Here is a 57,177-nt window from a genome sequence, read left to right on the forward strand (position 1 = left end):
ACGGGTGTTGGCCGAGCGACTGCCGTGAAGACGAAATCCGATACGACCAGCACGCTCTTTGGAGTTCTACCGCGAGTGTGTGTCCCCCTGATGTGGGACCGCTACATCCTCAGAAGTAAGACTATCCCGAGGTCACTAACGTCTGGGCCAGCCTGAACGGCAGACACTCCCGGCTGCGATTGGTTACCGTGCGCGACATCAGCGATCATGTCTTCTGAACACCAATCGTTGCGATGTCGCCTATCAGAGCTTCAGCACGCATCTCACCGCCGAGTCACCCGGCCAGCTTACGCTTGCTCGGTTCGCGTCTCACCGAGATACCAGGCCGACGCCGGCGCGGCGATCGTCGCTCGCTGGCGACTCTCGCCCCATCTCTGGCCTTGCCGCGGGTCGGCACGGACACGGTCAAGCCGGCGATCGTCGCCACCTTTCTGATTCGACGCGCAGTACCTGCTGCCCGCGCAGCTGGGGATGCCGCCAGCGCGCATGACCAACCTGGCGATGTCTCATCGTGCTGCGCTCGACCACGTACTCGTACAAGCTGATGGCTCGCATCGCCGAATCGAACTGATGCCCAAGGTACGAATGCCATCGAAACTCGTTCAGTGACTATCTTCCCGGTCCTTCCTGCTCTTCGTGGGTGATCAGCGTCACCAAGGGCCGGGGCCATCCTCAATTCCTACTCCACGAGCCTGTCTGGATTCCTCTCTGGGCGCCGCCTTGACGCGGTGATGAACTTCATCATCACCATGTATTCCGCGCAGACCAGCTACACCAAGGGTAGCCCGGTCGCGGCCTGGCGATCGAGCAGATGAGTTTCCTGAATACCGCGCTCATCATCGACCAGTGGCGATCGCCGGGATGCTGGTGACTTCGATCCCGGCCATTCGGCGGCCAGCGTCAAGGGCGGCGAGTCGGCCTGCAGGCTGTCCGCCGGCTGTGGTGGCCCCGCCGCGCTACCCCGAGACAAAATCGCCAGGCGCTCTGGGCCATCGGGCACATGCGATGGCCACGGCCTCGCTCAACAATGTCCGTCACGATACGCACAAGGGACTGACGGTGGAACATTAACCCGAGCCTTCGGCAGGGATGACCAACTATCAGGACGCGCGGGGGGGTTCCTACTACACACTTTTCTGGCGGCGGCTTTGGTCGTCCCGGCAGGGAAAACTGCATGGTTCGCCGCCGACATTGCGCCTTCAACTATTCCCTGGGTGCCGCGGCGAAGGAGATTACGAGCGTTCCGCAGCAAGCGAACCCGGCAACACTGCCGCCGCGTATGCGAGAGTGCGCTCACGGGGCGCTCAAACAGGAGGCCGGTTCGAGCGCAGCCACAGCCATGGCCGCATCGATGCCAGGCTACGCCCACGGCATGGCTCTAGTCTCACCCGAGGCTACTGCACAGCCCGCCAGGTCGATCTGTTGGCCAAGAAAGCTCGCGTCGAGTCGAAAAAGTGGCGATGGAATGATGATCGGCGCCTCGATGGCATGAATACGCCGAATCTCCTCGATATCGCCGGGCTTCGCGGGGGTGGAGCTCGCCGCCCCAAGCTGCGCAACTCTGTCTGCCGACGCCACGATTCGCCAGTGAAATCGAGCTTCGGAAAAAAGGTCGGCAGCGTGCCTCGACAACGGCTGGGGTAGCTGCAACTATCGAAACACCGACGACGTCAGGACTTCGGGCAGCGAGGGGATGCGTGCATCACGGGATCACGCGCGAGTCCAATCGCGCGAGCCTTCCAGCCGGCCCATTACGATAACGGAATGGCATCGGGCGATGTGGAGCTGTATTCCGCAAACATCGGCCAGCTGGACTCTAATCTGCAGCTTCCAGGATCACTTCATCAGGATTATTCTTGCTGCCCAAGCCTGATTTCAATTACGAGACCGTTCCAGGAAGCATGGGCGAACACCGTCAAGCTGCGTCCCTACTTGCCGAATCCCCAGCGCAGAACCTACGACCGATGCTCGGCGGATGGCCGGTCATGTCCCGGGGGCAATGCGGTTCGGCCGCCCGGCACGAACGCGATTCGCAGCAGCGTTCCCTGTGCCGGTTTCGGTCGGGCAGAGCTGGCGCCCGTGCTACCTGGGTCAGGGTGACGGTCAGGTCGGCGTGCGCGAGGGTCTCGGCCGGGGCGCCCGAGTGATACAGAAATAGCCGGCGCATGACTTCGATGCGTTGTTCCAGACGACAGCGTATGCGATACGGACCGCAAGGAGGCAGCGAGCGCAGGGACGCAGCATAAAACGCGACACCGGCACAGTATTTCAGCAAGCATAGAAGCTGTTGTCGCCGGCTGAAGCCGGTGTCGCCGGTCGGCAAGGCGCGCATTTGTCGGCGCGGGAAAGCGGCAGGAACGGGGTGGTCGAGGGGGCTGAGCGGGGAATGTCCCGGCCAGTATGTTGGGATACGCTGGACGGGACAGAAGCAGAAGCATTGATTCCCGAAATTCGCGCACCTTGCCCGGATCCGCGGTGTGGTTATAACGGATGTTATAACATTGAACCCTGTGGAGTTCCATGACAACCCGCAAGCTTACTCGGCTTGGCCTCCAAAATTCTGCCCAGGGGCCAAGAAAAGTGGCGATACGTTTATTCGTGAAACCGACGGCGGGCGAATGGCGTGGGGCTGCCTGACGCCCTACGACCCCTGATCTTTGAAAAAAAAAAAAAAAAAAAAACCCCCAGCAAACTCGAGATCGGGCGCGAAGTTTTTTCAATGCACGGTCCCGCGACCACCTTTCCACCATCTCGCCAGTGAGCTGGCGCTGGCTTTCGACGGCGGCACGCTCCGAATTGTTTTGCGCACGACGATAGCTGGGCCGAGCAATGGCGGCGCCCAGCGGCTGCGTGAGAAAGGCCCTGCCTCGACCTCCGCTCTCGCTGTCCGCCCAATGAATCCCCGTTGTTGCTCTATGGCCAACCCGGAAATGTGGCGACCTGGTTGCCGCCCTAACGCGTTTCGGTCCCCTGGCGCGAAAACCACCCCCTTCGTCGGGACTGGCAACAAAGCGCTGTCGCTTTGTCTGGCCGGTGGGACTGTTTTCTATTTTTTTCTCGCGCTGCCAACGGCCGCCGCCGCCTGGTGGGGCCGAGCCACGCCCCGATTGTCCCACTCTGGACCCGTTCTTCGCCGTTTTTTTGCGGCCTTGGTCAAATCGATGAGGCGCCGTTTTTTGCCCCGCGCTGTCGCATTCTGGCCGATCGACGAAGCGTGTCGCGCGCTGGGTGCGCGAGCACAGTGCGCCGCGCCACACTTGAGCTCATCCTGCCGAGCGAGCGAGTGGCGTCGGTACAAGGACAGGCCCTGCGATCAGACCACGCAACCCCCATGCGGTAATTCTCGACGACCGCGTCTGTAACGCGAGACCACAATGACGGGGCGGCGCTTACCAATGAGGTCGAGAAAGCGGCGGTATGGGTGGTCGAGGGCCCGAGCGGGGATGATCCCGGTCAGGGCATGTTCAGGACCCGCTGGCCGGGAAGAAGCAACCTTGAGTCGGGTGCGGTCGCCAACGGTGGCCGGAGGCAGCGTCTTGCCCAAGAGCCGTGTTCAGCGACGCTGGCGGTCAGTCGACACGCCGGTTCCAACGGTTCGAGCGTCGCTCGCTGCGCCGCGTTCGCCACCGAGTGTGCGCTACGCAGGTTGCTGTGGTCGCTCATGTTCGGGCGAAGTCTTCGATCGTCTGGTCGACATTGGTCGCGAAATCCGCGGCCGTGAGCGGTCTCGTGGCCAGGCACCGAAAAGTAGGCGGCGAACGCGCTGTGCCAGTCGATGCCAAGTTGCCAGGAGCCGCCCTCGTCGGCGAAGAAGAGCACGTCATCGTGGCACTCGTCGATATGCCGAAGCAGCCCGAAAAGGAGCTCGAACGCCTGGCGGGCGACTTCGTATTGTCCGCTGTCCGCGGCACTGATGCATCCAGCGAGCAGGAGACGCTTGAACTCGGCGATGAAGGCATCCGATGCCCCCGGAATGTCCGTGCAGTTGCTGGAATTCACCGCGAAGTCTTCGAAGTAGCGACCGGCCAGACTATCGATGTGGAACGTCTGCACTTCGTCGAGAAAGGCGTTTGGTGTTGCGCTCGCTTCTGCCAAGTCGTCCACGTGCACGTAGTCGCCCACGAGGGCCTTCAACGTCGCTTTTGGCACGAGTTCTATCGCGCGTTCGGCGATGATCAGCAGATCGCCACGGCGCATTGCTCGCAGTTCCTTTCGCAGCCTCTCCAGATGGGTGATGCGGTGGGTCATACTGAAGTTGCCACCTGCAGTAGAGGAGGGCACGCGGGTTCCCTGATCACTCGCATTACACTGCCCTCGGCCCAGGGCGTCGCGCCGCGCGCGGAGGCGAACAGCGCTGGAGGATCCGTTTCCAGCCGTTTCGGGCGGCAACGGCCTCGCGCAGAATGTCCACGTACTCCAACGCATCGACGCGTTCATCGGGCGGCATCGATCCCCGCTCGTGTTCTGCGAGCAGCTCTTGCCTACCCCGCGGGCTGTCGCCAAGCGAGTGCAGGCGGCTGTAGGCTTCGCAGGCGTAGGCGAAAGTCTCGCGCTTGCCGTAATCGATCTCCAGCAGCCACTCACGCGTCCGAGTCTCCCGTAGCCCGATCGTCTCGCGCTTGCAGTTGTGCAAGATGTGCGCCGCTTCGTGCACAAGGAAGTCTTCGAAGCGACCAGGCGCGTCGAAAGAGGCTGCCGACAGATAGCAGCTCGTCTCCTCGCTCAGGCCCAGCAGGCCGGGAGCGCCCTCAGCAAGCAGGTCCGCGCCCAGTCCCCCGAGATAAAGGTTCGCCAGATCCCAGGCGGTGGCCAGCAATTGTGTGTTTTGCAGCTGCGCGTCGATTGTGGCCGGGGTGAGAAGAATGACCGAGCGTTCGAGCAGATCGAGGACCGACGCCTGTTCGGAGGCCGGGAACAGTCCACGTACCATCGGTGCCACTTTTCCGCGTGTGAAGGCAACGACGTCGATGTTGGCGACTGTTTCAGGGAATGCGATGTGCACGGTACGGCTATGGACCGCGGAGATCAGTGCCGAGCGCAGCGCGGCGTCGCCGCCGTGGATGCGGGCGAGGAAGTCGTTCCCCGGCCAGGCGCGGAAGTGGGCATCGTGCTCGCCGCTGCGAAGGTAGCGTTCGGTCGCCTGTTCAGGGGTTTCGGGCATCGATCTTCGTCCTTTGGAAGGCCTATTGTCTTCGCAAATCAGTATTCCAGCACACGTATCGGCCGGGTCTCTTTGGAAGCGCCGGAAAGACCGACGACGACGTCAAGCGCTCGGACTGGCGATGAAAGAGTTGCCGCCTGCGGCTGGCAATGAATGGCGGCACCTTTACGGCGCCACGTTCACTTCGCTGTTCCTGACCAGGTTCTGCAACGGCAAGCGCAGCGCCAAGATAAGTCTGCGGACGAGCAGGTCGGTGTGGGTGGATTTGCGAGGTGGCCGGAAAATCGAAGCGGGGTTGCGGCTCGAAAAAAGGGGCGCTTTCGTGCGGGGCAACCCCCGCGTGGCCGAACGCGTTTCGGACGTGCACCCGTTGCGAGCGGCGCGGCTCACAGGGGATCGGCATCATCATTAACCGGCTACTCGCCAACGCCATTCTGCTCTCTCTGGTCCGACACAAGTAGGTGGCCGAGTGCGCGCCTGAATTTGATGGCGCAGGTTGGGTCGGGCTCCTTAGTTGACCGCGCGGCCTAGCGATGGGTAGATTAGCACTGTCTGAAAGGCCTGAGGGAGGCCTCATTTGGTGGCTTTTGTTAAGGGTTGTCGGATGCCTGCCCTGAACTGACGACACGGCCGGGCGCACCTGGAGACTGAGGGCAGGCATCCGACAACCCTTAACAGAAGCGGTCATTTCGGAGCGCCGCCCGATAGGGGGCAGTCAGTGCTTCTGTGCAGCAAAGCGTCAATCGGAGGGCGCCCACCTGTGCCGTCGCCTGGGTGTAGATCATGGCGGTGGAGACGGTAGAGCGACCCAGTAGCTGCTCTCCTGCACCGTGCGAATGCCGTAGCAGATTTGCAGCACGGCGGTCGCGAAGATAGGGCGCCAAGTGCGCGGCGTAGCCTATTTCGCAATGCCGGCATTTGTAAGCGCGCGCTCGAATGCCCGCTAGAGCCTTTGATTGACTCGGCACTAAAGCGCGGCCGCAGACCCCGCGGTCGTACAGGTGAACGCTGAGCAGTTCATTATCGGTAGAACCCCCGACTGTTTCAGACGTTGCGACCGTTTGGGAAGTTCTGGGTAACCGGTAACTACGCGGCGTCAGGCCCTACGTGCCGAGGCGGTACAAAGGCGCGCGAAGCGGATCGGCCGCGAAGAGCTGCTTCCGGAGTCGCGGCGTGAGCTCCCGGACACGCTCGGCCGGATGCCGGCCGACGCGCTGTAGCACATCGACCAGGTAGTCGTACGGGTCGATCTGGTGCAATCGACTGGTGGCGATCAGGCTGTGGATAATCCCGACCTGCTTTGCCCCCAACTCGGTCCAGCAGAACAGCCAGTTTTTTCGGCCCATCGGGACCACGCGCAGAGCACGTTCGAGGTGGTTGGTATCGATCGGCACGTCCGGGTCGGTGAGGAACACCTCCAGCCCGCATCGTCGGTCGCGCGCGTAAGCGAGCGCCTTGGTCAGCGGATTGCTGGGGAGCAGCCCCTGGACCGCGAAGCGTTCGCCGATCCAGGCGAAGAAGCGCTCGACGACCGGCTTGGCATGCGCCAGGCGATAGTCCCGCTTGCCGGCGCCAGAGAGCTTCTCTTCCCGGATGGATTCTTCCACTTGATAGAGCGCACCGATCAGTTCCAGCGCCTGGCCCGCCGCTTCCGGCTCGACGGTTTGTGCCTCGAAGAAGTTGCGGCGGGTATGCGTCCAGCACTGGGCATGGGTGATCCCGGTCTTGGTCGCATAGTGCGCATAGGCGTGGTAGCCATCCGACAACAAGACCGCTCGTTCGGCAGGCGTCAGTCCCAGCGCCGCCTCGACGTGTTTGATCTCCCGGCTCGGGAAGAACGGGAAACAGATTTCGTCCAGCTCGCCGTAGACCGGCCAGAAGTAGGCCTTCTTCAGCTTGCCCGGTCCGGCCTGCCCGGCCTTGATCGGTGTCTCGTCCATGGCTTTGACGCGTGACTCGCGAATCGAGGCGAACTGGGCCTCGTAGATCGGTTCGTAGCTTCCCGGCCGTTGCGCCAGGCGATAGCTTTCCTTGTGGCTGATCACCTCGTACTGTTTCGGAGCAAGGCCGTCGGCTTCCGGAGCCGCGAGCTCGATGACCTCGACCGGCACGCGTGACTCGTCGAAGAACGGGACGGCTTCGTCGTCCTGGCGGCGGGTCGCTGGCTTGCGGGTGTGGGCGGCTACCTGCTGGCCCGGGGGTGCCGGTAGCGTCGGCGGTGGAAGACACTCGCCGAAACTCATCTGGCCATTCGGACCCGTCTCGATGCGTCGTTCGCTCTTCTGCCCGAAGAGCTGGCGCTTGAACCAGTCGAGTTGCTGTTTGAGGGCGGTGATTTCCTGGCGCAGGAGCGCTTCGGTGTTCTCCTGACGGCGCAGGGCGCCGATCAGTTCGGCGGTCTGTTGCGGGGTCAGCGCGGCCACCTCGTCGAGGCTTTTGAAAGGGGTCGCAAGCGCCGGATTCATGCCGCTATTATACCGCGGGAGTCGTCTTCAAGCCGCTGTTTAACATGCATTTTATGTCCGTTTCTTGCCATTTTTCGGGTGCTGGTAACGCTTCTTGAAGCGCTTGGGCTCGATGCCTTCCAGGAGGAGCTTCAGGCCGGTCCAGTCGGTTTCCCGCGTGCTCACTTTCGACCAGTCGGAGACGAAACGACCGGCTTCGAGGCGCTTGGCCCACACGCAGAGGCCCGTGCGATCCCAGTAGAGGACCTTGACCTGCGTGGCGCGGCGGTTGAAGAAGGCAAACAGCTGTCCGCTCAAGGGGTCCTGACCGAGCGCGTGGCGCGTCAGTGCGTACAGGCCGTCGAAGGAGTTGCGCAGGTCGACGGGGCGGCCATAAACATGTACCCGGATCTGGCCTTCGGGGAAGAACATCAGCCGCGCACCAGGTGTAGCTGCAGGCCGCCGCCGAGATCCAGGGTCAGCTCGATACGTCCCGACCGCCCGGTTTCGCTTTGCAGCGGGCCGACATCGACGAAGCCTGTCGACGCCGAGTTGACCAAGGCGTCGCATCGGCCCATCGGCGCGCCCAGTCGGCTGCGCCACCGGTAGAAGCTGGTATCGCTGATGCCTTCGCGATTGCAGAAGGCCTCCACCGCCAAACCGCTGCCGACAAATCGCGACAGCACCTGCCGCCACTCGTCCGCGCTACGCCGTGCCCGCCGGCTCTCTTGATTCGTCGCCATCTTGACCTCCTCATCTTCTCGCGTGTCGATGAGGAAATTGTCGTCGCCAGCGCCGCGCCTGCGAAGAGCGCCGCGGAGTTACCGGTTACGGGCGCTAAGCGTTTGGACTCAAGGTAAAAGAGCCTTGGGTCATTTCGTCGTAAGACGGCACCACGAGTTCAGCTGTGGTCTGCCAGACTGGGCGATCATGCGCAGGGTCTTCAACTTCATCGAGAGAAACCGTGTTGCGGGAATCGATGACGTTGCCGAGGAAATGAAGGAGGTCTGTAATGAAAGCGGTGGAGAGTTTGTCGATCTGATGGGACGTGGGGCACAGGCCTGAATCGGGTGGGAATTGGATGCTCTTTTTCAGTGGCTTCCGGGTCCAAATGCGAGATTGACGCTACTTGATGAACGTTCATATACTCTTGTCGGTGCCGTTGGATTTCCTATCCTTATCCTCGTTACTGCTTCGACCTGCCCAATGACAGGAACGGCAACCCCGTGCCGCACCGGTACGAGGTCTATCCGGGCAACCACGGCAACCGCCGTGGGCGCGCGCCTCATCTCGCATGTGCTGCCGTTCTTCGAGCGGAACGGCGATTCGAAGTGATTGGGACAGGTAACCTTCGTGCAGGATCTTTCCGAAGAAGTGCGCGCGGTCGCGGTCGACGAGGCGCTGACTGCCGCGCGTTCGCAAGCGCTGCGCCTGGAGCAGCTTGCCATCTTCTCCGTTCGCCGCGAGCTGCTGGTCGCGCTGTATGTGGCCGTCGCCACGCTGATCGGTGGCGTCGGCCTGCTGATCAAGGCCAACCTCGACCGCATCGGCCCGGTGGCCTTGCTCACCGGCATCTTCGTGGCTTCGGCCCTGTGCTACGCGATTGCGCTGCGCGCCAGCGCAGCTCGTCGCGAGCGCTCCCTGGGCGAGGAGTACGTGCTGCTGCTCGGTGCGCTACTGTTCAGTACCGCGGTGGGCTATACCGAAGTGCAGTTTCATGTATTCGGCGCCAGCTGGTCGCGCCACCTGCTGCTGCTTTTCGTGTGGCATCTCGGCGCCGCCTATTACTTCCGCTCGTGGCTGGTGTTGTCGGTTGCTTTGACGGCCTTCGCGGTCTGGATCGGCGTCGAGGTGCGCTTCGGCACAGTGGTCGATCCGCTGTATCCGCGGTTCGGTGCCGGCCCCCGCAGCCTGCTCTGCGCGCTGGTGTTCTATCTTGGCAGCCGCTACCACCTGACCGAGCACGCCGGGCCCGCCAGTGGTTTCCGCGACGCCTACCTGCAGTTCGCCGCGAATTTCGGCTTCTGGGGCGCGCTGGCACTCGGCGGAGATGCATCCACGCGCTGGATCGGCGCACTGATCCTGTTGGGGCTCGCGGCGACCGTCGGGCGTTTCGGGCTGCGTGAACGTCGCCAGAGCTTCCTGCTCTACGCGGTGGGCTACAGCACCATCGGGCTCGTCTGGCTGGAAGCGCTGTTGGTGCGCGATTTGCTGCGGGCATCCGCGCTGGGCCTGTTCACCGTAGTCGGCGCGGTGGTGGTGCTGCTCAACCTGCGGGCAAGGCTGAAGGAGTCCGGGGCATGATCATCGTGCGGCCCACGGTGTCGGAGGAGCGCTGGCTGGCGCTGGCGGATCGCTACCCCGCGCTGCAGGCGTCGGTCGAGCAGCTGGGCAAAGGGTGGCGGCTGGAAGACCAGCACCTGGCTCGGTCGCTGTCTCGGGTTTGTGCTGGGCCTCGCCGGCACGGGCATGCTCGCTGGCGTGCTGTCGTATGCGCCTGCACCGTGGCTGGTGGGCGGTCTGACTGCTGGTGGTGGTGGCCGAGTGGATGGTGGCGCAGCGCCGCGTGTTCCGCTCGGGCGTCGAAGAGGCGCTCTATCTCTGCGGAACGGTCGCCATCGTCGTGGAACTGCTCGTCTGGAGCACCGGCAACAACTAACGCGCTCGATGTTGCGCTCATCGCCACGGCCGTGCTGCTTGTCGGGTGGCGTCTACTGAACCCCCTGTTCACCACGCTGGCCGCAGCAGGGTATTCACTCGCCATCGCGGTCATCGATGGGAGTCTGTTTGGCGGCAGCATGTACACGCGCGAAGCCGCCGCCGCCTGCGTGCTGCTGGCGGTCGGCGCGCTGGTGGCAGGCGGCAGGAAGTGGCGGCGTCCCTCGCATGACAGGATGTTCGACGGGCTCGTGATCGCCATGCCCTGGCTCGCCCATGGCTGGCTGGTGCAGTACAACGGGAGCAGCACGGTCGCCACGCACGGCGTTGCATTGGCCATGGCGCTGGCCTTCCTGGTCGTGAATCTCTTCGTCGGCGTAAAGCGCCGTCAGCATGCGCCATTGATCGGCACGCTCGGCAATCTGGCTTGTGTCGCGTACTCGACTTATCGATTGATGCCTTGGCCGAATGCACTGGCAGCTGATTGCGGCAGGTGTCCGTGCTTGCTCGCTGTGGTGGTGCTGCTCGAGCGCCTGCTGCGCCATCGCAGCAAGGGCATCACGTCGCGGGCGATCGAGGAGTCCGTCCAGTGTGGATTTCGTGCAGGTCGTGGGCGCGGTGCATCTCTCGCCTGCAGCCGGTTCGCCAGCACCGGCTGGTGTGCAGGGGCAGGGCGGAGAGTTTGGCGGTGGCGGGGCGAGTGGCAGGTTCTGAATGCTGGCGTCCATCAAACGGGGACAACTCCAAAGCGCCTCATGGTCAGGACGTTCCATCCACTCGCCGAGTAGGGTCTGACGTTCCGACGTGGCACCGCCGATGGGCATGGCTCTTCCCTTGAGTGCGGTCAGCCGATTTGATGTTCCGATGTTCACGTACGGTGATGGTTGCGGCGGATAGGCGCCACGCATCAAGTGCTGCCTGATCATTGATGAGAGTCGGGCAAGAGCGGTGCAGACGACCAGATCCTGGGGCGCTGCCCCAGACCCCGCACTCGCCGTGAGGCAGCCGTCGGGGATGTAAAACCCCCATCCCCGTCAACTGCCGTGAGCGTTGGCGCCCTGCAGGGCGTCAAGGGGCTTTCGCGGCATAAACGCGGCGATGAAACGTGCCGCATTTATTCCACGGTCCCCGTGACCCCCTTCCGGCCGCAGTTCGAGGGATTTACCAACACGCAGGAGTTGAGCGATCGGCGCACCATCGAGGGATTTGAAGTGCCGAAGGACGTCGTCCGTCTCGAAATCAGCGACCCGCCGCCGCACGCCGTGGCGCCGGCCTCTCGGGTTGGGCAAAGACCTCCAGATAGAGCTTCTCATCGAGTTGAGGCAACTCCCGCTGTGCGGCGGCGGCGAGAAGTTCCGCAGCCAGCGTCGTCAGGATGCGGTAATTGCCGGCGGCATGATCGCACAGCGTCTGCTGCAGCATCGGGGTCATCAGACTGGCGTTACCGGCGCCGGCAAGCAGATGGTTCAGGCAGGCGAGCAACTCCTCCCTGCTGGCGTGTTCGGTGGCGAGCCGGGTGCGAATACGCGAGCCCAGCGGGATCAGTTCCTCGCGCCGCAGCTTCTCGATCAGGCGCGCATCGCCCGCCAGCACCACACACAAGAGCGGCTGCGAATCGAATCGCGCACTGGCCAGAAGACGAAGCTCGCAAAGCACCGGCGGACTCATCTCCTGCGCCTCATCGACCAGCAGTACCGCGCGTCTTCGCGTCGTCTCCAGATGCGCGAACCACACTTCCCGCAAGGCCTTGAAGCCGCCCCAGCGGTTATGCGGGCGCAAGGGCACGGCAAAGATATCGCCCATTTCGCGATAGAAGTCGGCGAGGTTGCTCTGCGGGTGATTGATCGCGCCCACCGTGATATCGGGCAAGCGCGCGAGACGCTCCGCCAGGAGGCGCAAAGCAACGCTCTTGCCGGTACCCGGGTCGCCATGGATCATTGCAAAGCCCCCCTCGCGGATCTGGGCCTGCTCGATCCGCCAACAGAAATTCTCGATCCGGGGCGGCACGTAGATCGCCTCCGTAGGCAAATCCGGGGAGAAGGGATTCCACTTCAGCCCATACAGGGCAAGGAGTTTCTGGTTCATGCGAGGTCCTGGTCGAGGGGTGGCAAGTACGCGGGCGGCAGGCCGGTGGCGGCGTAGTCAGCGAGCAACTGGCGGAGCAAGGGCGCCAGGCCCGACGACGGTAGCGGCGACAGATCGGTGCTCACCGGCGTCAGGCGCCGGCGCTGGCCATCGGCGTTGGCCGACTTGTCGAGTGGCTTGACCGGGCAAAGAAGCGCACCGCTACGCGGATCGACCAGATCGACCCGTGTCAGATCCCAGCGGGCGTAACGCAGGTGAAGCACGGTGAGATGGCGATAACGGCCGGGAATCTCGAAGCGTGCTCCGGCCAGACTCACCGTGCCATCGGAGCGTCGTTGCCGGCGCGCCACTTCGATGCGGAATGCGGCAGATAACACTTCCGTCTTCGGGCAATCGCGACGGACATTCGGGCCGGCAAGATAACGCGTCAGCGGCGTTGTCTCGATCTCGGCATGGCGCGTGCGGTGATATTCCTGTTCGACCCAGGCTTGGGTCGCCTGATTGAGAAGATCGAGCGTCAGCGAGTCCTCGCCTTCCAGCATGGCCATCAGCCGCCCTTCGACACGGCCCCAGAAGGATTCTTGCTTGGCATTTTGGTAAGGGGAATAAGGCAGCGTCGTCTGATGGACAATGCCCAGACAAGCCAGGCCGGAGACGGTTTCATCGGCCAGCATGGCGGCGCCATTGTCGGTCATCAGGGCACGTGGCAGCCCTCGCTTCATGAACGCTTGCGACAGTCCGTGTACCAGGCTCTCGGCCGTTTCGTCGAGATACCACTGCAAGTGGCAGACGAGCCGCGAGCGGTCGTCGATCACCCCGAGCAGCAGCGGCTTGACCCAGCTCCCCGCACGTGTCAGCACCTTGCGTTTGGCGTGATGGAAATCGAGGTGCCAGAGGGCCGACACTTGATCGACTTCGAAGCTCCGGACCTCCAGCCGTTCGAGGCGGTCACGGGCCAGTGACGCCCCTTCGGTGGCGCGCTTGGGATGGGCTTGTCGGAACATGCCCTGAGCCTTGAGGTAGCGTCGAACGGTGGGGTAGGACGGCAAGGGTGACTCAATGCCCGCCAGTGCGACGCGCAGATTGTCGAGGTGCAGTTGTGCGGTCCAGCCGGGATGTTCGCGGTACTGGGTGGTCAGCACCTCGACGGTCCGTGGACTCATGCTGGGGAAACGGCCGATGTTGCCGCGCAGTCGGTTTCTGAGGGTGGCGACCGGGTCGGTAGCGTGCCGTGCCTGGTAGTACCAGCGCTCCAGCGTCGACTTGCCGAAACACACTTCGAGTCCCGAGAGGGGATGTCGCCAGCGCTTGATGGTGAGCAGGGTCAAGGCGGCCTGCAATTCGCCGGCGGCGGGCGGTGCGGCCAGCAAGGGGCCGATGATCGAGAAGCGCAAACGCGCCCAGCGATCGCGTTTCAGCGGATCGATAGCGGAACTCAAGAAGGTCTCCCAGTGTGGCGGCGCCGCCGGCGCTCTAACCAGGAACGAAGGCTACAAAGCCTCGATCAGGCTGACTATCAGCATCTTCTGCGGGCGATCAGCGACCCTCAGGCAAGTCGATCGGCCTGATCGTGAGGGGCGACAGGAAAACCAGGAATCGCGTCAATGCCTCTTCGCTGTTTCCAGCGAACCGTTCGAGCAGACTGGCGGGGAAGAGATCGCTGACCACAGGGGGCACGAAGCGGGCGCAAGCGGCTTGCCAGAGCGCGGTCTGCGGAAACTCACCCTGCCACCAGTGGCGCCAGCGTCGCAGGGTCAGTAGCGGAATGTTCAGGGTTCCGGACAGCCGTGTCGCCGCTGGGGTCTGCCCGGCATGCCGGGCAGACCCCAGCACCACCGCCAGCGCGAGATACACGCGCCGACCCAGGAAACGCACGGACATCGACGTCGTTCGCCGCCGGCAGAGATTGCAGCAGAAGCTGAAGCGCGATTCGTAATCGCTGCGAACCTCGCTCAGGCAGGCGCGGGGCTTGCGCGGATAGTTGGCGCGGTGCAGAACACCGCCGCACCTGCAAGCGACCGCGTGTGTCTGACTGGCCAGCTCTTCATCAATGCGCAGCAGCAGGCGGAAAAAGTTGGGTGATTGCAGTAGGGCGTGGCACACTTGAATGGTCTCTTGGCTTGGTAACCAGAGACTCCCCCAAAGGGTTCGTTTGTTCAAGTTCCCCGAGGGGGGTCACCTGCTCTCCATCACGCTGCGTGACCAGAAAACCACCAAACACCATCACGAACTGTGACCGTACTCACCCTCCGGCGAACTAGTCGCCCAGGTCGCCCAGCTTGATCGGCTTACTACGCGGGCCGGGATTTCGTGGCAAGAGCAGTGAAAGCAAGCCAGCAACAAGAACGAACGCTGAGGAAGCCCACAGGCAGGCGACCAGACCGTTGCTCGGGCCGCTCTGCAGACCCCACTGATAGAGAGCGCCCGAAAGAACCGTGCCGGCCAGACGGCCGCCGGCATTGGCCATGTAATAGAAGCCAACGTTCATCGCCACCTTGTCGCTGTCGGTATAGGCCAGGATCAGGTAGGAGTGCACCGCCGAGTTGAGCGCGAAAACCACCCCGAAGACGATCAAGCCGGCAACCACGACCACCGCTGGCGCCACACCCGCACTCAACGCCAGGGCGATGCCAGCCGGCAGCGCGGCGAGAACGAAGGCGAGGATGGTCGCGGTGCGCCCGTCGGGTTCGTGTTGCTCATCGACCCGGCTACGCAGCAGCCGCGGAGTCGCCGCCTGGACGATGCCGTAGCCGATCACCCAGACTGCGAGGAAACCACCCGCCTGCCAGAAGGACCAATCCGAGCACGCCGCGAAGGAATACCGGCAGGCCGACGACGAACCAGACGTCGCGGGCGCCAAAGAGGAAGATACGCGCTGCGGCCAGCTTGTTGACTGACGCATTGTGCGAGAAGACCTGCGAAAATTTGGCCTTCTTGTTGGCCTGGCCGAGGCCGCCGCGCATCAGAGTGGCGGCCAGAATCAAGGCCAGCGCCACCAGCACGACGAGCAACTTGAGCGCGGTCTGAAAATCGAACAGGGTCAGGAGCAGGCCGCCAAGGAAGAAGCCGACGCCCTTCAACGCATTCTTCGATCCGGTCAGAATGGCCACCCAGCGGTATAGCGTGTCGGAAGCGTTCTCCGGGACGATCAGCTTGACGGCACTCTTCGAGCTCATCTTGGTCATGTCCTTGGCGATCCCGCTCAAGGCCTGCGAGACCATCACCCAGGCAACGACCAGCCAGGCATGCGGTGCGAAGGCGAGCATCGACAGCGCCACCAGCTGCGTGCCAAGGCCGATGAACAGCGTTGACTTGAGCCCGAAGCGGGCGCCGATGTAGCCACCGAAGAGATTGGTCAGAATGCCGAAGATTTCGTAGAAGATGAACAGCGAGGCGACGGCAAGAGGCGAGTAGCCAAGGTTGTAGAAATAGAACAGCACCAGCATGCGCGTGGCGCCATCGGTGACCGTGTCCGCCCAATAGGCGCCGGTCACCACGACGTAGTTGCGCAGGCCCGCGCGCGACTGCGTTGGTCTTGGCTTGTGATGGTTCGCTCATTGCTTTCCTCCAAAGGGGTGCCCGCGCACCGGGGTTCTTGTCCGCGAAATTGGCTGCAGTAATAACCCCGGCGCGATGCTACGAAGTGCCTACCTAGAGCGAAGTCGCCAGCTTGCGCGCCAACTCGACGTAGCGATTGGCGTAACCCCACTCGTTGTCGTACCAGGCGTAGATCTTGAGCATCGTGCCGTCGCCCACCAGCGTGTGCGCAGCGTCAACAATCGACGACCGCGGATCACCCAGGTAGTCCATGGACACCAGCGGCCGCTCCTCGTAGCCCAGGATTCCCTTCAGCGGGCCTTCAGAAGCTGCCTTGAACAGGGCATTGACTTCGGCGGCGGTCGTTGGGCGCTTCATCTCGAAGACACAATCAGTCAGCGACGCGTTGAGCAGCGGTACGCGCACCGCATGGCCATCGAGTTTGCCCTTCAATTCTGGGAAAATCAGTGCGATCGCGGTCGCCGAACCGGTGGTCGTCGGTACCAGTGACAGACTGGCTGCCCGGGCGCGACGCAGGTCTTTGTGCATTTGATCGTGCACGCTCTGCGTATTGGTGGAGCTGTGGATCGTGGTGATCATCCCGCGTGTAATGCCGATTGCTTCGTGGACGACCTTGACCACCGGTGCCAGGCAATTGGTGGTGCACGAGGCGGCGGTGACGATCTGGTCGCGCGCCGGATCGTAGAGATGGTCGTTGACCCCCATGACGACGTTCAAGACATCCCCGTCCTTGACCGGCGCGGCGACAATGACCTTCTTTACTCCCGCTGCCAGATAGGGCGACAGTTGCCCGACCGTACGCCACTTGCCACTGGCCTCGAGAACGATGTCCACACCAGTTTCGCCCCACGAACCACCGGCCACGTCCTTGGCGCTGCTGTAGCTGATCGACTTGCCGTCTACTCGCATATGCCCGTTGCTGACCGAGATGTCACGCCGCCAGCGGCCCTGCACGGAATCGAATTCGAGCAGGTGCGCCGCAGATTCCACTGGCCCGTTGGCTTCGTTGATGTGGACGACCTCGAGTTCCGGATAGTCCCATGCCGCGCGCAAAGCCAACCGGCCCATGCGACCGAAACCGTTGATGCCAACCTTGATAGTCATTTCTCGTTCCTCCGAAAGGGTGAGTGGTGCTCGGCAGACCTGCCAGTGAGCCAAAAACCTGAACGCGGCAAGCGATTTCAGCTTGTGCGACGCTTAAATAGTACTATACTATTAGAACTGTGGAAATGGGATTTTCAACGTCCCATCGCGGATGTCGCGTACTCATTCCCCCTGCTCGGAAAGCCATGAGCGCGGGGAGCCAACCGACTGGCCATCTCAATTCGCGCGCGATCGCCTTGCTCGCCCGCGAGGGAATCTCTACCCTTGGCTGTTACAGCAAATCTTGGGAAAACCTGCCGCTTACTCCAGACATTGTGGTTACGGTCTGTTCAAGCGCTGCAGGAGAGATCTGCCCCGCATACCTTGGGCAAGTCGTACAAAGCCATTGGGCTGTGGAAGACCCTGGCCGTACAAACGGAAGCGAAGAAGACGTCGAAGCAGCGTTTATGGCCACTTATCGCATCCTGCGTGTACGCATCGAGGCCTTCCTTGCTCTGCCGCTGGTCGCGTCGGCGGGGGACCACGCCCAACTACAGCGCGAGCTGGACCGCATTGGCAAGTTGGTGCCCTAATTCCTTGCCAATATTTCAACTTTCGATGGAGTCTCGAAATGGCCAACATCCAGATCTTTGATCCGGCTCTATGCTGCAGCACAGGCGTGTGTGGCGTCGACATCGACCAGGCCCTCGTAAGCTTCGCGGCCGACGTGGACTGGGCGAAGCAGAACGGCGTGCAGATCGAGCGCTTCAATCTCGCCCGGCAGCAGGGGAGGCGTGGGCAAGACGACGCTGGCAGCAGCGATTTCGGTGGCGCTTGCACAGCGCGGCTTCCCTGTGCATCTGACGACATCCGGCCCTGCCGCACATCTGGCCGAGACGCAGGTGAAGTGCATTTGAAAACGACAGCAGGGGTCTGACATGGGACTGTTTGAACGTTATCTAACCGTCTGGGTCGCGCTGGGCATTCTTGCTGGCGTCGCGCTGGGCCTGGCAGCGCCCGACGCCTTCCAGATCATCGCCGGGCTGGAGATCGCCCATGTGAACCTGGTGGTGGCAGTGTTCATCTGGGTAATGATCTACCCGATGATGATCCAGATCGACTGGCATGCGGTAAGAGACGTCGGCAAGAAGCCGCGGGGCCTGCTGCTGACACTGGTCGTGAACTGGCTGATCAAGCCGTTTACGATGGCCGCGCTCGGCGTGCTGTTCTTCAAGCACCTGTTTGCGCCCTGGGTCGATCCACAGTCGGCCAACGAATACATTGCCGGCATGATCCTGCTCGGCGTGGCGCCGTGCACCGCGATGGTGTTCGTGTGGAGCCAATTGGTGAAGGGCGACGCCAACTACACACTGGTGCAGGTGTCGGTGAACGACCTCATCATGGTGTTCGCGTTCGCACCGATCGCCGCCTTCCTCCTGGGCGTCACCAACATCAGCGTGCCATGGGAAACCCTGCTGCTGTCGACCGTCTTGTACGTGGTGCTTCCTCTGGCCGCCGGCATGGCCACACGGCACGCGCTGGGGCGCCGCAGTTCACACGCGGTCGCCGACTTCGTGGCAAAGCTCAAGCCGTGGTCCGTCGTCGGACTGATTGCCACCGTGGTGCTGCTATTCGGCTTCCAGGCCGGGACCATCGTGGACCGGCCGTTGGTGATCGCGATGATCGCGGTGCCGCTGATTGTGCAGACCTACGGTATTTTCGCCATCGGCATGATTGGCGCCCGTATGCTGAAGCTGCCGCACAACGTCGCCGGCCCCGCCTGTCTGATCGGGACCTCGAACTTCTTCGAGTTGGCGGTGGCGGTGGCGATCTCACTGTTTGGCCTGAACTCGGGTGCGGCCCTGGCCACCGTGGTCGGCGTGCTGGTTGAGGTGCCGGTGATGCTGTCCTTGGTGGCACTCGTCAATCGCACCGAGCACTGGTACCGCTATGCTCCGGCCAGCAGCGGCGACGATCTCGGCAAAGAAAACTGCAGATAGGCATGAGTACTCCGTGCCTGCTTACAGCCTGGTCAATGTGCGAGTCACAGTTACGTGGCTATCTGCGTCATCAAATCGGTCGCGATGATGCGGACGAAGTGCTTCACGAGGTCTTCATCAAGGCCTTGATGCAAGGAAAACTTTTCTGCGCAGTCGACAACCCGCGGGCATGGCTTTTCCGCGTGGCGCGCAATGCACTGGTCGACCGTCTACGAGCAGCGCGTGAAAACCTCCCACTGCCGGACGATTTACCCGCCCCACAGAACGAACTTCTCCCGGCAGTGGACGACCTGAACCGTTGTCTGCCCCGGGTGCTCTCGGAACTTGCCGAAGCCGATCGGCTGGCAATCACCTTGTGCGACATCGAAGGACTGTCGCAACGAGAACTCGCCGATCGCCTTGGCATCACGCTGGCTGGCGCCAAGTCACGCATCCAGCGTGCCCGCAAACGCCTGAAAGAACGAATGATAAAAGCGTGCCATGTCCGCTTCGACGAGGACGGCCGTGTCTGCTGTTTTACGCCGCGCCCACCGTTGTAGCGTATTTGACGGTATAGCCCCGCGGGTCGTCGCTTTGTCGGGGGCGGCTGCCCCGAACACCTCCGCGGGATTGTTATGAGCGAACGTGGTCACGCCCATGCGCACAGCTGTGCTACAGGTAACAACCTCCTGCTCGTCCTTGCTCTTACGCTTGGCTTCTCGGTAGTCGAGCTGATTGCTGGTTGGCACTCGGGATCCTTGGCCTTGCTGGCAGACAGACGCCGGCCACATGGTTACCGATGGCGCGTCGCTCGGTATATCCGCCTTGGCTGCCTGCTTGGCGGCCCGCCCCCCCAGCCGCCGGCATACCTATGGTTTGGGTCGGGTCGGGTCGGGTCGAATTCCTGGCCGCATTGATCAATGCAGTTTCCATGGTGGCCGTGGTCTTCGTCATCGGCAGCGAAGCCTGGCAACGTCTGCAGCACCCGGGAAGTATCAATGGTGCGACAGTCAGCATCGTCGCCGTACTCGGGTTGCTGATCAATCTCGTCGTCGCGTGGGTACTTTCACGGGGTGAGCGCAATCTGAACGTTCGCGCCGCAATGTTGCACGTCATGGGCGATGCACTGGGATCGGTGGCCGCCATCGCCGCAGGAGTCGTGATCTGGCTTACCGGCTGGACACCAATTGACCCCTTATTATCGATCCTGATTGGTGGACTGATTCTCGCCTCCAGCGTCGGTCTGCTGCGCGCAGCCTCGCATGCCACCCTTGATGGCGTGCCCTTTACGATGAATATCGAGCTGTTCGGACAAGCGCTCGCAGAAGTACCTGGGGTCAGCGAAGTACACGATCTACATGTCTGGCCGATCGCCTCCGAGCGACTGGCCCTGTCGGCCCATGTTCTGGTCGCCAATCTCGCCTCTTGGCCGCAAACCCTGCACTTACTCAGAGCGGTGGCCAGCGACCAGGGAATCGATCACGTCACCTTTCAGCCTGAAAGCCCGGCTGGGGAGTTACAGCCCATTCAGTTTGTTCGCCGCTGATAAAGAACGCAGCACTACATCAGTACATCCTGTTGCGGAAGAGCCAGGCGGCGATGGCCAGCGCTACCGCCCCGATGGCCGCCATCGCCACAAACGGTTCGATCAGCAGCTCGAACGGCGTGCCTTCGAGAAACACGCCACGCAACACCACCAGAAAATAGCGCATGGGATTCAGCAAGGTCAGAGCCTGGACCAGCGGCGGCATGTTTGCGATGGGGGTGGCAAAACCCGAGAGGATGATCGCGGGCACCAGGAAGAAGAAGGCGCCGAGCAATCCCTGTTGCTGGGTGACGGCGAGCGATGAAATCATCAGGCCCAGGCCGATTGCCGACAGCAGGAACAACACGACGCCGGTATACAGCGTCAGCAGGTTGCCCAACAGCGGGACATGGAACCAGAAGACGGCGACCAGAATGATCGCCGTGGCTTCGCCCATGCCAATCACAAAACTCGGCAAGGCCTTGCCGAGCAGGATTTCGCTTGGGCGCAGGGGCGTGACAAGCAGTTGGTCGAAGGTGCCCTGTTCGCGCTCGCGTGCCACCGACAGCGCCGTCACCAGCATGGTGACGAGCAGCGTCAGCAGGCCGACGATGCCGGGAACGAAAAACCAGCGGCTTTCCAGGTTGGGATTGAACCACGCGCGGGTCTCGATCACCGCCGGTGGCGGTCGGCCGCCCTGGCTGGCGATCCAGTCGCTGTTGAAGCCCTTGACGATCGCTTGCGCATAATTGACCACCAGCTGCGCGGTATTCGAGTTGCGCCCGTCAACGATCACCTGCAGCGGCGCGGAGCGCCCGCTCAGCAGGTCGGCGCTGAAGCGCGGCCCGATGCGGATGACCATCAGAGCCTGCTGGCTGTCGATCATCGGCGCGATCTCCTGGTCCTGCGTCAGGCGCGCCACCTCCTCGAAACTGGGCGCGCCGTGAAAGGCGGCGACCAGCTCGCGCGATACCGTGCCGCGGTCTTCGTTGAAGACGGCAAAGGGCACGTGCTTGAGATCGAAGGTGGCGGCGTAACCAAAGACCATCAGTTGAATCAGCGGCGGGACGAAGATCACCACGCGGCTGCGCTTGTCCTTGAGCAGGGTCAGGAACTCCTTGATCGCCAGGGCAAAAATGCGTCTCCACATGCGCCTCTACTCCAGCCGCTTGCGCGATTTACGGTACGTCAGAGCGAGGAAGATGACGGTCAATACGCAGAGCCCCAAGACGTTCGGCAGAATCACGCTCCAGACATTGCCGGCAAGAAACACCGTCTGCAGGATCGCCACGTAGTAGCGGGCGGCAATGGCATGCGTCATGGTTTGCACGATGGCCGGCATGCTGCCGATATCAAAGATGAATCCGGACAGGAGGAAGGCGGGCAGGAAGGTGGTGATGATGGCAATCTGCCCGGCAACGAACTGGCTCCTGGCGATGGTCGAGATGAAAAGGCCCATACCCAGTGCGGTGAGCAGGAACAGCGCCGATGCGCCGAACAACAACCATGGCGAGCCGCGCAGCGGTACATCGAAGAGCCACAGCGCCATGGCCACGGAAAGCGCCAGGCCGCCCATTCCCAGGATGAAGTAGGGAATCAGCTTGCCGAGAATCACTTCGCGCATGCTCACCGGCGTCACCATCAGCGCTTCCATGGTGCCGCGCTCCCATTCGCGCGCCATCACCATCGCCGTCAACAAGGCGCCGATCAGCGTCATGATGATCGCGATCAGGCCCGGCACCAGGAAATTGCGGCTGCGCAACTCGCTGTTGAACCACACCCGCTGCTCGATCCGGACGGGCGTGGCCAGCGACTCGCCGCGTGCCAGCGCGAGGTGTTCCAGCCAGCGCCCCCAGACGCCCTCGACATAGCCGGAAATGATTCTGGCCGTATTGGCATCGACGCCATTGACGATCAATTGAATCGGTGCGCTGCCCGGTCCGCGCAGGCGCTGCGCGAAGTCCTGACGCAACACCAGGATGGCATTGACCTTGCCGGCCATCATCGCGGTTTCGGCCGCCTGCGTGGTGGCGTACGAAGTGGGAACGAAATAACGCGATTTGTTGAACGCCGCCGTGAAGCTGGCGGTATCGGCACTCGGTTGTTCGACGACCAGCGCCACGGGTATCGATTCCGAGTCCAGAGACACGCCATAGCCGAACAGCAGCAGCAACACCACGGGCATCAGAAAGGCAATGGCGATGCTGCTCGGGTCGCGGAAAATCTGCAGGAACTCCTTGCGGATCAAACCGCGCAGGCGCATCGCCGATTTGCCGGCTGCTGCCGAGCGCTTCTGATGCGAGCGATCGTTCACGAGCCGGGCTCCGTTTGACTCTCGGCGCGGCTGTGCGCCTCGATCAGGCCAATGAAGGCATCTTCCATCGACGGGTCGGGTAGGGCTTCGCTACGCGCCTGCCGCTTGATCGCGCTCGGCGTCCCGATGGTCAGGATCTCGCCCGCCACCATGATCGCCAGGCGGTCGCAGTATTCGGCTTCTTCCATGAAATGGGTGGTCACCATGATCGTGACGCCTTGCTCGGCAAGGGTATTGATGCGCTGCCAGAACTCACGACGTGCGAGCGGATCGACGCCCGATGTGGGTTCGTCGAGAAACAGAATATCCGGTTCATGCATCAAGGCGCAGGCCAATGCCAGACGCTGTTTGTAGCCGAGCGAGAGATCGCCACTGGCCGTCGCCGCCAGCGGCGCAAGGGCAAATTCGCTCATCGCCCAGCGCATGCGCTGTTCGGCCCGCTGCCGCGACAAGCCGTAGGCGCTACTGAAAAAGCGCAGGTTCTCACCGACGCTGAGGTGGCCATAGAGCGAAAACTTTTGCGACATGTAGCCGATGCGGGCGCGCGCCGCAGCAGGCGCGTGGCGAAGATCGACGCCGGCAACCCGCAGGCTGCCGCCACTGGCCGGCAGCAGGCCACACAGCATGCGAAAGGTTGTCGTCTTGCCGGCGCCATTGGCGCCCAGCAAACCGAAGACCTCGCCCGACGCTACGGCGAAGCTGACCTTCCTGACGGCTCGGAAACTGCCGAAACTACGCTCCAGCTGATCGACCTCGATGATCGACGCGGCATTTTGCGTCGTTGTCGGTGGCCGCGCATCGGGCTCGGCGGCTGGCGCAGGTGCGGCGTTATCCGGACCATCCGGACTATCCAAACCATCCGGATGCGGCTGGCCCTTGAGAAGGGCGATGAAGCTGTCCTCGTAGCGTGGCGGCACGGCGCTGATGCGGGCGTTCTCGATCCCCGGCAGCAGCGCGGCGAGACTGGGGGGCGTCGCCACGGCCATCACCAGACGCACCTGCTCGCCCTGGATGACGGCGTCCACGACGTCGGGGGCCTGCGATAACTGCGCGTGCAGCGATCGCTTCGACAGATGCTCGGCGGTGACCGAAAAGATTCTGCCTTGCAGACGATCGCGGAGGATCTTCGGGTCGCCCTGATCGAGGAGTTGCCCGTCATGCAGCAGAAAAATCTCGTCGCAGCGTTCCGCCTCATCGAGATACGCCGTGCTCAGCAGCACGGTCGTCTGTTGGTTGCGCACCAGGCGATTGACGATCGCCCACAGCTCGCGTCGCGACAGCGGATCGACGCCGACCGTTGGCTCGTCGAGCAGCAGCAAGGCCGGCTGGCGCACCAGGCTGCAGGCCAGCCCAAGCTTCTGCTTCATTCCCCCGGAAAGCTTTCCGGCCAGGCGTCGGGTAAACGCTTCCAGCCCCGCCATCTGCAGTAACTCGCGATAGCGATCGCCACGATCGGCCAGCGCAACGCCCTGCAGGTCGGCGTAGAGGTCGAGGTTCTCCTGCACCGTCAAGTCTTCATAAAGGCCAAAGCGCTGCGGCATATAACCGATGCTGCCCTGCACCTGCAGCGACTCGGTTCCGGCATCCTTGCCGAGCACCGTGACGCTACCGCTATCGGCGAGCAGCAAGCCCGCCGCCAGGCGCATGAGCGTCGTCTTGCCGGCGCTGTCCGGGCCGATGAGGCCGCTCACCCGGCCGTGCCGAACGCAAAAGCTGACCTTGTCGAGCGCCTGAACGACGCGCCCGTTGCTTGCATGAAAGGCCTTGGATAGCTGCTTGATGCCCAGCGCGACAGACTCGCCGTGGTCCACCAGTGAGTCCAGCCTTGTCGGCTGAGCCGCGGCGCCTGGCGGCATCACCGGTCCTGGCAAGGCGGCGCCACGGCTGCGCCGGACTCGGCTTGATCGAGGGGGATGAACACCGTTGCCGGCATGCCGAGGCGTAGTTCATTCTGTGGATTGCAGACAAACACCCGCACTTGATAGACCAGGTTCGAGCGCACGTCGCTTGTTTCCACCGATTTCGGCGTGAATTCGGCGCTGGGGGAGATGTATCCCAGCCATGCGCGATAGCGTTTGCCGGGATAGCTGTCGGTGCTGACCTCGGCGCGCATGCCGCTGTAAATCTTCCCCAGGTCGGGTCCCGGCACATACGCGCGCACCCAGATCGGATCGGTGAGTGCCAGGGTATACAGCGAAAGCTGCGGCGAAGCCATGTCGCCCGGCTCGAGGATGCGGTCTTGAATGACGCCATCGGCAGGGGCATAAAGCGACCCATCGGCGAGTTGTTTACGGGCCATCGCCAGCGCCGCCTCGTTGGCCTTGAGTGTCGCCTGGGCGGCGGCGATATCCTCGACGCGAGGACCCATTTCCTGCAGGTGACGAGTCGCCTGCGCGGCTTCGTACCTGGCCTGGGCAGCGTCGGACGCGGCCTTGGCGTCGTCTGCCTGCTGTTGGGCGACGAATTGCCGGGCGACCAGATCCGCGAGTCGCCGATACGTTCGTTCGGCGTTTCGAGCGTCGATCCGGGCGGCCTCGGCGTCGGCACGCGCCTTCTGTATTTCCTCCGGCCGGTTACCGCGCCGGAGGCGCGCGACGACTTGCTGCTGCGCCGCCAGCTGCGCTTCCAGCAGCGCGACATTCTGTTCCAGCCGGGTGCTGTCGAGCGTCGCCAGCAATTGCCCCTGGCGCACCGCGTCTCCCTCTCTGACGAGCATGCGATCGATCCGGTCAGATGCGTTGAAAGCCAGCTGGACTTGCCGAATATCGACGTTTCCATAAAGCGCGAGGGTTGTGGTGGACGCCTTCTGACGATGGCTACGGTGCCAGTAGAATGCGCCACCGGCGAGCACGGCGATGGCCAGCAAAGCAAAGAGAATCTTGCGTTTCATGGGGTCTCGATCATGGGTATTTGCAGCTGTCGTGCGGCAGATTGGTCCGTAATAGGGGTTCGGGGAGTAACGGAACAGCGAACCGACTCAAGCGCCAGTCGTCACCAGCGGCGATCGGCGCCTTCCATGCACGCATCGCTTTCCAAGAAACAGTTGCGGTCATCCGCTTCGCTGGCGATGTCGCCCGGTAGTTCGTACATGGTCGGACAGAGGTCTTCATCGCTGCTGTAGGGCCCCTTCAGCTCGAGCTTTGCATCGCGCGGCTACCAGGTCAGCCAGCGCTGCACGAAGCGGTTGTCACGCCGGATCAGCCAGCGCCTGAACTCGTCACCGAGCAGGATCGCTGCCGCGAACGGCAATGCCAGCGAGATCTCGAACCAGCCGATCGGCGCGGTGCCGAAGAACGGCTGCAAGAACTCGATCTGTGAGATCGCCGCGAGCAGCCCGAGCTCCGCCGCGATACCCACCCAGATCAGCTGGTTGCGGAAGATGCCGGCGGACAGGATGCTCTGCCGGCGCGTGCGGCAGATCAGCACATCCGCCACCTGGCAGATCACCACCGCGGCAAAGAAGGAAGTCACCGCAGTCCGATAGAGCAAACCCGAGGTCGGTAGGTCGCCGCCCCACACCCAGCCGCCCTGATGCAGCACGACGAAGAACGCGAAGAAGCCGGCAGCGGCCTGCAGCATGCCCATGATGCCGTAGCTCATGGCCAGCAGCGGCCAGGTCAGCAGTCTTTCGTCGCGGCGGCGCGGCGGTTGTTTCATCACGTCGTGTTCCGGCGGCTCGCGTCCCAGCCCCAAGGCCGGCAACAGGTCGGTGCCCAGGTCGATGGTCAGGATCAGCACCACGGTCAGCGCCAGCGGCGCGTCGATCGCCACGAAGGCGATGAAGGGCAATATCTCGGGGACGTTGCTGGTCAGGATGTAGGCGATGAATTTCTTGATGTTGGAGAAGATCGTGCGCCCCTCCTCGATGGCCTGCACGATGCTGGCGAAGTTGTCGTCCATGAGCACCATGTCCGCTGCCTCTCTCGCTACCTCGGTACCCGATACGCCCATCGCCACGCCCATGTTGGCGTTCTTCAAGGCCGGTGAATCGTTCACGCCATCGCCGGTGACGGTGACCACCTCGCCCTTCTTCTGCAAGGCGGTGACAATCTGAAGCTTCTGCTGCGGCGTGCTGCGTGCAAATACCAGCTCGCGACTGTCCAGAAGAACGGAGAGTTCCTGCTCGCTGGTCTGCAGCAGGTCTTCGCCCACGACTACCTGACCGTCGCCGGTGAACAGACCGACCTGACGGGCGATGGACTCGGCAGTGGTGTGGTAGTCACCGGTGATCATGAAGACGCGTATGCCTGCGCTGCGGCACCTGTCGATCGCTTCGGCAATCTCCGGGCGCGGCGGATCGAGCATGCCCACCAATCCCAGATAGACGAAATCCTCTTCGCTGGCCGCATCGGCGTCGGTCGTCTTGCAGGCGAGCGCCAGCACCCGTTCGCCGCGCGCCGCCAGCACTTCGTACAGCGCCAGCGCCTTACCACGAGCCGAGTCATCGAATTCGACCCGCTCGCCCCGATGCAAACGATGCGTGCATTTCTTGAGTACGATCTCCGGCGCACCCTTCATGTAGGCGAGATTGGGCTGACCGTTGCCGGTTTTGTGCGTGGTGATCATGCGTCTGGTGGCGGAGTCGAACGGACTTTCGTGCACGCGCGGGAAACGCGCCGCCAGGTCGCCGATGGGCTGCAAACTTTGGGCCAGAAGCAGCAGTGCGCCCTCGGTCGGATCGCCCTGGTAGTGATGGTCGGTCAACCGCGCGTTGTTGCACAGCGCCATGACGGCCCAGGCATCGGCGAAACCTTCCTCTTGCGCGAGTCCACTCTGATCGGCCGACCATTCGCGTTCGCCCAGCACCAGCGTGGCGACCTTCATCCGGTTCTGCGTGATGGTGCCGGTCTTGTCGGTGCAGATCACCGTCGTCGAACCCAGCGTCTCGACCGCTTCCAGGTTCTTGATCAGCGCGTTCTTCTTGGCCATCCGTTTGGAGGCCATGGTCAGCGCCAGCGTCACCGTCGGCAACAGGCCTTCCGGAACGTTGGCCACGATGATGCCGATGGCGAAGATCAGACTGCCTATGAAGGGGTTGCCGAGAGCCACGCTGAGCGCGAAGAACAGTATGCCGAGCGCAATGGCGATGGTGGAGATGACGCGGATGAAATGGCGCAGCTCCTTGCGGATCGGCGTCTCCACCGTACCCGCCTCCTTGGTCAATTGCACGATCTGGCCGATCTGCGTGTTCATGCCGGTACCGTACACCAGCGCGCGCCCGTTGCCGCTTTGCACCAGCGTTCCGGAAAACACCATATTCCGGCTCTCTATCAGATTGTCATGGGTGCAGGACAGCTTGCGCAGTTGCGGTTCGCTCTCGCCGGTCAGGGAGGCATGGTCGACTTTGAGCTGATTTACCTCAATCAGTCGTCCGTCGGCCGGAACTCGGTCACCCTCTTCCAGCAGGATCACATCGCCAGGCACGAGGAGTCGTGCCTCGATGCGCGATGTCTGCCCATCGCGTTGTACCGTGATCATCTGCGGCAGCATGTTGCGAAAGCTCTCCATGATGCGTTCGCTCTGATGCTCCTGAATGTAGGTGAACAGCGCGTTGAGCAGGACCACCGCCAGCAGCGCGACACCGATGTAGAAGTTGCCTTCGCCGGGCTTGAGGTAATCGGCGAAGAAGGCCAGCCCCGCGCCGACGATCAGTAGCAGCGCGAAGAAGTTGGTGAACTGGCGCAGGAACTTGACGATCTCGGGCGTCTCTTTGCGTACCCGTAGTTCATTGCTACCGAACTCGACCAGTCGTTGCTTGGCCTCGGCCGAGCGCAAGCCCTCCGCTGTGCAGTGCAGACGCTGCTGCAACGCTTCCAGCGTGACGCGATGCTGGTCAGCAGGCGCTGTTGTGACTTGATGATGATTCACGATGCACCTCGCGGCTTGTATCGGGGTCGGGGTTGCGAGTGGCACACCGCAGCCGCAACCTTCGGCGTGTGTCTGACTCGCCAGTTCCTCATCTATGCGCGGCAGCAGCCGGAAAAAGCTGGGTGATTGCAGTAGGGCGTGACACCCTTGAATGGTCTCTTGGCTTGGTAAGCAGGGACTTCCCAAGAAGGGTTCGTTTGTTCAAGTTCCCCGAGGGGTTACCTGCCCTACATTACCCTGCGTGACCAGAAAACTATCAAACACCATCACGAGCAGTGACCGTTCTCAAATGAATCGGCTCCGGTGCTGCTCTCGCTCCATGGCGCAATCTCACGGACCAGCAAGGGCGTAGCCGCTTGTTCCTTGAGCATTTCGACGTTTCATCAATGGTTCAGCCATTGCTCGATCTTGTCGCGGCTGGGAATGCCCCCCGTATGCACGACCTTTCCGTCAAGCACGACAGCTGGCGTACTCATGACTCCGTAATTTGTGATGTCGCGTAGTTCTTCGATTTTTTGGATATCGACCGCTACGCCAGCAGCTTCTGCCACCTGTTCGATCAGCGCAATTGTATTCTTGCATTTGGCACAACCTGTGCCCAATACTTTAATCTCTTTCATCTCAATCTACCCTATAGCAACCAGTTGAAGACAAAGCCCACCAGCAGAATGCCGCTAGCGACGACGCCGATGAAGGTAACGATCAAGCGAATCTTGAGTACTTTGCGCAGGATGATCGCTTCCGGTAAAGACAGTGCAATCACGCTCATCATGAAGGCCAGGACAGTTCCCAGGGCGGCTCCCTTGGTCAGCAGTGCCTGGACGATCGGAATCACGCCGGCAGCATTGGTGTACATGGGTACACCGATAACTACCGCCAAAGGTACCGACCACCACGCTTCTTTGCCCATGAAGGAAGCCATGAATTCCTCCGGCACATAGCCGTGAATCAAGGCTCCAAGGCCGATGCCGACAAGGATGTATGGCCAGACTTTGCCGACAATCTCTCGTACCGCCGCAAAGCCACCTTCAATTCGCTCTGCCAACGTCACGCCGGAATCCTCGAATCGGGCCGAAGCCTTGGGCATGTCGCGCACCCAGTCTTCCAGATGGTCTTCCATCTTGAGCCGCCCGATGATCCAGCCCGCCACGATGGCCACGCTCAGGCCTAACCCGAGGTAGAGCAGCGCCACTTTCCAGCCAAACATGCCAAACAATAAGGTCAAGGCCACCTCGTTAACCATCGGCGCAGAAATGAGAAAGGAGAAGGTCACCCCTAGAGGCACACCGGCCTGGACGAATCCAATGAACAGCGGCACGGCGGAACAGGAGCAAAATGGCGTCACGATGCCCAGTGTGGCGGCCATCACGTTGGCTACACCCTCAGCTCTACCCGCAAGCAACGCACGCGTTCGTTCGGGGGTGAAGTAGCTGTTGATCATGCCCATGGCAAACACGACGCCGGTCAATAGCATCAACACCTTGGGTGTGTCGTAGAAGAAGAATTGCAGTGCGCCGCCGAGATGACTATCGCGCGCGACCGGAAACAGCGCGACCAAGGCCTCAGAGAACGGAATGAGGGTTTGGTACAAACCCCACCAGATCGCCGCTGCGGCGATAAGAAAGATTCGCGGGCTTTGTTGCGGCCAGCGTGCCACCAGTCCAGTCATTGCTTCTGCTCCATGTGCTTTTCCGGTACGTCAGTTGCGTCACCCGGGTGCTCTTCCTTTGAAGACGAACGACCTATCAAAAGGATTCAGGGAAATCGAGAGCTGGGCTTTTGGGCTGTGCCAGATTGGTGGTAGGTCCGTCACGCGACCTTCAGGGTGGGGGATTTTGAAGTGACCAAACGTGGGGGAATTTGACCGGCCACCGGGGTAGAGGTCCGCTTCGGTATCCTCGTTTTCATCTCACGTTCCTCCATGAAGCCTTAGAACCGCACTTCATGGCGTCCGTCTTATGGGCGCAAGCTCAGCGACGCGAGCGTGCGCAAGGCTGGACGCCACGACGGCGCGACGCCCTCATTGGGCCGCCTTGCGCCGGATCATTTCCGCCGCCAGCAAGGCTAACTGCTCTTCGACTTCGTGCTGCACGAAGGGGCCGCCGAAGGTCCGCGCGATCCCCGACGCCGGAACGATCTCGGCGTGGTAGCGAATCTCGGTGGCGCTTCCGGTTTCCGACAGTCGCATCTCGCTTTGAAAGCGCTTGGCATTTCCCGAGACTTGGATGGCGACAACCCGCTTCATCGGCTCGAGCTGTACTTCTCGCACGGAAGCGAAGGCGTAGGAAAAGATACCGTACCTTGCCGTACCCTTCTGCATGACGGTCACCGAGTTGCCATCGCGACGGACGATCTTGCTCAGGGTCAGGTTACTGAGAATGCCGACCATGTTGTCGAAGTCGGTGAGCACCGCCCATGCGGTAGGCAAGGGCACCGGAATGGCAAGCGTCGCGTCAACCAGGAAGGCCTCGTCGACCTTGTCGATGGCGACCCGAATTTCCGGCTCGGCGGCGAACGCCACGCAGTGGATGAGCAGCAGAAGGAAAACGGCGGCGCGGCGTAAATCGGGCATCGGCAGGTCACAACCCATGTCAATTCGAGACCCTGCAATGACTCGCAGCGGCGGCCCCACGTAGATTCGCGGACACGTTACCATCCTGCCTGCGAAAACCGCTCCGTGCATTGACCACCTGTTGAGTCGCCCTCATGTTCAGCAAAGACAGCATCGCCTTCCTCGACGATCTCGCCGCGAATAATAACCGGACCTGGTTCGAGGAGAACCGATCGCAATACGAGGCCCTCGTACGTGAGCCGGCACGGCAGTTCATCGCCGAGATGGCGCCGCTGCTCGAGACCTTTGCGCCGCAATTTCGCGCCGATCCGCGCAAGAGTGGCGGTTCGCTGATGCGCGTGTTTCGGGATACGCGCTTCTCTCGGGACAAGACGCCGTACAAGACCAACATCGGAATCCAGTTCCGCCACGCCACCGGCAAGGACGTCCATGCGCCTGGATTGTACGTCCACATCGCCAGCGATGAATGCTTCCTGGGGGTGGGCTGCTGGCATCCGGACGGCGATTCTCTTGCGCGCATCCGCGACTGGATTGCGCACAAGCCTGAACGCTGGTTTGCGGTACGCGACGAGAGTGGTTTCGTCGGCGAATGGACCCTGTCGGGCGAAAGCCTGACGCGGCCCCCGCGCGGCTACCCGGCCGATCACGAGGCGATAGAGGACCTCAAGCGGAAGGACTTTATCGCGATCGCCAACTTGTCGCCCGAGCAGGTGCTCGGCAAGGACTTCGCGAGCACGGCCGGCGCTCGCTTTGCCGCCGCCACACCGTTTCTCAAGTTCCTGTGCGATGCGCTGGCGGTCGAGTGCTGACGAGCAGCGCGCCTCTTGCCCCTGACCACTGCCTCTCGGCAGTGCCACGCGCAAGCGCGTCACCGGAGAGCGGCCTTTCAGCCCCTACTGGACGTTGATCACGCGCATGCCGAGCTGTTTGCCGCCGAGGCGATCGAGTACGCGCAGGCTGGCCTGGCGCGGGACGAAGCCGGCAGGCATCGGCAGGCTGCCGTGGGCGATGGCGTATTCGCCGACCTTGACACCGACCGGCCCGAGGGTCAAGGTCGTTTCGGTGCCGCCGGCAGTCTTGCCGGCGACGAGCAACTGCAGCACGCCGGCAAGCGGGGCGCCTTGCGCCTGCGGACGCGTGAACACGATGTCGTAGCCGAGGTTGTCGCCGTCGAGCGAGAAGCGCGCTGCCCGAATCTCGATCGCCCCGCCGCGCGGGTCGGGCGACAGCGTGGCGAGCAAGGCCTCGATGTCGTCGTGCTGCTGGCCGACCTGGTGCTGGCTGGCCGCCAGTTCGCCGGACAGGCGGTCGTGTTTGGCAAGCGCGTCTCCGAGCACCTGCGTGGCCTGGTCCAGTTCAGCGGCGAGACGCGAACGCTCCTGATCTGCGCCATCCAGGGCCGCGCGCAGGCGAATTGACTCGTCGGCCGACAGCCGCGGTGGCATGAGTTCCTGCTGCACGTAGAAAAAAGCCCCCGCGCCGATGGCCGCACCGAAGAGCAGCAGCCACAGCCAGTTCGGGATCATCCGGCGCGAGCGGCGCGATTCATAGCGATCGAAGACAACGGGTTTGGATCGTCCGAACATTGCGTATCGAGTTCTTGCGTTGGGAAGCGGCGAGCGTACTACTGTTCCGTGGCGGCGGGCAATGGCTGCTTTCGTGTCGTGACTGCGCGCCATGGCGGCCGAACGAGAAATGGCGGAAACTGTTTCCCTCGGTCCGACGCCGGTCAGGGTGAGAAAGCGCTTCGGCTTCCCCGGCGACGCTGGCGGCAGACCAGGCCCGCTTGCGATTCGCGTCGCCGGTGGCCGCCGATTTCATGGATGACTAGACTCAAGACTGCGATGACCATAATTCCCGTAAGCCTCATCGGCGTTCCCACCGACGTCGGCGCCGGAACACCCGGGGCGCGCATGGGGCCGGATGCGCTGCGCGTCGCGGGCATCGTTCAGGCGATCGCTCACTTTGGCGTCGAGGTCAGGGACTGCGGCAATCTGAGCGGTCCCGGCAATCCGGACCTGCCGGCGGTCAATGGTTTTCGCCACATGCGCGAAGTGGCGGCGTGGAACCGCAGCGTGCATGACGCGGTGCATGCCGAACTACACGCTGGGCGCCTGCCGATCATGCTCGGCGGTGACCACTGCCTGGCCATCGGTTCGATCAGCGCCGTCGCACGCCACTGTCGCGAGACGGGGAAAAGTCTGCGCGTGCTGTGGTTCGACGCGCACGCCGATTTCAACACCGCGAGCGTGACTCCCACTGGCAACATCCACGGGATGCCAGGCGCTTTCCTGTGCGGTTATGGACCATCGCTGCTGACCGAAATCGGCGGCCATGTACCGGCCATTCTGCCGCAGGACATTCGCCAGATCGGCATCCGCAGCGTCGACGACGGTGAAAAGCGCTTCCTGGCCGAGATTGGCATCGAAGTCTTCGACATGCGCTACGTCGACGAGGTCGGCATGCGCGAAACGATGGAGCAGGCGCTGGCCGGCGTGGCTTCGGATACCCACCTGCACGTCAGCCTCGACGTCGATTTCCTCGACCCTGAAATCGCGCCGGGGGTGGGGACGACGGTACGCGGGGGGCCGACCTATCGTGAGGCGCAACTGTGCATGGAAATGATCGCCGATACCGGGCGACTGCGCTCGCTCGACATCGTCGAGCTCAACCCGGCTCTCGATCTGCGCAACACGACCGCAGAACTGGCGGTGGACCTGGTCGAGAGCCTGTTCGGCAAGAGCACGCTGATGCGCCTGCACGGGTAGCCGAGGCGGGAGCAGGCTGCTTTGCCGCGGCTCGCCTGCACCGGCATCGTCGCGCTGCCATCAACGACGGCAAAGGTCCTCGAACACTGTTTTTTTTTCCTACAGCGAGCTCAAATGAATCCTTCGCCCAACCTGGACGGCCTGAGTCCTCAACGCCGTGCTTCGATGCTCGCCGCTGCCGGCGAGATTCGCGAGTGTTACCGCGTCCTCGAAAAGGCCGGCATCAATCTCGTCGGCGAGGTCCTGCGTGGGCAGGGCGAGTTTGTCGAACTCGAGCATTATCCGCGCGACGACGTTCTCGACCGCGAAACGCAGGCTCAGTACTACTACCATACGCATCGCGACGGCGAACTCGAACATGGCCATTTCCATCTCTTTCTGCGCGCTGGCGGCATGCCGCCGGACTGCCGTCCGCTCGACTACCCGCAGGCCACCGATACCTGGCCGGCGGGAGACGACGCGCTTGCTCACCTGGTGGCGATCTCCATGGACGCCTGGGGCTATCCGATCGGTTTCTTCTGCACCAACCGCTGGGTGACTGCGGAAGCGTGGTACCCCGCCGAGCAGACGATCGCCATGCTCGACCGCTTCGCCATCGACCATGCCTTCCCCAACTGGGCGGTCAATCGCTGGCTGACCGCGATGCTGCAGCTCTTCCGCCCACAGGTCGAGGCGCTGATCCGGCAGCGCGACGCGGTGGTCGCCGAGTGGCAGGCGAGTGCGCCGGGCGCGGACGTCTTCGAGGACCGCAACCTGGAGATCACCGGCTATCTTCCGATCGACGTCCAGGCGTTGACCTTGGCGCTTGAAGCCGCGGCAGGGCAATGAGCGGCGGCGCCGGTGGGCGCGGCGCACACGGGTGTGGGCGATCGGGACGCGCCGCTGGCCAGTTTCGTCGCTACTGCATTGGGTTGTAAGAATTGACGATCTCACGCGACTGTTAGAAGTATCACGGCCGTGCAATGCCGAGCGAAGTGTTTCGGAGCCGATTGCTGAGCGTTTTCGCGGTCGAGCGGGCGTTGGCGATCAGCGCTCGAGCGTGCCAGAGATTCATGAAATGAAGGATAATCTTGAGCTTTCCCAGGGACCCTTGCCGCCGTTTCGCCGTGCGGGCCGCGGTCATCGCCAACTTACTGCTTTCCCGCTGCACCGCGTGCAAACGCGCGGCGCCTGACGATTCACGACGCTTCGGAGAACACGCATGTTGACTTGCCGGGAGGTCACCCAATTACTTTCCGAGGAGCAGGATCGCCCATTGACGCTCGCCGAACGCCTGCGTCTGCGCGTGCATCTGGCGATGTGCCAGGGTTGTGCGAACTTCAAGAAGCAGATGAACTTCCTGCATGCGGCGTGCCGCCGGTTTGCCGGCGAGCCGGCCGGCAAGGAGCGTGGCGATTAGTTGCCGAAGTCGTTGCCCCGGCTGCGGTTCCTGGCGCTGGTCGGCTGGTGTCGCCGTTTCCTGATCAAGCGATGAGCGATGTGCGATGACGACACCGGACGACGAACGCCCCTTCCTGTCCTTGATTCTGCCGGTACTCAACGAGGCGCCTACGCTCGCCACGCAACTGGCGCAGCTGCAGTGCCTGCGTGCGCGCGGCGCCGAGCTGCTGGTCGTCGATGGTGGCAGCAGCGATGGCACGCTGGCGCTGGCCGCGGACGGCGCCGACCGGCTGCTCGACTCGCCGCGCGGGCGGGCGCTGCAGATGAACGCCGGTGCGCGTGCCAGTCGCGGCGAGGTGCTGCTCTTCGTGCATGCCGATACGACCCTGCCGCGCGATGCCGACGCGCTGATTCGCGCGGCGATCGTCGGCGGTGCGACTTGGGGACGCTTCGACGTGACCATCGCCAGCCGCCATCGCCTGCTGCGTATCGTCGCAGCGATGATGAACTGGCGCTCGCGGCTGACCGGGATCGCCACCGGCGATCAGGCGATCTTCGTTCGTCGCGAGGCCTTCCTGGCGGTCGGCGCTTTTCCCGAATTGGCGCTGATGGAGGACATCGCGCTCTGCAAGCGGCTCAAGGCCATCGCTTCGCCGGCGTGTCTGCGCGCCCGGGTGAGCACGTCCGGGCGGCGCTGGGAGAAGCATGGCGTGCTGCGCACCATCGTGCTGATGTGGCGTTTGCGGGCGAGCTATTTTCTTGGTGCCGACCCGGCGCAGCTGGCGCTTCGTTATGGCTATTCGCCACGCCAGCCCTGAGCCACGATCGACTGTGCTGCCTGCACTGGCCGTTTTTGCCCGAGCGCCGCAGGCGGGGGCCGCCAAGACCCGGCTGATTCCTGCCCTCGGCGCCGCCGGAGCGGCGCGCCTGCATCGCCGGCTGACTCTGCACGCGCTGGCGGTGGCCAGCCGCGCGGCGCTGGGCGGCGTCACCCTGTGGGTGGCGCCGGACGGCCGGCACCGCTTCTTTCGGGCGCTGCGTGATCGCTGCCGGGTCGAGCTTCGCGAGCAGGTTGGCGCTGACCTTGGTGCGCGCATGGCAGCGGCCTTCGCCGCCGAGGCCGGTTCCCTGCTGTTGATCGGGACCGATTGCCCGGCGCTGCAAGCGGAGCATCTCGCGGCGGCGGCCAGGGCGCTGGGCGAAGAGTCGCGGGAGGAGGGCAACGATGCGGTGTTCATCCCGGCCGAAGACGGCGGCTACGTACTGGTCGGTCTGCGTTGCCCGCAGCCGGGCCTTTTCACAGGCGTCGATTGGGGTAGCGAACGGGTAATGGTACAGACGCGGCAGCGGCTGTTGGCGCTGGGCCTGCGTTGGCGCGAGCTGCCGCCTCTCTGGGACGTCGATCGGCCGGCCGATCTGCCGCGGCTGGCGACGCTACGCGGCTTCACGGGCGACAGGGGAGCGACCCGCGAGCGGGTTTGACGCCGTGTTCGCCGCACATTGCCACAGAGTCGGCCGCCGCCAGCAGCCCTGCTGCCGGCGGTCGGCGTGCAGATCACTTACTGCATCTGCTGAATGCCGGCCAGTGTCCAGCCGCCCTTGCCGTGGCGCGGCTTGACCAGGTGCCATACCTCGTCGATGGCTTCGGCGGCGGCGTCCTTGTCTTCCCGAATCAGACCGGAGAAGCGGACGCTGACCACGTAGCGGCTGGCCTCTTCGGCGACGTCGAGCACTTCGGCTTCGATGGTCACGACGTCGGTCTCCTGCACCGCGTCGCCGCGCTCGGCGATGGCCATGCTGATCTCGGCAAACATCTCGGGAGTGGTGAACTCGCGGATGTCGTCGAGGTTGCCGGCGTCGTTCGCGGCCTGCAGTCGAATGAAGCTGACCTTGGCGTTGCGCACGAAGCCGGCGGCGTCGAAATCGAGCGGGATGTTGGCGCTGCTGGCGAGCCGCGCTGCGCCGGGGGCCGCGGTGGTCGAGTCGCCGGCAAAGGAGGTGGAGGTCGCCGAGGAGGGCAGCATCGGCGATTCATCGAGGCCCCGGTTGTTGGGCGCGTTGCCGCTGCCGGCCGCAGCGTACTGCAGTCCTCCCGACCCACCGGCTCCGGCCTGTCGGGCGGCGGCACGGCGGCGCATGATGAAGGCGACGACCAGCACCGCGGCCATCACCAGCAGGCCGATCATCAGCATCGAGGCAAGTTCCTCACCGAAGCCGAGGTGCGAAGCCAGCGCTGCCAGTCCGAGACCGGCGGCGAGACCGGCGAGCGGACCCATCCACGAGCGCTTGGGCTGCGCTTGCGGCGCAGCGGCTGCTGCCGGCGCCTTGGCGGCACCGGGTGCCCCGGCGGCGGACTTGTCGGCGCTGATCGAATCGCGCTGCATGCCCGATGATTTGCCGGCGCCGAGGCGCTTGCCAGCGGCGTCGGCATCGCCGACACTCAGCGTCAGGCCGAGAGCCAGCACGGCGGCCAGCAAAGAGAAGGTTTTCATGGTCGTTCCTTGAATCCGGATGGAAGAGAGAGCCACCATAGACCGAGGGAAGGCGACATAAAAGCAGAATTATTTACACTGACACTTCGAAAATAATGAAGTGTTTGCGGGCTTCCGCGGAGCGGCTCAGGAGTCCTTGCCCGGCGACCGCGAGCGGGCGCGGGAGGCTGCCGGCTGAAGCGATGTCTGTGCCTGCTCCTGCGGAGCCTTGCTCGAGCGTCGTGGCGCACGCGTCGTGGCGCCGAAAACCTGATCGCGGGCCACCTGAATGATGGCAACGATGGCCGGATGGCTCAAGCGACGCTCGGTGGTGATCGCGAAAAGCTGTTCGGCGATCGAATCGATGCGCCCGACGGCGCGCACGCGATACTGATCGCTGACGAAGGCAGCGATTGCCGTCGGGGCGACGAAAAGGCCGGCTCCGGCCTGCCCGAAGGACTTCAGCAGCGCGCTGTCGTCGAATTCGCCGACGATGCGCGGATGCAGGCGAGAGCCTTCGAACCACTGCTCGAGCCGCAAGCGGATCGCCACGTCGTCGCCGGGCATCAGGAAGGGGGCGCCGTTAAGCATCTCCGGGAAGCTTGCGTCGAGTTTGGCGAGCAAAGCCGGCGCGGCGAAGACGGTGAGGTCGCTCTCGCCCAGCGGGTGGCTGTAGCCACGGACATTGAGATTTGCCGGCATCGGTCGGTCGGCGATGACCATGTCCAGACGATGCACGGCGAGGTCGGCGAGCAGGCCGGTCAGGCGCCCTTCACGGCAGATCAGGCGCACTGCCTCGGGCAGATGCAGGACCGGCTCGACCAGCCGCAGGGCAACCGACTTGGGCACCGAATCGGCAATTCCGACGGCGAAAGGCAGGCTCTGGGTCATCGTCTGGTCGCGAGCGACCTCGAGCAGCTCGTCACCGATGGCAAAGATCTCCTCGGCGTAGCTGAGGATGCGCCGCCCCGCGTCGGTCAGTTCCAGGCCGCGGCCGGCGCGGCGAAACAGCTCGACGCCGAGTGAATCCTCCAGCTCGCGCAACTGGCCACTGACCGCCTGCGGCGTCAGGTGCAGCTGTTCGCAGGCGCGAGCGATGGCGCCGCACTTGGCGACCATCCAGAAGTAACGCAGGTGCTTGTAGTTGAGCGAGGCCACGGCGATTAGAGGAGAGTGGCAACAAAAATCGATCTGTCGCGACAGTATATTCGATTAGTCGGATGTCTCGTTATATCCTAGACTGCCCCTTCCGATCAATGCACGCGAGGAGCGCTTTCATGCACATCGTTACCCGAGCCAGGGGTTTTGATCTCAGCGAGGAGGTCCGTGAGCACGTCCGGCGGCGCCTCGGCTTTTCGCTCGACTGGGCGTACGACCGCGTCATCAGTGTCCTGGTCGTTCTTTCCGATGTCAACGGGCCGCGTGGTGGCAAGGACAAGCGCTGCCGCATTCAGGTCGCCGTCACCGGGGCGGCCGACGTGCTCATCGACGACACGCAGGCCGACCTCTACGTAGCCATCGACCGGGCTGTCGACCGCGCCGGGCGGACGCTGGCCCGCCACGTCGCGCGCCAGCGCCAGCGTCAGCCTGGCCGTACCAGCGAAGCCCGTGCAGTGCTGCTTGCCGGCGCCCAGCCAGACGTCGCCGCAACGACGGTTTGAGCCGCGTGCGACATGACAGCCGCGGCTTGAAATCCCTTTCCTACAGGAGTTCAGAATGAGTACCTTCAAAATACAAACGGCGACCGGTGTTGCGCAGAGCAGCAGCGAGTCGGTCCGGACCACCAATACGGTGATCCGCAACACCTATCTGCTGCTGTCGATGACCCTTCTTTTCGCGGCCCTTACCGCGGGCGTCGCGGTCGCCTTGAGGCTCCCTCATCCCGGGCTGATCGTCACCCTGCTCGGCTATTTTGGTCTGCTTTTCCTCACCAACCGGCTGCGCAACAGTGGCTGGGGCGTGGCTTCGGTGTTCGCCCTGACCGGTTTCATGGGCTACACCCTGGGGCCGATCGTCGGCCACTACCTTGGCCTGCCCAACGGTGGCCAGACGGTGATGATGGCGATGGCCGGAACAGCGACGATCTTCGTCGGTCTGTCGGGCTACGCGCTGACCACGCGCAAGGACTTCAGCTTCATGGGCGGCTTCCTGATGGTCGGCGTCCTGCTCGCTTTCCTGGCCGGTCTGGGGGCGATCTTCTTCGAAATCCCGGCGCTGTCGCTGACCGTCTCGGCGGCCTTCGTGCTGTTGATGTCGGGGCTGATCCTCTACGAAACCTCGAACATCATCCACGGCGGTGAAACCAACTACGTGATGGCCACGGTGACCCTCTTCGTCGCCATCTTCAATCTCTTCACCAGCCTCCTGCACCTGCTCGGCTTTATGAACGGTGACGATTGAGCCGGGGCGTGGGTAGGCCGGGGTGGTCCATCTGTGCTGACTGAAGCAGGCGGCGTGGGCAGCGCGCTTTCCTTGTCGCTACCCGCGCGGCCATCGCTGTTCGGCAGGGCTGCCGCAAGTCCCTGCTGGCCACCCTGGGTGGCCAGTTGCGCTGAGCGTGGCGCGTCGGGGTAGGCCAAAGTTCGCTATAATCGGCCGCGAACCGTTCTCATCTCGTCACCTCTTCTCGCCGCCACAGGCAGGCCCCAGGGAGCCTCTCCCATGCGCAATGAATCGCTGACCCCGGAGGCAGTTCCGGATTCGCTGGTCGGCTTCACCCCGCCGACATCGCCGGCGAACTCGCCCCATGCCGACGGGACGCTGGTAGACAGGTACGGGCGCCACGTGACCTACGTTCGCCTGTCGATTACCGACCGTTGCGACTTTCGTTGCAGCTACTGCATGGCCGAGGAGATGACTTTCCTGCCACGGGCGCAGGTGCTTACGCTCGAGGAATGCCTGCGCCTGGCCAGTACCTTCGTCGATCTCGGGGTGACCAAGCTGCGCGTCACCGGCGGTGAGCCGCTGGTTCGCCGGAACGTGATCTGGCTGCTCGAACGGCTCGCCGTGCTGCCGGGATTGAAGGAGCTGGTGCTCACCACCAACGGCTCGCAGCTCGATCGCTTCGCGCCGGCCTTGCGGGCTGCCGGCGTCGCACGCATCAACATCAGTCTCGACACCCTGCGTGCCGACCGCTTCAGAGCAATCACCCGTGTCGGCGACCTGGCCAAGGTGCTACACGGTCTCGATGCAGCGCAGGCGGCCGGTTTCGAGCGCCTAAAGCTGAACACGGTCATGATGCGCGGCAGCAACGACGACGAGTTTCCGGCGATGGTCGGGTTCGCCGTCGAGCGCGGAATCGATATTTCCTTCATCGAGGAAATGCCGCTCGGCGAAATCGGCCATGGCCGCCAGTCGACCTACATCAGCAGCGAGGAAGCGATGGCCCGACTGGCTGAACACTTCGTGCTCGTGCCTTCCACCGAGAGCTCCGGCGGCCCGGCACGCTACTGGCGGATTCCGGGGTCCGCGACGCGGGTCGGCTTCATCTCGCCGCACAGTCACAACTTCTGCGACAGCTGCAACCGCGTGCGCATCACCGCGCGCGGCGAACTCTACCCCTGCCTGGGCAACAACGACGCCAGTCAATTGCTGCCCCTGCTGCGCGCGCATCCGACCGATGACCGCCCGCTGCGCGCGGCGATCATCCACAGCATGGGCATCAAGGCCAAGGGCCACGACTTCAGTAATCAGATGGACGCCCCGCAGGTGGTGCGCTTCATGTCCATGACCGGCGGCTGAACGCGGCTCGCCGCGTGCCCTGGCCCGTTTGCCGCGAGCGTCGCCGAGCCCAAGCACCGCCAGTCACCCCCAACGATCTTCGAAGCGAGTCGACATGAGTCTCACTGCCCGTTTCAGCTGCCTGAGCGATAACGACCCCGACGCGCTGTCGGTCGAGCAGGCGCGGAGCTTCATTCGCAGCCAGCTCACCCCTGTCGGAACGCACGAGCGCGTGGCGCTGCGCAGCGCCCTGGGTCGCGTGCTGGCCAGCGACGTCATCGCGCCATTCAATGTCCCGGCGCACGACAATTCGGCGATGGATGGTTACGCGCTGCGCCATGCCGATCTGGCGAGCGGTGGCGAGACGCGTCTGCGCGTGATCGGTACGGCGCTGGCCGGGAAGGTTTTTGCCGGTTCGGTGGGCGCCGGCGAGTGCGTGCGCATCATGACCGGCGCGCTGCCGCCGGCGGGGACCGATACCGTCGTGATCCAGGAGCTGGTCCGGGTCGACGGCGATCATCTCATCATCCCGGCCGGCCAGCGCGCGGGCCAGAATATCCGCCTGGCTGGCGAGGATCTGGCGTCCGGCCGGCCGGCGCTCGCCGCCGGGCGGCTGATTCGCCCGGCAGAACTCGGCCTGATGGCTTCGCTCGGCTGTGCAGAGGTCAGCGTCTACCGCCGTCTGCGCGTGGCCTTCTTCTCGACCGGCGACGAACTGTGCTCGATCGGTAGGCCGCTTGCCGACGGGGAAGTATATGACAGTAACCGCTACACGATTTTCGGCATGCTCACGCGCCTCGGCTGCGAGGTGCTCGACCTCGGCGTCGTCCGCGACGATTCGGCAAGTCTCGAGGCGGCGTTCCGCGACGCCACTGCCGCGGCTGACGTGGTGATCACCAGCGGCGGCGTCTCGGTCGGCGAGGCCGATTTTGTCAAGCCGCTGATGGCCAAGCTTGGCGAGGTGCTGTTCTGGAAGATCGCCATGAAGCCCGGGCGGCCGATGGCCTTCGGCCGCATCGGCGGTGGCGAGCGCGCCGCCTGGCTATTCGGTCTGCCGGGCAATCCGGTCGCGGTGATGGCCGCTTTCTACCAGTTCGTCCGTGACGCGCTGTATGTGCTGATGGGCGCCGACCCGGCTCCCGCTGTGCCGCTGCTGCCGGCGGTGAGCAGCGTGGCGATGAGAAAAGCCCCCGGCCGCACCGAGTTCCAGCGCGGCATCGTCAGCCAGGTGGATGGGCAATCCTGTGTTCGCCCGGCAGGCGGCCAAGGCTCCGGCGTCCTGCGCTCGATGTCGGAAGCCAACTGCTTCATCGTCCTCGAACACGATCGCGGCCAGGTCGCCGTCGGTGATCTGGTTCAGGTGCAGCTGTTTGACGGGCTGGTCTGAACAGCGTCGTCAGTCGCGGTGACACCGATCCACTTGCGTAGTCCGCCTGTCTGCTCCCGGTGATGCCCGGCAGGGGTCCGGTTTGCGCCGGCTGCGGGAGCTGAAGCGGCAGCAGGGATTCGCGCCGCGTGCGCCCGCCGGGCTTCCGTTCTCCGATCCGCGCCTGGCGCGGCTGCTGACTCGACGAGGGCGAAGCGATGGAACGTATCATGAGCAAGATGCTCACGCATTTCTGGCTACCCGAAACAAAATACATCATTGCCGCGGTGGTCATTCTGGCGCTGCTCTGCTTGCGTCTTCTGCCCAAGGAACGTCGGCGCATTGCCAACACGGTGGCACTGTTTGTCGTCTGCGTGGCGGGGCAGGCATTCGGCGCATGGCTGCAGGCGCTCGACTATTCGCGCGCGGCGGTGATGGTGCACGAGGTTTTCGTCATCGGTTCGGGCATGGCGATGCTTCGCCTTGCCGCCTTGTTCATCTTTCGCGTCATCCTGCCGAAAGTGGGCATCGTCGTCGTGCGCATCGCCGAAGACATCACGGTGCTGGCCGTCTACGCGGCCTTCCTGCTGGCACGACTGCATATCGTCGGGCTCGATCCGTCGAGCCTGCTGACCACTTCGGCGGTGCTCACGGCGGTACTGGCCTTCTCGATGCAGGATACCCTCGGCAACCTGCTTTCCGGCGTCGCTCTGCAGCTCGACAACTCGCTTCGTGCCGGCGACTGGATCAAACTCGACGACATCAGTGGCCGCGTGCTGCAGACGCGCTGGCGACAGACAACGATCAGGACGCGCAACGGCGACGTGGTCGTCGTTCCCAACAGCCAGCTGATGCGCGGGCGGTTCACGCTGTTCGGCCGCGCCGACGTCCCGAGCTGGCCGTGGCGGCGCTGGGTGTGGTTCAACGTGACCTACGAGTCGCCGCCGGCCGCTGTCATCCAGAAAGTCGAGAAAGCGATCAATGGTGCCGAGATTCCGAATATCGCCCGCGAGCCGCCCGCGAGCTGCGTGCTGATGGAGTTCGGCGCTGGCTACGGGCGCTACGCGCTGCGCTACTGGATGCTCGATCCGCAGCCGGACGATCCCACCGACTCGGTCGTTCGCGTGCATATCTTTGCTGCTCTGCAGCGCGCCGGGATGCGTTTGGCGGTCCCGGAACAGGCGCTGCACGTCACCAAGGAGAACGACAGGTATCGCGAATCGGTGCACCGCCGTGAAATCGAACGCCGGATCGCTGACCTGCGCAAAGTCGAGCTGTTTGCCGGGTTGCAGGACGACGAACTACGGACGATCAGCGAGCGGCTGGCCTATGCGCCGTTTGCTCGCGATGACGTCATCTTCCAACAGGGCGACGCGCCGCAGTGGCTCTATCTGCTCACCGTCGGCGAAGCGGAAGTGTGGATGGATTTTCCCGGTCACCCACGGCAGCTCTTCCGGACCATTCAGGCCGGCGGCACCTTCGGCGAGAAAGGCGTGCTGACCGGCGAGGCACGACGCGCCACCGTCACCGCCAAGACCGATGTCGTTTGTTACCGGCTTGACCAGACGACACTGGAAGATGTTATCCGCTCAAGACCAGCCATCGCCGAAGCGATTGCCGAAATTCTCGCCCGCCGTGAAGCGCAGATGGACGAATTCCACAACCAGTTCCTTGACGCTCACGCTGATCGCGCAACGTCGCCGCCGAAGGCCGGCATGCTCAAGCTGATGCGGAATTTCCTCGGGCTGTGAGGGGCGAGTCGCGTGCTCGCGTGTGCGAAAAGCGTCGTTCCGTGAGCGTCGTGCATGCGCCAAGCCGTGAAAGCGCCACCGTCGGCACGACGTGATCGAGCCTGTGATCGTCAGCGACGCGAAAACCCGAGACCATCATCGGAGCGTCGCTCATGCGGGCAGCGGCGCCGGCACGAAGGGCGCTCGGCCGCTGCTCAGGTAGGCCGCGCAACGCTCGATGTATTCGCTCGTGCTTTTCGGCATTGGCGTACGTGCGCGCGCGATATAGAAGACGAGGTCGCGGCCGTTGCGCAGCAGCTGCAAGCCATCGGAAACGCTGTGCAGCGCGCTGCCGCTTCGCTTTTCGCTCGCTTCTCCCGCCGCTTGCGGCGTGAAGCTGGCCAGTCGTTCGCCGGCGGTGACCAGGTGTGCCCAGACGTCGAAGATCCCCGGGTCGGTGCGCAGTGTTTCGGTCTTTATCCTGGCCGCGTCGGCGAAATCTCGAATCGGTGCCTCGACGGCCTCAAAGGTCGGAATGCGGCAGAAGGCGCTGACCATCGCATCCGCGATCCGGTCGATGTCGCGCATGCTCTGGCCGATCTTGACGTAGCGGCTTTCATAGAAATCTTCGACGGGAATCGAAAAAGCCCGGAAAGGTTCGCCCCACAACTCGTCGATTCCTTCCTCGCCGCTGCGGTGGAGAACGAAGCGGCCGAGCTGCATGGCTTCGAGCAGGCATTGGCCGCATTCGCGCATCAGGGCATTGTCACTGCCGACCTCGACGCCATCGGCCTGCAACTCGACCAGCCGTCGGAAAATGTCGGTCGCGCGATTGAAGAGGGCGCCGGCGAGCATCCCGGCCTTGACCCGCCGCCGCCCCGGGTCGGTTTCCGCGACGAAACTCTGCCGCGTTTCGCCGAGGCGGCAGCCGGGAATGTTGAGCCCATGCTCGGTGTGGTTGAACAGGCGCCGGGCCAGCGCTTCGATCAGCGACTTCTTTCCCTGCAGTGAATCGGCCGGTACCGGGTAGGTCTTGATCCAGTAACCATCGTAGAGCACACGCTCTCCATCGTCGAAGACTCTTCGCCTTCCCTCGGGCGGCAGTGGGTCAATGGTCGACGGCGGTTCGAGGCGGAAAACATTGTTCATCAGGGTGATTCCCGGAAAGCGGATGTCTTACCCGGAGCAAAAATCGTGCTTGCCTTGCAGCGTTGCTCGCGATTCCCAGGTAACTGCTTTTATGGGAAAAATTTTCTTGGAGGATCGCAGTGCAGTCAGGTGCGCCACGACGAGGTGCATCGCAGGCCGGGAAACGGAATTTTCTGCACCGCGCTGGCGCGTCGCGATGCGCTTGTCGACGACCATTCTCGCCTCGTCGGCACGAAGGGCGGGCAGGGCACGGGTGATCGCCACGCGCTCGCATCCTGAATCTCGAAGCGCGTTGAACGCGCGGACCGCGGACCACTGCTGCGCCTCGTATTTTCGCCCCTGGGTGATACGATGAGCTGTCGATGTTGCGCCACGGAAGGCAGGCGAAACCATACAGACGGGAGGAAATACGGATGGCCGCATCTTTGATCGTCGATACCTTGCTTTAAGACCCGGATCAGTACGAAGAGTACAAGTTGAAGGCCAAACGCTGATCGAGCAGCTTGGCGGCGGTGGCAGCACCTTTCAAGGCCATCTATGCGAAGGCGTTGCCTGTGGGTTTCGGCGTCGACGGTCAGTCACGTGGGGTAGAGCGGTCGCGGTAAACATTCGATCCGGTTCGCAGATGAAGTCTCGGGCCGCCTCGTGGGAGACGGCCCGCGTGTTTTCCGGTCGAAGGCTTAGTCCGTGGCTCTCTTGAGCCCTTCGGCTGCAGCCTTCTGCGCCTCTGCCGTCATCTGCGATTGGCCGAGCTTGAAGGTCAGCTTGTCAATCGTGCCCGTGAACCTGAATGGCAACTCGTAGCTGTCGTCTACTCCCGATCGCGTATCCAGGCCCACGTCCAAGGTCTCGTCGATGGACATGAGGATCGGAATCGTGTGCTTGATCGTCTTGCGATCCAGTTCCTTGCCGTCCACCGACAATACGCCGGTGCCGCCCTTGGCGGGACCGGGGCCGTCATACTTGAAGTCGAAAACGATCGTGTGCTTGCCGGGCTTGAGCGCTTTGCCAAACAAGTCCTGGTCAACGATCGCGCCGACGCCGCCTTCCCAGCGGAATCGTTCGAGATCAAGAAGGTTGTATACGAAGACCGGCCTGCCCTTTTGCAGGAAGAGGCCGTAGCCGCCGAAGCGGCCGCCCAGCGTCACGATCATGCCTTCTGCGCCGCCTTCAGGGACGGTGATCTCGGCGGTGATGGTGTAGTCCTTGTTCAGGATGCTGGGCGCGTTTCCGACGGGAATGCCGGCCTTCTCACCGGTGTAGGTGAAAACGGTCTGGCCCGCGGTGGCGCTCGGTCGTGGCGTCAGGAGACGCGGCAGAATCGAGTTGTCCAAAGGCAGGACCTGGTATTTCTTCGCCTCAGTCAGGAACAGGGCCTGCATCTCCTTGAGCTTGGCCGGTTCTTTGGCCGCGAGATCGTTGTTCTGCGAGTAGTCATCCGCGATGTTGTAGAGTTCCCACTTGTAGTCGCTGATGGGCGGCAGTGGCTTGCCGCCGAGGAGCCAGACCGGCTCGGGTGGCGTAGTGCAGGCATACCATCCGTCGTGATAGATGCCGCGGTTGCCGAACATTTCGAAGTACTGCGTGTCGCGTTTCGACGGGGCCTTGGCGTTTGCCGCATCAAACGTGTAAGCCATGCTCACACCTTCGATGGGCTTTTGCTTGATGCCGTTGACTTCCTCGGGGGCCTTAACGCCGGTGACTTCCAGGATTGTCGGCACGATATCAATGATGTGATGGAACTGCGTGCGGATGCCGCCCAGGTCCTTGATGTGGCCAGGCCACGAGATGACCATGCCCTGCCGGGTGCCGCCGAAATGCGATGCAATCTGCTTGGTCCACTTGAATGGCGTATCGAATGCCCAGGTCCAGCCCACCGCCATGTGCGGGTAAGTCTTAGCCTGACCCCAGTCCTCATAATGCAATAGCTGCTCGGCCTCGGGGAGAGTCAGAATGCCGTTATAGGCAGTCATCTGGTTGAAGGTGCCCTCTAAAGTGCCTTCAGCGCTGGTGCCGTTATCGCCGCTGATGTAGATGATGATCGTGTTATCCAGTTTGCCCATGTCCTCGACGGCTTGAATGACACGGCCGATCTCATGATCCGTATAGGCGACGTAGCCGGCGAAGTTCTCCGCTTCGCGGGCATACAGTTTCTTCTGGATTTCGGTTAGCGAGTCCCACTTCGGGAGCTTCGCGCCGGCGTACTCGGCCTGGCCATCCGGCCACGGAGTGAGTTGGGTGTTCGCCGGAATTATGCCGAGCCGTTTCTGGTTGGCGATGATTTGCTCACGCGTTTTCTCCCAGCCTTGGTCGAACTTACCCTTGAACTTCTCGCGCCACTCCAGTTTGGGCTGATGCGGCGAGTGCGTGCCGCCGGGCACGTAGTAAACAAAGAACGGCTTGTCGGGCGCGGCCGCGTTCAGGTCGCCCATGTATTTGATGGCCTCGTCCGCCATGTCGGTAATGAGGTTGTAGTCCTTCTTGCCGACGAACGGAAATATCTGGGTGTGATCGCGGAACAGGTACGGCGTCCATTGGTCAGTTTCGCCGCCCATGAAACCGTAGAAATACTCAAAGCCCATCCCGGACGGCCACTGGTCGTAGGGGCCGGCCACGCTGTACTGATAAGTGGGCGTGTTGTGGTTCTTTCCAAACCACGAGGTGGCGTAGCCGTTGTCGCGCAAGATGGTGCCGATGGTTGCCTTGTCGGGAGTGATGACGGAATCGTAGCCGGGAAAGCCGGTAGACATTTCACCGATCACCCCAAAGCCCACCGAGTGATGATTACGACCGGTGATCAGCGCCGCCCGCGTCGGCGAGCACAGCGCGGTAGAGTGGAACTGCGTGTAACGCAATCCCGCCTTGGCGATACGATCCATGGCGGGTGTAGGAATTACGCCACCGAAGGAGCCTGAAACGCCATAGCCCTGGTCATCGGTCATGATCAGCAGAACGTTGGGTGCGCCTTTTGGCGGCACCACGCGGGGCGGCCAATACGGCTTGGAATCCGGGGCCGTTTCCTTGATGACGCCGCGGAACTCCAAAGGCGGGGGCGGCAGTTGGTTTCCGTTGATGACTTGCGTGGCGCTGGGCGAACCTGGCGTGCCGGTGATTTGTTGGGCCTGCACGCTGCTCAGCGCCAGCGCGCTTACCAGCGCCGCCATGAGGAAGCTTCTTGTTTTCATGTCGTTCCTTTCTTTTTGCCAAGGATAGGGATGCCAGCCGCTTGCGCGGAGTATCGCTATCGAGCGGCGACAGGTCAATCATAAGTTTTCGGCACGAACAACCCCAAGGCAGCGAAGTTCTTGGCGTCACTGGCGGTCTGGCCAACCCGAACCACTGCTTCGTTTTCGCCTTCGGCGACACCGATCTCGGCGGCTCAACCTTCGTTCAGCAGTCGATCCGCGCTCTACCCGAGCGGCCAGTTGGGCGCTGAGGGCCGGCGGCCTGCTCGCGGTGGGTGGCATCCGGCGGCGCCGCGTGCCTCCTCGGGCCTGAGGGAGGCTGGCGGCGGCGACATGGCGGACCTGCGCTGGAGCAGGATCAAGCCCCTACAGTTGCAGGCGGCCGGCGTAGCCGGTCATTTCCAGGTAGCCGCGGCCGCTGAGGCTGCCTTCGAGACGGACCAGGCCTTCCCAATAGACGACCGGCGCCGGCCGGCTGGTCGACAGTTCCTGGTCGTCGAGTACCGGTCGCGTACGCAGCGTCAGCTCGCCGAGTCGTATTTCGATCTGCACCGGGTAGCTTGCGCCGCTGCGCGGCGACGCCCAGTGGCGCAGCGGGTGGAAGGCGACCTCGCCGGCGGCGAACTGGCGTACCTGGCCACCGGCATCGCGCCAGGCGGCGTGCGCAAAAAGCGTTGCGCCCTGTGAATCGCGCATGCGGAAAGCCATCAGCGCGCCACCGTCGTCGAGGTTGATTCCCACCCAGTCCCAGCCGACGGCGTCGCCGCCGAGGATGGCTGTCGACCACTCGTGATCGAACCAGGCGCGGCCGCTGGCCGCCCGGCGCTGGCCGTCGAAGAGCAGTGAGCCGGCGACCTGCAGCTGCGGCCAGCTGACGTAGTAGCTGGCCAGGGCCGCCGCCTGGCCCTTGCGTGAATAGCCGCCATCGCCTTGCAGCAGTAGCGGCTGCGATGGGGTCAGTGTGAAGTCGTACGAGAATTGCGGGCTGTTCATTTGCAGGCGCAGGACTTCGCCGGTGCTGCGCTGTTCGCGGTTCATCCGCCAGGCGCCGATGTGGATGTCGCAGTCGCTGCTCGAGAACGCGGCTCCGAGATTGGCGCGCGCGGCGCGTTCGCTATGCAGCAGACGCTCGCCGGGGAGCGTCAGAGCGGCGTGGGCGAACAGGATCTGGCGCGCAGCGAGCGGCGATTGCAGGTCTTCGGCGTTGCCCGGACGGCTGCGAAAGAAGGTCAGCTGAAAACCAATGTCGGCCTGCGGTACGTCGAGTGCGCCGGTGACGTACCACCATTCGGTGCGGAAATCGGGATGTGCGCCGTGGTCACGCGGGAAAGCGAGTTTGATGCCGGGGGTGACCGGCGCGTAGGTGACTGGCGCTCGCGCGGGCGCCGCGAGCGTCAGCGTCGGCAGCAGCAGGGGAGTGCACAGGAAGCTGCGGCGGCGCACTGTTCGCTCTCCTTTCGCCTACTGCGCGCTGGCCAGGACCTGCGCGACCGGCAGGCGGGTCGCCTGACGCGCCGCGTGGCGACTGGCGAGTACCGCCGCGGCCAGGGTAATCGCCGCGCCGGTAACGAGCGCTGCCCAGGGAATGGCCAGCGCCATTCGCCAGTGAAAGGCTTGCGGATTGACGACGTGGGTCAGGATGGCGCCGATACCGACGCCGCAGGCGAGGCCGATCAGCACGCCGACGGTGGCGATCAGCGCGCCTTCGAGCATGACCGCGCGGCTCAGCATGCGGCGGTCGAACCCCAGCGCGCCGAGCGTCGCCAGCTCGCGCGCGCGCAGCCAGACACTGGCGGCCAGCGTCACCGCCAGTCCGAACAGCCCGATCAGCATCGCCGCCGCTTCGAGCGCGTAGGTCACGGCGAAGCTCTTGTCGAAGATCGACAGGCTCAAGCGGCGAATCTCGGCGCTGTCGGCGACTTCCAGTCCGTACTGGTCAGCCCACGGCGCCAGCCAGGCGCTGGCATGCGCTTCCTCTCCGGGCCGCGGCCACAACGCCAGGTCGGTCGGCTGGAAGTCGCCGCCGAGTTGCTGATAATCGTGGCGGCTGATGACCACTGCGCCGAATTGCCGGCCGTAGTCGCGCCAGACGCCGCCGATGAAAACTTCGATCTCGCGTCCCAGAAGTGGCAGGCGCAGCGTTTGGCCGGGTGCCAGGCGATAGATTTCGGCCATCGGTTCGCTGATCCAGACGGCGGGAAGGGCGGCCGGCGGCGCGAGCAGCGGCCCGGTGACCGGCAGTCGTGCGGCCGGGTCAAGGCGATCGATTTCGCGGACCAGCAGCGCGACCTGGGGTCGCTGCGGGTCGATGATCAGCGAAGCGTTGGCCATGCGCTCGACCCTGGTGAACGGCGCATCGGGCTGTGCCAGGGCAGCGAGCAGGTCCTGCGGCAGCGGTGTCGCCTTGCTGCGCAGGTAGAGCGGCGCCGGCAGGACGTGATCGAGCCATTGGTCGACGGCGACGCGGAAGCTGGAGACCATGATCACCATGCTGGCAGTCAGCGCGAAGCTGACGATCAGCCCGCTGGCGGCGACCTGGGCCATCAGCGGCGCCTGCGCGACGTTCTGCAGGGCGATGCGTTGCGGTGCGGGCAGCGCTTGCGCGCTGAGCCAGCCGAAAAGAAGTTGCGTCAGCAGCGGTGCGCTGGCGATGCCCGCGACCAGAACCAGCGCGATCGCCGCATAGCCGGCGAGCGGCAGTGCGAAGAGCGGCGGCAATTGCGCCAGCGCCAACGCGGCCAGCGCCAGGAACAGGGGCAGGCGCAGCCGCGGCAGTCTGGCGCGCGCCGTGTCGGCGTGCGACTGCTGCGCAAAGCCGGTTTTCAGCGCCTGGGCGAGCGGCTGCATGCGGTTCAGGTACGCCGGGTAGCTCGCGCCGGCCAGGCTGGCGAGGCAGCCCAGCGCCAGGAAGACGAGGGCCGGTGCCGGCAGGGGAATGATCGGCGGTGCGCTGCCGGCGAAGTAGCCGCCGCCGAGATCGCCGCCGAGCAAGCGCGTGAAGGCGACGGCCAGCGCGTAGCCGAGGCCGAGTCCGAGCAGCGCCCCCGGTACGCCGATCGCCAATCCTTCGAGCAGGACCTGCAGCAGGCGCATGCGCGGTGACAGGCCGAGGACGCCGAGCAGGGCGAACTGGGTCGAGCGTTGCGCGACGGAGGTCAGCTGCGTGGCAAAGACCAGGAAGGCGCCGGTGAGCAGGGCGACGAGCGCCAGGACGTTGAGGTTGACGCGATAGGCGCGCGAGAGGTTGGAGACGCGTGCGCTGTCGTCGTCGGCGACGCGGATCAGAAGACCCGCCGGGAGTTGCTGCGCCCACTTCTTGCGCCAGGTCGCCAGGTCGCTATCCGGCGCCAGGCGAACGCGGCCTTCGCTGACCGCGTCGACCGGGCCGAAGCGCTCCTGCACCCAGGCAATGTCGGCGACCAGCAGCAGGTCGTCCGGACGCGCCGCCGGCAGGTCGCCGGCAAGCGTCGCCGGCCACTGCTGCTCGCCGCGCACCAGGGTCAGCGTGCGGCCCGGGCGCGCGCCCGAGTCGCTGTCCGGGGCGCGTTGGGCAAGTTTGGCGAGCAGCGCCGGCGAGGCATAGACGCCGCCGTTGAAGAGGTTCGGCGCCGCCGCCTGCTCGTTGTGTCGTGGCAGCAGGTCGGGCATGACCGCGGCGGCGCTGAAGACGTCGATGCCGATCAAGGTGACCGGGGTGCGCGCGTTGTCGATGCGTACGCGCGTTTCGATGACCGCAGCGATGACCAGTACCGCCGGGTCGCGCGCGATCGCGTTGAGCGTCGCGAGAGGCACGCTGCCGGCGCTGTCGCGCGCGGCGATCACCGCATCGGGGTCGCCCTGGACGCTCTTCATCGCCCTGGCGAAGTCGGCGAGCGCGGCGTCGTTGATCAGATGAATTGCGTAGCCGAGCGCGACGCCGAGCGCGACGGCGAGCATCGAGAGCAGCGTCGCCGCGCGCCGTGTCGTGAACTGGGCGCGGATCAGCCACCACGAGAGCCTGCTCAGCGCCTGCATCGTGTCCTCGCTGCACTCATTCCAGGAGCCCGTCGGGGGTCAGTGTCAGGATGCGGTCGCAGCATTGCGCGACGTGCTGCGAGTGGGTGACGACCAGCGCGCTGGTGTGCTGCTCGCGGACGCGTTCGAGGAGCAGGGCAAGGACCTCGCCTGCGGTGCGCGGGTCGAGGTTGCCGGTCGGCTCGTCGGCCAGGACCAGCGCCGGATGGTGGACCAGCGCGCGGGCGATGGCTACCCGCTGCAATTCGCCGCCCGACAGTGACGCTGGCCAGCGCGGACCGAAGCTCGCCAGGCCGACGCGCTCGAGCAGCGCGCGCGTGCGCGCTGCATGCTCGCCGGCAGGCAATCCGCAGAGCAGCAGCGGCACGGCAATGTTCTGCGCCACGGTCAGCGTCGGCAGGATGTGAAAGGCCTGGAAAACGAAGCCGATGCTGCGCGCGCGCAAGGCCGCGCGCGCCGTCTCGTCGAGGGCGACGATGTCGAGCGCCTGGGGGCCGATGGCGATCGAACCGCGGTCGGCCGTTTCGAGTCCGGCGATGCAGTTGAGCAGGGTGCTCTTGCCGACGCCGGACTCGCCGACCAGGGCCACGATTTCGCCGGCAGCGATGGTGAAGCCGAGAGCGCTGAACAGCGGCCGGCTGGCCCGGCTGTGCTGCTTGGCGAGGTCGGCAACGTGCAGCATCGATCAGCCTCGGCGTCCGGCGGCTACCTGCCCGCCGCGCCGGCCCGCAAGCTGGTCAGCAGCTTCTGTCCGGCGCGACCATCGGCGGTCATGCCCAGGCGTTGCTGCTCGATCTTGATCGCGTCGCGCGACTTGGCGCCGATCATCCCGTCGACCTCGCCGATCGCGTGTCCGCGGCCAAGCAGCAGGGTCTGCAACTCGCGACGTTCGAGGCGCGAAAGGCCGAGGTCATCGGTCGGCCAGGGGGTGACGAAGCCCTTGCCACCCCTGATCCGATCGGCGAGATGGGCGATGGCCAGCGCGTAGCTTTCGGCCGCGTTGTAGCCGTAGATCACGTCGAAGTTGCGGAATACCAGGAAGGCGGGACCCTCAGGGCCGGCGGGCAGGAGCAGTCCGGCGGCGGTGTCGGCCGCGGCGATCGGCTGGCCGTCGGCACGGCGGACGCCGCGCGTCGTCCAGTAGCTGAGCGGACGCTTTTCGCGGCGACCGGAAACGCTGCTGTCGAAGCCGGCCGGCAGCACGACCTCGTAGCCCCAGGGCTGGCCTTCGCGCCAACCGCCCTTGTGCAGGAAGTTGGCCGTCGACGCCAGGGCGTCGGGGACATTGCCCATCAGGTCGCGCTTGCCGTCGCCGTCGCCATCGACCGCCAGGCGCAGGAAGGTCGACGGCATGAACTGGGTATGGCCAAAGGCGCCGGCCCACGAGCCCACCAGCTGCTCCGGCTCGATGTCGCCGGAATCGAGGATCTTCAGCGCACTGAGGAACTCGCCGCTGAAGTACGCCTGACGTCGTCCGAAGCAGGACAGCGTGCCCAGCGAAGTGAGCAGCGGGCGGCTACCGAAGTTGCGCCCATAGTTGCTCTCGACGCCCCATACGGCGACGATCGTCGCCGGGTCGACCTGGTAGCGCTCGCTGGCCATGGCCAGCGTGTCGGCCCACTTGTTGCGCATTTCGAGTCCGTCGGCGACGCGCTCCTCGTCGACCAGGCCGGAGAGGTAGTCCCAGATCGGCGAGCGGAACTCGGGTTGGTAGTCGAGAAATTCGAGCACGCTGAGGTCGGGCGACAGGCCGCTCGTCAGGCGCTCGAAGGAGGCCGTCGAGATGCCCTTTTTCGACGAGGCGACGGCGCGCAGGGTCTTCATGCACGCGCCGAAGCGGTCGATCGGATCGCTTTGCTGGGCGGCGACGGCGCTGGTCATCAGCGCCATGGAAAAGGCGAGGCAGGTGATTTTCATGGCTGGTATGTGTTCTTGAAGGACAGGAAGGGAGGCCCGCGGCAGTGCAGCGCGGCGGGCCGACGGACACTGCCCGCGGCACGCGGCAGCGCCGCTGCAGGCTGCGAGTCTGGCAGATACGGGGAAAGCTCAGCGCTCGCCGGGGGGAGGCGGGCGCCCCGTGGCGCGGCCCGGTTCGCTGCCCGACTGCTGGTCGGGTGCTGTGCTGGCCTGGTACTCGGCATCGCTGATGACTTCGCCCTCGATCACCCGTCCACCAGCCTGCGGCGTCTGATAGCCACCCTGCCGACTGGCCTCCTCCTGCATGCGCTGGTGCAGGTCGCGCAAGTCCTGGGGCAGATGGCGCGTCTTCCACTTGAGGTAGGCGAAGACGAGCACGCCGACCACCAGCACGACGCCGAGAGCGAGGATCGAGAACATGAAAGCGACCACCAGCACCAGGACGCCGGCAGCAATCGTCAGCAGTTTGCCGAAGACGCTCGTCGGGGGACCGGCCAGAGGCGCTCGGTACGCGGATCGTTGTTCGTTGATTTTCATCGAAATCCTTGTGGATGCCTTCGGTCAGCGAGCTGTACGTTCTCGGCGCCGCCTGGGCATTGTACTCAGCCGACCCAGCCAGGCAGCCCAGGCATTGTAAGGTCTTGGCGGCGAGCCGGCCAGTCCTGGCGCGTCCCGGTGCATGCTGCGCCGGCGCGGCAGGTGCAATGGCACCGGATGTTGACGACGGGCAAAAAAAAGGCCCGCCAAGGGGGGGCTGGGCGGGCCTGTGCTGCCGCCGCCGCGACATTCCCAACGAGGGGAGGGGGAGGAGGAACGCCACAGCGACGGACGAATACTATCGGCAGCCCTGCTCGCGGTCTGTGTGCTCTCTGTTTCACTGTGTGACGGCGTGTAAGAAATCGGCTGAGAAATTAAAGTAAGAAACGAAGCATATCTCTTAACATATTGACAAAAAACTAAAGATGGCTGCTTATCTTGCGGCCGGAGGTGGCTTCCATCGCGCGCCTAAGTGACGAAGGGGTCGGCCACTCCGTCAAAAAGGCGCCGCAGGAGTTTCTGCTCCTTGGCCTCGATCGACGCCAGGAAGTCGCTTGCCGAGCCCATGCCACGGAAGGCATCGAAGCCACGTTCCAGGAACTGGTGCAGGTCGCCGAGTCCGGCGAGTTGTGCGGGGCGCCGCATCATCTTGAGGAGACTGCTCAGCAGCGGTTTTGTAGCCAGTCTGTCGAGCGCCTCGCCGGTTTCGCGAATCAGCACAATCTGTCGCTGGCGCTCGGCCCGGCAGGCTACGCCGCGGTAGGCCGTGGCGTAGCCGACTTCGTCGATCTGCTCGATCCGTCCGGCGCGGCACAGTTCGGCGACCATTGCCGAGTCGAGCTCTTCGGTCAGGGCGTCGAGTTCGACAGCCAGCGCGACAGTGCGCAGCGCCGACGCCGGCAGCATCTTGATCAGCAAGGGCAGAATGCGCTCGACTTCCTCGTCGCGGCTGCTGAAGTCCTTTGGCCCGTAGAGATCGGAGATGAAAAACCGGGCGGCGGGGCCGAAGCGTGCGCTGGCGAGCAGTTCGGCATGGGTGCGTGCCAGGCGACCGGCTTGCCATTCACGCAGGTACAGGCGCGCGCGCGCCGCCGCCGGGTCGAAGTTGGCCTGCTGGCGCAGGTGTTTCGCGGCTTTCAGGTGTCGGCGCAGCGCTTCGGCGCATTGCCGTTTCTCGATGGCGGCGGTCGAATCGTCCATGGCGGGAATTATGCCCGGCCGCACGCAGGCTGTTTAGAGGGCTTCGCCTAACGGGAAGCACGGGCGCAACATACACTTTGTCCTGGAAGCAAGTTCAGCAAGGAGTTCCTGATGTCTCATTCCCAGATCTTGTCCGATGGCCTGGCCGAGCGCTTTGCCGTGCAGCAGCGCGCAGCACGCCGCGACCCGAATCCGGATCGCGCGCTGCGCGAACGCCGTCTCGTCGCTCTCGACCGGCTGCTGCGCGACAACGCGGGAGCGATAGCCGAAGCCGTCAGCCGCGACTTTGGCTACCGTTCGCCAGCCGAAACTCGCCTCCTCGAGCTGTTTCCGAGTTACGAAGCGATTCGTCACGCGCGTCGCCATCTGCAGCGCTGGATGCGCCCGCAGCGGCGCGCGGTGTCGCTGTGGTTCCAGCCGGGGCGGGCGGAGGTCCGCTATCAGCCGCTTGGCGTCGTGGGAATCATGGTGCCGTGGAATTACCCGATTTTCC

51 protein-coding genes and 2 pseudogenes (1 of these 53 only partly in view) are annotated in these 57,177 nt (G+C 63.8%); 23 read left to right on the top strand and 30 right to left on the bottom strand.

The genetic code is table 11. The features are described 5' to 3' along the window. Nucleotides 1-3,453: 3,453 nt before the first annotated feature. The gene (locus QZ613_RS02505; protein ID WP_291981412.1) at nucleotides 3,454-4,197 is read right to left on the bottom strand and encodes a hypothetical protein; all 744 of its coding nucleotides are present in this window, start codon (nucleotides 4,195-4,197) and stop codon (nucleotides 3,454-3,456) included. 106 nt (nucleotides 4,198-4,303) lie between these two features. Then, nucleotides 4,304-5,161, bottom strand: coding sequence for a hypothetical protein (locus QZ613_RS02510; protein ID WP_291904081.1), 858 nt, complete (start codon nucleotides 5,159-5,161; stop codon nucleotides 4,304-4,306). Nucleotides 5,162-5,282: 121 nt separating this feature from the next. On the opposite strand from QZ613_RS02510, the gene QZ613_RS02515 reads away from it, so the two are divergent. Beyond that, complete coding sequence (locus tag QZ613_RS02515) at nucleotides 5,283-5,573, top strand: hypothetical protein (protein WP_291981414.1); 291 nt, start codon at nucleotides 5,283-5,285, stop codon at nucleotides 5,571-5,573. A 691-nt stretch (nucleotides 5,574-6,264) separates the two neighbouring features. Here the strand turns inward: QZ613_RS02515 and QZ613_RS02520 are convergent. Genes QZ613_RS02520 through QZ613_RS02530 form a run of 3 tightly spaced genes read right to left on the bottom strand, consistent with a single transcriptional unit; the run spans nucleotide 6,265 to nucleotide 8,348 of the window. Further along, entirely contained in the window at nucleotides 6,265-7,626 is a 1,362-nt protein-coding gene (locus tag QZ613_RS02520) for an IS66 family transposase (protein ID WP_043570464.1), read from the bottom strand. A 51-nt stretch (nucleotides 7,627-7,677) separates the two neighbouring features. Further along, nucleotides 7,678-8,037, bottom strand: a complete 360-nt coding sequence (gene tnpB, locus QZ613_RS02525; RefSeq protein WP_043570462.1) for an IS66 family insertion sequence element accessory protein TnpB — start codon at nucleotides 8,035-8,037, stop codon at nucleotides 7,678-7,680. Beyond that, nucleotides 8,037-8,348, bottom strand: a complete 312-nt coding sequence (locus tag QZ613_RS02530; RefSeq protein ID WP_043570459.1) for a hypothetical protein — start codon at nucleotides 8,346-8,348, stop codon at nucleotides 8,037-8,039. The genes tnpB and QZ613_RS02530 overlap by 1 nt, the downstream gene beginning before the upstream one ends. A gap of 124 nt (nucleotides 8,349-8,472) precedes the next feature. Between QZ613_RS02530 and QZ613_RS02535 the strand changes: the two genes are divergently transcribed. From QZ613_RS02535 to QZ613_RS02550, 4 genes are all read left to right on the top strand, one after another. Next, entirely contained in the window at nucleotides 8,473-8,670 is a 198-nt protein-coding gene (locus QZ613_RS02535) for a hypothetical protein (protein ID WP_291868282.1), read from the top strand. A gap of 309 nt (nucleotides 8,671-8,979) precedes the next feature. After that, nucleotides 8,980-9,909, top strand: a complete 930-nt coding sequence (locus QZ613_RS02540) for a DUF2157 domain-containing protein (RefSeq protein ID WP_291868279.1) — start codon at nucleotides 8,980-8,982, stop codon at nucleotides 9,907-9,909. A 226-nt stretch (nucleotides 9,910-10,135) separates the two neighbouring features. Continuing rightward, nucleotides 10,136-10,264 (top strand): hypothetical protein, encoded by a 129-nt coding sequence (locus QZ613_RS02545; RefSeq protein ID WP_291981416.1) that lies wholly within the window; start codon nucleotides 10,136-10,138, stop codon nucleotides 10,262-10,264. Nucleotides 10,265-10,403: 139 nt separating this feature from the next. After that, nucleotides 10,404-11,051 carry a hypothetical protein gene (locus tag QZ613_RS02550; RefSeq protein WP_291981418.1) on the top strand — a complete coding sequence of 216 codons (648 nt, stop codon included), beginning with the start codon at nucleotides 10,404-10,406 and terminating at the stop codon, nucleotides 11,049-11,051. A gap of 451 nt (nucleotides 11,052-11,502) precedes the next feature. Here QZ613_RS02550 and QZ613_RS02555 read toward each other — a convergent pair whose 3' ends face one another. From QZ613_RS02555 to QZ613_RS02575, 5 genes and pseudogenes are all read right to left on the bottom strand, one after another. Continuing rightward, nucleotides 11,503-12,348: an ATP-binding protein gene (locus tag QZ613_RS02555; RefSeq protein WP_291921118.1), complete on the bottom strand. Its 846-nt coding sequence runs from the start codon at nucleotides 12,346-12,348 to the stop codon at nucleotides 11,503-11,505. Beyond that, on the bottom strand, nucleotides 12,345-13,787 hold the full coding sequence (locus QZ613_RS02560) for a DDE-type integrase/transposase/recombinase (protein ID WP_291981420.1): 1,443 nt from the start codon (nucleotides 13,785-13,787) through the stop codon (nucleotides 12,345-12,347). Before QZ613_RS02560 ends, QZ613_RS02555 begins: the two co-directional genes overlap by 4 nt. 97 nt (nucleotides 13,788-13,884) lie before the next feature. Continuing rightward, entirely contained in the window at nucleotides 13,885-14,451 is a 567-nt protein-coding gene (locus QZ613_RS02565; protein ID WP_291981422.1) for a hypothetical protein, read from the bottom strand. Nucleotides 14,452-14,605: 154 nt separating this feature from the next. Next, nucleotides 14,606-15,860 (bottom strand): annotated as a pseudogene (gene arsJ / locus QZ613_RS02570) (organoarsenical effux MFS transporter ArsJ). 139 nt (nucleotides 15,861-15,999) lie between these two features. Further along, nucleotides 16,000-17,010, bottom strand: a complete 1,011-nt coding sequence (locus QZ613_RS02575) for an ArsJ-associated glyceraldehyde-3-phosphate dehydrogenase (RefSeq protein WP_291981424.1) — start codon at nucleotides 17,008-17,010, stop codon at nucleotides 16,000-16,002. A gap of 125 nt (nucleotides 17,011-17,135) precedes the next feature. Here QZ613_RS02575 and QZ613_RS02580 point away from each other — a divergent pair, with 125 nt between their 5' ends. From QZ613_RS02580 to QZ613_RS02605, 6 genes and pseudogenes are all read left to right on the top strand, one after another. Continuing rightward, nucleotides 17,136-17,582 (top strand): arsenate reductase ArsC, encoded by a 447-nt coding sequence (locus QZ613_RS02580; protein WP_291981426.1) that lies wholly within the window; start codon nucleotides 17,136-17,138, stop codon nucleotides 17,580-17,582. Between the two features lie 38 nt (nucleotides 17,583-17,620). Then, nucleotides 17,621-17,773 (top strand): annotated as a pseudogene (locus QZ613_RS02585) (arsenic metallochaperone ArsD family protein); the annotation flags it as partial. A 43-nt stretch (nucleotides 17,774-17,816) separates the two neighbouring features. After that, on the top strand, nucleotides 17,817-17,906 hold the full coding sequence (locus QZ613_RS02590; protein WP_291903820.1) for a hypothetical protein: 90 nt from the start codon (nucleotides 17,817-17,819) through the stop codon (nucleotides 17,904-17,906). Between the two features lie 21 nt (nucleotides 17,907-17,927). Beyond that, on the top strand, nucleotides 17,928-18,989 hold the full coding sequence (arsB, locus tag QZ613_RS02595) for an ACR3 family arsenite efflux transporter (protein ID WP_291981428.1): 1,062 nt from the start codon (nucleotides 17,928-17,930) through the stop codon (nucleotides 18,987-18,989). A 2-nt stretch (nucleotides 18,990-18,991) separates the two neighbouring features. Then, nucleotides 18,992-19,528 (top strand): sigma-70 family RNA polymerase sigma factor, encoded by a 537-nt coding sequence (locus tag QZ613_RS02600; RefSeq protein ID WP_043567845.1) that lies wholly within the window; start codon nucleotides 18,992-18,994, stop codon nucleotides 19,526-19,528. Between the two features lie 353 nt (nucleotides 19,529-19,881). Beyond that, the gene (locus tag QZ613_RS02605) at nucleotides 19,882-20,514 is read left to right on the top strand and encodes a cation diffusion facilitator family transporter (RefSeq protein WP_291981430.1); all 633 of its coding nucleotides are present in this window, start codon (nucleotides 19,882-19,884) and stop codon (nucleotides 20,512-20,514) included. 19 nt (nucleotides 20,515-20,533) lie between these two features. Here the strand turns inward: QZ613_RS02605 and QZ613_RS02610 are convergent, their stop codons facing one another. The 8 genes from QZ613_RS02610 to QZ613_RS02645 form a co-directional block, all read right to left on the bottom strand. Next, nucleotides 20,534-21,643: an ABC transporter permease gene (locus tag QZ613_RS02610; protein ID WP_291903811.1), complete on the bottom strand. Its 1,110-nt coding sequence runs from the start codon at nucleotides 21,641-21,643 to the stop codon at nucleotides 20,534-20,536. Nucleotides 21,644-21,649: 6 nt separating this feature from the next. After that, a complete protein-coding gene (locus QZ613_RS02615) occupies nucleotides 21,650-22,756 on the bottom strand; it encodes an ABC transporter permease (protein ID WP_043567877.1) in 1,107 nt (368 codons plus the stop codon). Between the two features lie 47 nt (nucleotides 22,757-22,803). After that, complete coding sequence (locus QZ613_RS02620) at nucleotides 22,804-24,618, bottom strand: ATP-binding cassette domain-containing protein (RefSeq protein ID WP_291981432.1); 1,815 nt, start codon at nucleotides 24,616-24,618, stop codon at nucleotides 22,804-22,806. 44 nt (nucleotides 24,619-24,662) lie between these two features. Next, nucleotides 24,663-25,697, bottom strand: a complete 1,035-nt coding sequence (locus QZ613_RS02625) for an efflux RND transporter periplasmic adaptor subunit (RefSeq protein ID WP_043567842.1) — start codon at nucleotides 25,695-25,697, stop codon at nucleotides 24,663-24,665. Between the two features lie 263 nt (nucleotides 25,698-25,960). Continuing rightward, the gene (locus QZ613_RS02630) at nucleotides 25,961-28,675 is read right to left on the bottom strand and encodes an HAD-IC family P-type ATPase (RefSeq protein ID WP_291981435.1); all 2,715 of its coding nucleotides are present in this window, start codon (nucleotides 28,673-28,675) and stop codon (nucleotides 25,961-25,963) included. Nucleotides 28,676-29,058: 383 nt separating this feature from the next. Continuing rightward, nucleotides 29,059-29,295 (bottom strand): thioredoxin family protein, encoded by a 237-nt coding sequence (locus QZ613_RS02635; protein ID WP_043567839.1) that lies wholly within the window; start codon nucleotides 29,293-29,295, stop codon nucleotides 29,059-29,061. Nucleotides 29,296-29,306: 11 nt separating this feature from the next. Continuing rightward, nucleotides 29,307-30,344, bottom strand: coding sequence for a permease (locus QZ613_RS02640; protein ID WP_043567837.1), 1,038 nt, complete (start codon nucleotides 30,342-30,344; stop codon nucleotides 29,307-29,309). Nucleotides 30,345-30,695: 351 nt separating this feature from the next. Then, the gene (locus tag QZ613_RS02645; protein WP_291863753.1) at nucleotides 30,696-31,247 is read right to left on the bottom strand and encodes an SRPBCC family protein; all 552 of its coding nucleotides are present in this window, start codon (nucleotides 31,245-31,247) and stop codon (nucleotides 30,696-30,698) included. A 134-nt stretch (nucleotides 31,248-31,381) separates the two neighbouring features. Here QZ613_RS02645 and QZ613_RS02650 point away from each other — a divergent pair, with 134 nt between their 5' ends. Further along, nucleotides 31,382-32,056, top strand: coding sequence for a DUF2461 domain-containing protein (locus QZ613_RS02650; protein WP_291981437.1), 675 nt, complete (start codon nucleotides 31,382-31,384; stop codon nucleotides 32,054-32,056). Nucleotides 32,057-32,140: 84 nt separating this feature from the next. Here QZ613_RS02650 and QZ613_RS02655 read toward each other — a convergent pair whose 3' ends face one another. Then, complete coding sequence (locus QZ613_RS02655; RefSeq protein WP_291863751.1) at nucleotides 32,141-32,833, bottom strand: hypothetical protein; 693 nt, start codon at nucleotides 32,831-32,833, stop codon at nucleotides 32,141-32,143. A gap of 258 nt (nucleotides 32,834-33,091) precedes the next feature. Between QZ613_RS02655 and rocF the strand changes: the two genes are divergently transcribed. The 5 genes from rocF to QZ613_RS02680 all read left to right on the top strand — a co-directional run bounded on the left by rocF (nucleotide 33,092) and on the right by QZ613_RS02680 (nucleotide 36,877). Next, on the top strand, nucleotides 33,092-34,015 hold the full coding sequence (rocF, locus tag QZ613_RS02660; RefSeq protein WP_043567829.1) for an arginase: 924 nt from the start codon (nucleotides 33,092-33,094) through the stop codon (nucleotides 34,013-34,015). A 114-nt stretch (nucleotides 34,016-34,129) separates the two neighbouring features. Beyond that, entirely contained in the window at nucleotides 34,130-34,843 is a 714-nt protein-coding gene (locus tag QZ613_RS02665; protein ID WP_043567871.1) for a hypothetical protein, read from the top strand. Between the two features lie 373 nt (nucleotides 34,844-35,216). After that, nucleotides 35,217-35,414, top strand: coding sequence for a zf-HC2 domain-containing protein (locus QZ613_RS02670; protein ID WP_043567827.1), 198 nt, complete (start codon nucleotides 35,217-35,219; stop codon nucleotides 35,412-35,414). 85 nt (nucleotides 35,415-35,499) lie between these two features. Continuing rightward, complete coding sequence (locus tag QZ613_RS02675) at nucleotides 35,500-36,213, top strand: TIGR04283 family arsenosugar biosynthesis glycosyltransferase (RefSeq protein ID WP_043567825.1); 714 nt, start codon at nucleotides 35,500-35,502, stop codon at nucleotides 36,211-36,213. A 13-nt stretch (nucleotides 36,214-36,226) separates the two neighbouring features. Continuing rightward, entirely contained in the window at nucleotides 36,227-36,877 is a 651-nt protein-coding gene (locus QZ613_RS02680) for a TIGR04282 family arsenosugar biosynthesis glycosyltransferase (protein ID WP_324593440.1), read from the top strand. Nucleotides 36,878-36,954: 77 nt separating this feature from the next. On the opposite strand, the gene QZ613_RS02685 is transcribed toward QZ613_RS02680, so the two are convergent. Next, nucleotides 36,955-37,887, bottom strand: a complete 933-nt coding sequence (locus tag QZ613_RS02685) for a Tim44-like domain-containing protein (RefSeq protein ID WP_043567820.1) — start codon at nucleotides 37,885-37,887, stop codon at nucleotides 36,955-36,957. A gap of 126 nt (nucleotides 37,888-38,013) precedes the next feature. Then, nucleotides 38,014-39,024: a transcriptional activator NhaR gene (nhaR, locus tag QZ613_RS02690; RefSeq protein ID WP_291863745.1), complete on the bottom strand. Its 1,011-nt coding sequence runs from the start codon at nucleotides 39,022-39,024 to the stop codon at nucleotides 38,014-38,016. A gap of 119 nt (nucleotides 39,025-39,143) precedes the next feature. Between nhaR and QZ613_RS02695 the strand changes: the two genes are divergently transcribed. The 5 genes from QZ613_RS02695 to QZ613_RS02715 all read left to right on the top strand — a co-directional run bounded on the left by QZ613_RS02695 (nucleotide 39,144) and on the right by QZ613_RS02715 (nucleotide 44,703). Beyond that, the gene (locus QZ613_RS02695) at nucleotides 39,144-39,527 is read left to right on the top strand and encodes an HPF/RaiA family ribosome-associated protein (protein ID WP_043567816.1); all 384 of its coding nucleotides are present in this window, start codon (nucleotides 39,144-39,146) and stop codon (nucleotides 39,525-39,527) included. A 55-nt stretch (nucleotides 39,528-39,582) separates the two neighbouring features. Beyond that, entirely contained in the window at nucleotides 39,583-40,266 is a 684-nt protein-coding gene (locus QZ613_RS02700) for a Bax inhibitor-1/YccA family protein (RefSeq protein ID WP_043567814.1), read from the top strand. A gap of 261 nt (nucleotides 40,267-40,527) precedes the next feature. Further along, nucleotides 40,528-41,607, top strand: a complete 1,080-nt coding sequence (gene moaA / locus QZ613_RS02705; protein ID WP_291863742.1) for a GTP 3',8-cyclase MoaA — start codon at nucleotides 40,528-40,530, stop codon at nucleotides 41,605-41,607. A gap of 94 nt (nucleotides 41,608-41,701) precedes the next feature. Then, nucleotides 41,702-42,973 (top strand): gephyrin-like molybdotransferase Glp, encoded by a 1,272-nt coding sequence (glp, locus tag QZ613_RS02710; protein ID WP_043567811.1) that lies wholly within the window; start codon nucleotides 41,702-41,704, stop codon nucleotides 42,971-42,973. Between the two features lie 209 nt (nucleotides 42,974-43,182). Next, nucleotides 43,183-44,703, top strand: coding sequence for a mechanosensitive ion channel family protein (locus QZ613_RS02715; protein WP_291863740.1), 1,521 nt, complete (start codon nucleotides 43,183-43,185; stop codon nucleotides 44,701-44,703). Nucleotides 44,704-44,853: 150 nt separating this feature from the next. Here QZ613_RS02715 and QZ613_RS02720 read toward each other — a convergent pair whose 3' ends face one another. From QZ613_RS02720 to QZ613_RS02760, 9 genes are all read right to left on the bottom strand, one after another. Continuing rightward, nucleotides 44,854-45,831 carry a hypothetical protein gene (locus QZ613_RS02720; protein ID WP_043567809.1) on the bottom strand — a complete coding sequence of 326 codons (978 nt, stop codon included), beginning with the start codon at nucleotides 45,829-45,831 and terminating at the stop codon, nucleotides 44,854-44,856. A 27-nt stretch (nucleotides 45,832-45,858) separates the two neighbouring features. Next, nucleotides 45,859-46,095 (bottom strand): hypothetical protein, encoded by a 237-nt coding sequence (locus tag QZ613_RS02725; protein ID WP_043567807.1) that lies wholly within the window; start codon nucleotides 46,093-46,095, stop codon nucleotides 45,859-45,861. Nucleotides 46,096-46,511: 416 nt separating this feature from the next. After that, the gene (locus QZ613_RS02730; RefSeq protein ID WP_291863758.1) at nucleotides 46,512-48,995 is read right to left on the bottom strand and encodes an arylsulfatase; all 2,484 of its coding nucleotides are present in this window, start codon (nucleotides 48,993-48,995) and stop codon (nucleotides 46,512-46,514) included. A 387-nt stretch (nucleotides 48,996-49,382) separates the two neighbouring features. Beyond that, on the bottom strand, nucleotides 49,383-50,459 hold the full coding sequence (locus QZ613_RS02735) for a lipocalin-like domain-containing protein (protein WP_043567803.1): 1,077 nt from the start codon (nucleotides 50,457-50,459) through the stop codon (nucleotides 49,383-49,385). An 18-nt stretch (nucleotides 50,460-50,477) separates the two neighbouring features. Further along, complete coding sequence (locus QZ613_RS02740) at nucleotides 50,478-53,030, bottom strand: ABC transporter permease (protein WP_291863735.1); 2,553 nt, start codon at nucleotides 53,028-53,030, stop codon at nucleotides 50,478-50,480. A gap of 16 nt (nucleotides 53,031-53,046) precedes the next feature. After that, entirely contained in the window at nucleotides 53,047-53,712 is a 666-nt protein-coding gene (locus QZ613_RS02745; RefSeq protein WP_043567802.1) for an ABC transporter ATP-binding protein, read from the bottom strand. A 23-nt stretch (nucleotides 53,713-53,735) separates the two neighbouring features. Next, a complete protein-coding gene (locus QZ613_RS02750) occupies nucleotides 53,736-54,911 on the bottom strand; it encodes a lytic murein transglycosylase (RefSeq protein WP_291863757.1) in 1,176 nt (391 codons plus the stop codon). Nucleotides 54,912-55,076: 165 nt separating this feature from the next. Beyond that, nucleotides 55,077-55,484: a hypothetical protein gene (locus QZ613_RS02755; protein ID WP_291863721.1), complete on the bottom strand. Its 408-nt coding sequence runs from the start codon at nucleotides 55,482-55,484 to the stop codon at nucleotides 55,077-55,079. A gap of 468 nt (nucleotides 55,485-55,952) precedes the next feature. Further along, nucleotides 55,953-56,684: a hypothetical protein gene (locus QZ613_RS02760; protein ID WP_291903818.1), complete on the bottom strand. Its 732-nt coding sequence runs from the start codon at nucleotides 56,682-56,684 to the stop codon at nucleotides 55,953-55,955. 111 nt (nucleotides 56,685-56,795) lie between these two features. On the opposite strand from QZ613_RS02760, the gene QZ613_RS02765 reads away from it, so the two are divergent. Further along, nucleotides 56,796-57,177, top strand: partial view of a coniferyl aldehyde dehydrogenase gene (locus QZ613_RS02765; RefSeq protein WP_291863717.1) — the 5' portion only. The gene runs 1,049 nt beyond the window's last position; 382 of the gene's 1,431 nt are visible here — the first part of the coding sequence; it begins with the start codon at nucleotides 56,796-56,798; the stop codon falls past the right edge of the window.

The organism is Candidatus Accumulibacter sp. ACC005, assembly GCF_907163215.1.
Classification (GTDB): domain Bacteria; phylum Pseudomonadota; class Gammaproteobacteria; order Burkholderiales; family Rhodocyclaceae; genus Accumulibacter; species Accumulibacter regalis.

Coding starts and splice junctions, on each gene's coding strand:
- QZ613_RS02505 (WP_291981412.1), bottom strand. CDS start 4,197: ATGCGCCGTGGCGATCTGCTGATCATCGCCGAACGCGCGATAGAACTC.
- QZ613_RS02510 (WP_291904081.1), bottom strand. CDS start 5,161: ATGCCCGAAACCCCTGAACAGGCGACCGAACGCTACCTTCGCAGCGGC.
- QZ613_RS02515 (WP_291981414.1), top strand. CDS start 5,283: ATGAAAGAGTTGCCGCCTGCGGCTGGCAATGAATGGCGGCACCTTTAC.
- QZ613_RS02520 (WP_043570464.1), bottom strand. CDS start 7,626: ATGAATCCGGCGCTTGCGACCCCTTTCAAAAGCCTCGACGAGGTGGCC.
- tnpB (WP_043570462.1), bottom strand. CDS start 8,037: ATGTTCTTCCCCGAAGGCCAGATCCGGGTACATGTTTATGGCCGCCCC.
- QZ613_RS02530 (WP_043570459.1), bottom strand. CDS start 8,348: ATGGCGACGAATCAAGAGAGCCGGCGGGCACGGCGTAGCGCGGACGAG.
- QZ613_RS02550 (WP_291981418.1), top strand. CDS start 10,404: ATGTACACGCGCGAAGCCGCCGCCGCCTGCGTGCTGCTGGCGGTCGGC.
- QZ613_RS02555 (WP_291921118.1), bottom strand. CDS start 12,348: ATGAACCAGAAACTCCTTGCCCTGTATGGGCTGAAGTGGAATCCCTTC.
- QZ613_RS02575 (WP_291981424.1), bottom strand. CDS start 17,010: ATGACTATCAAGGTTGGCATCAACGGTTTCGGTCGCATGGGCCGGTTG.
- QZ613_RS02580 (WP_291981426.1), top strand. CDS start 17,136: ATGGGATTTTCAACGTCCCATCGCGGATGTCGCGTACTCATTCCCCCT.
- arsB (WP_291981428.1), top strand. CDS start 17,928: ATGGGACTGTTTGAACGTTATCTAACCGTCTGGGTCGCGCTGGGCATT.
- QZ613_RS02600 (WP_043567845.1), top strand. CDS start 18,992: ATGAGTACTCCGTGCCTGCTTACAGCCTGGTCAATGTGCGAGTCACAG.
- QZ613_RS02610 (WP_291903811.1), bottom strand. CDS start 21,643: ATGTGGAGACGCATTTTTGCCCTGGCGATCAAGGAGTTCCTGACCCTG.
- QZ613_RS02615 (WP_043567877.1), bottom strand. CDS start 22,756: ATGCGCCTGCGCGGTTTGATCCGCAAGGAGTTCCTGCAGATTTTCCGC.
- QZ613_RS02625 (WP_043567842.1), bottom strand. CDS start 25,697: ATGAAACGCAAGATTCTCTTTGCTTTGCTGGCCATCGCCGTGCTCGCC.
- QZ613_RS02635 (WP_043567839.1), bottom strand. CDS start 29,295: ATGAAAGAGATTAAAGTATTGGGCACAGGTTGTGCCAAATGCAAGAAT.
- QZ613_RS02640 (WP_043567837.1), bottom strand. CDS start 30,344: ATGACTGGACTGGTGGCACGCTGGCCGCAACAAAGCCCGCGAATCTTT.
- QZ613_RS02645 (WP_291863753.1), bottom strand. CDS start 31,247: ATGCCCGATTTACGCCGCGCCGCCGTTTTCCTTCTGCTGCTCATCCAC.
- QZ613_RS02650 (WP_291981437.1), top strand. CDS start 31,382: ATGTTCAGCAAAGACAGCATCGCCTTCCTCGACGATCTCGCCGCGAAT.
- QZ613_RS02655 (WP_291863751.1), bottom strand. CDS start 32,833: ATGTTCGGACGATCCAAACCCGTTGTCTTCGATCGCTATGAATCGCGC.
- rocF (WP_043567829.1), top strand. CDS start 33,092: ATGACCATAATTCCCGTAAGCCTCATCGGCGTTCCCACCGACGTCGGC.
- QZ613_RS02665 (WP_043567871.1), top strand. CDS start 34,130: ATGAATCCTTCGCCCAACCTGGACGGCCTGAGTCCTCAACGCCGTGCT.
- QZ613_RS02670 (WP_043567827.1), top strand. CDS start 35,217: ATGTTGACTTGCCGGGAGGTCACCCAATTACTTTCCGAGGAGCAGGAT.
- QZ613_RS02675 (WP_043567825.1), top strand. CDS start 35,500: ATGACGACACCGGACGACGAACGCCCCTTCCTGTCCTTGATTCTGCCG.
- QZ613_RS02685 (WP_043567820.1), bottom strand. CDS start 37,887: ATGAAAACCTTCTCTTTGCTGGCCGCCGTGCTGGCTCTCGGCCTGACG.
- QZ613_RS02695 (WP_043567816.1), top strand. CDS start 39,144: ATGCACATCGTTACCCGAGCCAGGGGTTTTGATCTCAGCGAGGAGGTC.
- QZ613_RS02700 (WP_043567814.1), top strand. CDS start 39,583: ATGAGTACCTTCAAAATACAAACGGCGACCGGTGTTGCGCAGAGCAGC.
- moaA (WP_291863742.1), top strand. CDS start 40,528: ATGCGCAATGAATCGCTGACCCCGGAGGCAGTTCCGGATTCGCTGGTC.
- glp (WP_043567811.1), top strand. CDS start 41,702: ATGAGTCTCACTGCCCGTTTCAGCTGCCTGAGCGATAACGACCCCGAC.
- QZ613_RS02715 (WP_291863740.1), top strand. CDS start 43,183: ATGAGCAAGATGCTCACGCATTTCTGGCTACCCGAAACAAAATACATC.
- QZ613_RS02720 (WP_043567809.1), bottom strand. CDS start 45,831: ATGAACAATGTTTTCCGCCTCGAACCGCCGTCGACCATTGACCCACTG.
- QZ613_RS02730 (WP_291863758.1), bottom strand. CDS start 48,995: ATGGCGGCGCTGGTAAGCGCGCTGGCGCTGAGCAGCGTGCAGGCCCAA.
- QZ613_RS02740 (WP_291863735.1), bottom strand. CDS start 53,030: ATGCAGGCGCTGAGCAGGCTCTCGTGGTGGCTGATCCGCGCCCAGTTC.
- QZ613_RS02745 (WP_043567802.1), bottom strand. CDS start 53,712: ATGCTGCACGTTGCCGACCTCGCCAAGCAGCACAGCCGGGCCAGCCGG.
- QZ613_RS02750 (WP_291863757.1), bottom strand. CDS start 54,911: ATGACCAGCGCCGTCGCCGCCCAGCAAAGCGATCCGATCGACCGCTTC.
- QZ613_RS02755 (WP_291863721.1), bottom strand. CDS start 55,484: ATGAAAATCAACGAACAACGATCCGCGTACCGAGCGCCTCTGGCCGGT.
- QZ613_RS02760 (WP_291903818.1), bottom strand. CDS start 56,684: ATGGACGATTCGACCGCCGCCATCGAGAAACGGCAATGCGCCGAAGCG.